49 protein-coding genes, 3 tRNA genes and 1 riboswitch (1 of these 53 running past the window's edge) are annotated in these 57,060 nt (G+C 65.6%); of the genes, 8 read left to right on the forward strand and 44 right to left on the reverse strand.

Annotated features, from left to right (window positions below; all coding sequences use genetic code 11):
• Positions 1-61 precede the first annotated feature (61 nt).
• Positions 62-2,407 carry a 5-methyltetrahydropteroyltriglutamate--homocysteine S-methyltransferase gene (gene metE, locus AC07YR_RS02350; RefSeq protein ID WP_494732909.1) on the reverse strand — a complete coding sequence of 782 codons (2,346 nt, stop codon included), beginning with the start codon at positions 2,405-2,407 and terminating at the stop codon, positions 62-64.
• A 106-nt stretch (positions 2,408-2,513) separates the two neighbouring features.
• The gene (locus AC07YR_RS02355) at positions 2,514-3,485 is read right to left on the reverse strand and encodes a methylenetetrahydrofolate reductase (protein WP_055803476.1); all 972 of its coding nucleotides are present in this window, start codon (positions 3,483-3,485) and stop codon (positions 2,514-2,516) included.
• A 419-nt stretch (positions 3,486-3,904) separates the two neighbouring features.
• On the opposite strand from AC07YR_RS02355, the gene AC07YR_RS02360 reads away from it, so the two are divergent.
• Positions 3,905-4,564: a hypothetical protein gene (locus AC07YR_RS02360; RefSeq protein WP_494732910.1), complete on the forward strand. Its 660-nt coding sequence runs from the start codon at positions 3,905-3,907 to the stop codon at positions 4,562-4,564.
• Positions 4,565-4,567: 3 nt separating this feature from the next.
• Here the strand turns inward: AC07YR_RS02360 and AC07YR_RS02365 are convergent, their stop codons facing one another.
• Genes AC07YR_RS02365 through AC07YR_RS02390 form a run of 6 tightly spaced genes read right to left on the reverse strand, consistent with a single transcriptional unit; the run spans position 4,568 to position 9,786 of the window.
• Positions 4,568-5,365 carry a hypothetical protein gene (locus AC07YR_RS02365; protein ID WP_494732911.1) on the reverse strand — a complete coding sequence of 266 codons (798 nt, stop codon included), beginning with the start codon at positions 5,363-5,365 and terminating at the stop codon, positions 4,568-4,570.
• Positions 5,365-6,372, reverse strand: coding sequence for a vWA domain-containing protein (locus AC07YR_RS02370; RefSeq protein ID WP_494732912.1), 1,008 nt, complete (start codon positions 6,370-6,372; stop codon positions 5,365-5,367). Before AC07YR_RS02370 ends, AC07YR_RS02365 begins: the two co-directional genes overlap by 1 nt.
• Entirely contained in the window at positions 6,369-7,382 is a 1,014-nt protein-coding gene (locus AC07YR_RS02375; RefSeq protein ID WP_436057839.1) for a vWA domain-containing protein, read from the reverse strand. Before AC07YR_RS02375 ends, AC07YR_RS02370 begins: the two co-directional genes overlap by 4 nt.
• Positions 7,373-7,858 (reverse strand): hypothetical protein, encoded by a 486-nt coding sequence (locus tag AC07YR_RS02380; RefSeq protein ID WP_436057840.1) that lies wholly within the window; start codon positions 7,856-7,858, stop codon positions 7,373-7,375. Before AC07YR_RS02380 ends, AC07YR_RS02375 begins: the two co-directional genes overlap by 10 nt.
• A 19-nt stretch (positions 7,859-7,877) precedes the next feature.
• Positions 7,878-8,768 carry a DUF58 domain-containing protein gene (locus tag AC07YR_RS02385; RefSeq protein WP_436057841.1) on the reverse strand — a complete coding sequence of 297 codons (891 nt, stop codon included), beginning with the start codon at positions 8,766-8,768 and terminating at the stop codon, positions 7,878-7,880.
• A 10-nt stretch (positions 8,769-8,778) separates the two neighbouring features.
• Positions 8,779-9,786 (reverse strand): AAA family ATPase, encoded by a 1,008-nt coding sequence (locus AC07YR_RS02390; RefSeq protein ID WP_055803495.1) that lies wholly within the window; start codon positions 9,784-9,786, stop codon positions 8,779-8,781.
• Between the two features lie 162 nt (positions 9,787-9,948).
• Here AC07YR_RS02390 and AC07YR_RS02395 point away from each other — a divergent pair, with 162 nt between their 5' ends.
• Positions 9,949-10,152 carry a hypothetical protein gene (locus tag AC07YR_RS02395; protein WP_436057842.1) on the forward strand — a complete coding sequence of 68 codons (204 nt, stop codon included), beginning with the start codon at positions 9,949-9,951 and terminating at the stop codon, positions 10,150-10,152.
• Positions 10,153-10,160: 8 nt separating this feature from the next.
• Here AC07YR_RS02395 and AC07YR_RS02400 read toward each other — a convergent pair whose 3' ends face one another.
• The 19 genes from AC07YR_RS02400 to AC07YR_RS02490 all read right to left on the reverse strand — a co-directional run bounded on the left by AC07YR_RS02400 (position 10,161) and on the right by AC07YR_RS02490 (position 31,012).
• Positions 10,161-11,051: a carbohydrate ABC transporter permease gene (locus AC07YR_RS02400; protein ID WP_055803498.1), complete on the reverse strand. Its 891-nt coding sequence runs from the start codon at positions 11,049-11,051 to the stop codon at positions 10,161-10,163.
• Positions 11,048-11,929 carry a carbohydrate ABC transporter permease gene (locus AC07YR_RS02405; RefSeq protein WP_055803501.1) on the reverse strand — a complete coding sequence of 294 codons (882 nt, stop codon included), beginning with the start codon at positions 11,927-11,929 and terminating at the stop codon, positions 11,048-11,050. The genes AC07YR_RS02400 and AC07YR_RS02405 overlap by 4 nt, the downstream gene beginning before the upstream one ends.
• Before the next feature lie 3 nt (positions 11,930-11,932).
• Positions 11,933-13,288: an extracellular solute-binding protein gene (locus tag AC07YR_RS02410; RefSeq protein ID WP_055803505.1), complete on the reverse strand. Its 1,356-nt coding sequence runs from the start codon at positions 13,286-13,288 to the stop codon at positions 11,933-11,935.
• Between the two features lie 115 nt (positions 13,289-13,403).
• The gene (locus AC07YR_RS02415) at positions 13,404-14,657 is read right to left on the reverse strand and encodes an ROK family transcriptional regulator (protein WP_494732913.1); all 1,254 of its coding nucleotides are present in this window, start codon (positions 14,655-14,657) and stop codon (positions 13,404-13,406) included.
• 161 nt (positions 14,658-14,818) lie between these two features.
• Positions 14,819-15,955, reverse strand: a complete 1,137-nt coding sequence (locus tag AC07YR_RS02420; protein ID WP_494732914.1) for a class I SAM-dependent methyltransferase — start codon at positions 15,953-15,955, stop codon at positions 14,819-14,821.
• A gap of 119 nt (positions 15,956-16,074) precedes the next feature.
• Positions 16,075-17,187, reverse strand: a complete 1,113-nt coding sequence (locus AC07YR_RS02425; protein WP_494732915.1) for an NAD(P)-binding domain-containing protein — start codon at positions 17,185-17,187, stop codon at positions 16,075-16,077.
• A gap of 54 nt (positions 17,188-17,241) precedes the next feature.
• Positions 17,242-17,592 carry a zinc ribbon domain-containing protein YjdM gene (locus tag AC07YR_RS02430; RefSeq protein ID WP_436057845.1) on the reverse strand — a complete coding sequence of 117 codons (351 nt, stop codon included), beginning with the start codon at positions 17,590-17,592 and terminating at the stop codon, positions 17,242-17,244.
• 71 nt (positions 17,593-17,663) lie between these two features.
• Positions 17,664-17,736, reverse strand: a tRNA-Ala gene (locus tag AC07YR_RS02435).
• 139 nt (positions 17,737-17,875) lie between these two features.
• A complete protein-coding gene (gene rsfS, locus AC07YR_RS02440; RefSeq protein ID WP_055803517.1) occupies positions 17,876-18,277 on the reverse strand; it encodes a ribosome silencing factor in 402 nt (133 codons plus the stop codon).
• 101 nt (positions 18,278-18,378) lie between these two features.
• Positions 18,379-19,668, reverse strand: a complete 1,290-nt coding sequence (locus tag AC07YR_RS02445) for a hypothetical protein (RefSeq protein WP_436057846.1) — start codon at positions 19,666-19,668, stop codon at positions 18,379-18,381.
• A gap of 8 nt (positions 19,669-19,676) precedes the next feature.
• Entirely contained in the window at positions 19,677-20,294 is a 618-nt protein-coding gene (gene nadD / locus AC07YR_RS02450) for a nicotinate-nucleotide adenylyltransferase (protein WP_436057847.1), read from the reverse strand.
• A gap of 55 nt (positions 20,295-20,349) precedes the next feature.
• The gene (locus AC07YR_RS02455) at positions 20,350-20,574 is read right to left on the reverse strand and encodes a hypothetical protein (protein WP_011692229.1); all 225 of its coding nucleotides are present in this window, start codon (positions 20,572-20,574) and stop codon (positions 20,350-20,352) included.
• A gap of 80 nt (positions 20,575-20,654) precedes the next feature.
• Positions 20,655-22,004, reverse strand: a complete 1,350-nt coding sequence (locus AC07YR_RS02460; protein WP_494732916.1) for a glutamate-5-semialdehyde dehydrogenase — start codon at positions 22,002-22,004, stop codon at positions 20,655-20,657.
• Between the two features lie 26 nt (positions 22,005-22,030).
• A complete protein-coding gene (gene proB, locus AC07YR_RS02465) occupies positions 22,031-23,128 on the reverse strand; it encodes a glutamate 5-kinase (RefSeq protein WP_494733025.1) in 1,098 nt (365 codons plus the stop codon).
• A 64-nt stretch (positions 23,129-23,192) separates the two neighbouring features.
• Positions 23,193-24,782, reverse strand: a complete 1,590-nt coding sequence (gene obgE, locus AC07YR_RS02470; RefSeq protein ID WP_494732917.1) for a GTPase ObgE — start codon at positions 24,780-24,782, stop codon at positions 23,193-23,195.
• A 116-nt stretch (positions 24,783-24,898) separates the two neighbouring features.
• Positions 24,899-25,162, reverse strand: coding sequence for a 50S ribosomal protein L27 (gene rpmA / locus AC07YR_RS02475; RefSeq protein WP_009372867.1), 264 nt, complete (start codon positions 25,160-25,162; stop codon positions 24,899-24,901).
• A 61-nt stretch (positions 25,163-25,223) separates the two neighbouring features.
• Positions 25,224-25,532: a 50S ribosomal protein L21 gene (gene rplU / locus AC07YR_RS02480; RefSeq protein WP_011692233.1), complete on the reverse strand. Its 309-nt coding sequence runs from the start codon at positions 25,530-25,532 to the stop codon at positions 25,224-25,226.
• 323 nt (positions 25,533-25,855) lie between these two features.
• Positions 25,856-27,448, reverse strand: coding sequence for a bifunctional hydroxymethylpyrimidine kinase/phosphomethylpyrimidine kinase (locus AC07YR_RS02485; protein ID WP_494732918.1), 1,593 nt, complete (start codon positions 27,446-27,448; stop codon positions 25,856-25,858).
• A riboswitch (TPP riboswitch) is annotated at positions 27,431-27,528 on the reverse strand. It overlaps the preceding gene by 18 nt.
• Positions 27,529-27,643: 115 nt before the next feature.
• A complete protein-coding gene (locus AC07YR_RS02490; protein ID WP_494732919.1) occupies positions 27,644-31,012 on the reverse strand; it encodes an Rne/Rng family ribonuclease in 3,369 nt (1,122 codons plus the stop codon).
• 469 nt (positions 31,013-31,481) lie between these two features.
• Between AC07YR_RS02490 and AC07YR_RS02495 the strand changes: the two genes are divergently transcribed.
• On the forward strand, positions 31,482-32,153 hold the full coding sequence (locus AC07YR_RS02495) for a vitamin K epoxide reductase family protein (protein ID WP_494732920.1): 672 nt from the start codon (positions 31,482-31,484) through the stop codon (positions 32,151-32,153).
• Positions 32,154-32,247: 94 nt separating this feature from the next.
• Here the strand turns inward: AC07YR_RS02495 and ndk are convergent, their stop codons facing one another.
• Genes ndk through ileS form a run of 4 tightly spaced genes read right to left on the reverse strand, consistent with a single transcriptional unit; the run spans position 32,248 to position 37,877 of the window.
• Positions 32,248-32,667, reverse strand: coding sequence for a nucleoside-diphosphate kinase (ndk, locus tag AC07YR_RS02500; protein WP_055803537.1), 420 nt, complete (start codon positions 32,665-32,667; stop codon positions 32,248-32,250).
• A 39-nt stretch (positions 32,668-32,706) separates the two neighbouring features.
• On the reverse strand, positions 32,707-33,150 hold the full coding sequence (locus AC07YR_RS02505; RefSeq protein ID WP_494732921.1) for a DUF4233 domain-containing protein: 444 nt from the start codon (positions 33,148-33,150) through the stop codon (positions 32,707-32,709).
• Positions 33,151-33,152: 2 nt separating this feature from the next.
• Positions 33,153-34,511, reverse strand: a complete 1,359-nt coding sequence (locus AC07YR_RS02510) for a bifunctional folylpolyglutamate synthase/dihydrofolate synthase (RefSeq protein WP_436057854.1) — start codon at positions 34,509-34,511, stop codon at positions 33,153-33,155.
• 3 nt (positions 34,512-34,514) lie between these two features.
• Positions 34,515-37,877, reverse strand: a complete 3,363-nt coding sequence (ileS, locus tag AC07YR_RS02515) for an isoleucine--tRNA ligase (protein WP_494732922.1) — start codon at positions 37,875-37,877, stop codon at positions 34,515-34,517.
• A 358-nt stretch (positions 37,878-38,235) separates the two neighbouring features.
• Between ileS and AC07YR_RS02520 the strand changes: the two genes are divergently transcribed.
• On the forward strand, positions 38,236-39,267 hold the full coding sequence (locus AC07YR_RS02520) for an endonuclease/exonuclease/phosphatase family protein (RefSeq protein ID WP_494732923.1): 1,032 nt from the start codon (positions 38,236-38,238) through the stop codon (positions 39,265-39,267).
• On the opposite strand, the gene AC07YR_RS02525 is transcribed toward AC07YR_RS02520, so the two are convergent.
• From AC07YR_RS02525 to AC07YR_RS02535, 3 genes are all read right to left on the reverse strand, one after another.
• On the reverse strand, positions 39,264-40,337 hold the full coding sequence (locus AC07YR_RS02525; protein WP_436057857.1) for a glycerophosphodiester phosphodiesterase: 1,074 nt from the start codon (positions 40,335-40,337) through the stop codon (positions 39,264-39,266). The genes AC07YR_RS02520 and AC07YR_RS02525 overlap by 4 nt on opposite strands.
• A gap of 160 nt (positions 40,338-40,497) precedes the next feature.
• Complete coding sequence (locus AC07YR_RS02530; protein WP_436057858.1) at positions 40,498-41,259, reverse strand: SDR family oxidoreductase; 762 nt, start codon at positions 41,257-41,259, stop codon at positions 40,498-40,500.
• 9 nt (positions 41,260-41,268) lie between these two features.
• Positions 41,269-41,628 carry a DUF488 domain-containing protein gene (locus AC07YR_RS02535; RefSeq protein WP_494732924.1) on the reverse strand — a complete coding sequence of 120 codons (360 nt, stop codon included), beginning with the start codon at positions 41,626-41,628 and terminating at the stop codon, positions 41,269-41,271.
• Between the two features lie 61 nt (positions 41,629-41,689).
• Here AC07YR_RS02535 and valS point away from each other — a divergent pair, with 61 nt between their 5' ends.
• Complete coding sequence (valS, locus tag AC07YR_RS02540) at positions 41,690-44,311, forward strand: valine--tRNA ligase (RefSeq protein ID WP_494732925.1); 2,622 nt, start codon at positions 41,690-41,692, stop codon at positions 44,309-44,311.
• 411 nt (positions 44,312-44,722) lie between these two features.
• Here valS and AC07YR_RS02545 read toward each other — a convergent pair whose 3' ends face one another.
• From AC07YR_RS02545 to AC07YR_RS02570, 6 genes are all read right to left on the reverse strand, one after another.
• A complete protein-coding gene (locus AC07YR_RS02545; protein WP_055803562.1) occupies positions 44,723-45,337 on the reverse strand; it encodes a mycothiol-dependent nitroreductase Rv2466c family protein in 615 nt (204 codons plus the stop codon).
• Between the two features lie 67 nt (positions 45,338-45,404).
• A complete protein-coding gene (gene clpX, locus AC07YR_RS02550) occupies positions 45,405-46,694 on the reverse strand; it encodes an ATP-dependent Clp protease ATP-binding subunit ClpX (protein ID WP_055803565.1) in 1,290 nt (429 codons plus the stop codon).
• A gap of 198 nt (positions 46,695-46,892) precedes the next feature.
• On the reverse strand, positions 46,893-47,552 hold the full coding sequence (locus AC07YR_RS02555) for an ATP-dependent Clp protease proteolytic subunit (protein ID WP_028268993.1): 660 nt from the start codon (positions 47,550-47,552) through the stop codon (positions 46,893-46,895).
• Positions 47,553-47,588: 36 nt separating this feature from the next.
• Positions 47,589-48,200, reverse strand: a complete 612-nt coding sequence (locus tag AC07YR_RS02560) for an ATP-dependent Clp protease proteolytic subunit (protein WP_055803568.1) — start codon at positions 48,198-48,200, stop codon at positions 47,589-47,591.
• Positions 48,201-48,467: 267 nt separating this feature from the next.
• The gene (gene tig / locus AC07YR_RS02565) at positions 48,468-49,880 is read right to left on the reverse strand and encodes a trigger factor (RefSeq protein ID WP_055803571.1); all 1,413 of its coding nucleotides are present in this window, start codon (positions 49,878-49,880) and stop codon (positions 48,468-48,470) included.
• Between the two features lie 66 nt (positions 49,881-49,946).
• A tRNA-Pro gene (locus AC07YR_RS02570) sits at positions 49,947-50,021 on the reverse strand.
• 181 nt (positions 50,022-50,202) lie between these two features.
• On the opposite strand from AC07YR_RS02570, the gene AC07YR_RS02575 reads away from it, so the two are divergent.
• A tRNA-Gly gene (locus AC07YR_RS02575) sits at positions 50,203-50,276 on the forward strand.
• Between the two features lie 61 nt (positions 50,277-50,337).
• On the opposite strand, the gene AC07YR_RS02580 is transcribed toward AC07YR_RS02575, so the two are convergent.
• The 3 genes from AC07YR_RS02580 to AC07YR_RS02590 form a co-directional block, all read right to left on the reverse strand.
• Positions 50,338-51,249, reverse strand: a complete 912-nt coding sequence (locus tag AC07YR_RS02580) for an Fpg/Nei family DNA glycosylase (RefSeq protein ID WP_494732926.1) — start codon at positions 51,247-51,249, stop codon at positions 50,338-50,340.
• Positions 51,249-51,743, reverse strand: a complete 495-nt coding sequence (locus AC07YR_RS02585) for a ribose-5-phosphate isomerase (protein WP_055803575.1) — start codon at positions 51,741-51,743, stop codon at positions 51,249-51,251. Before AC07YR_RS02585 ends, AC07YR_RS02580 begins: the two co-directional genes overlap by 1 nt.
• Before the next feature lie 158 nt (positions 51,744-51,901).
• Positions 51,902-52,903, reverse strand: coding sequence for a hypothetical protein (locus AC07YR_RS02590; RefSeq protein WP_494732927.1), 1,002 nt, complete (start codon positions 52,901-52,903; stop codon positions 51,902-51,904).
• A 145-nt stretch (positions 52,904-53,048) separates the two neighbouring features.
• Here AC07YR_RS02590 and pepN point away from each other — a divergent pair, with 145 nt between their 5' ends.
• The gene (gene pepN, locus AC07YR_RS02595; protein WP_494733026.1) at positions 53,049-55,601 is read left to right on the forward strand and encodes an aminopeptidase N; all 2,553 of its coding nucleotides are present in this window, start codon (positions 53,049-53,051) and stop codon (positions 55,599-55,601) included.
• 107 nt (positions 55,602-55,708) lie between these two features.
• Positions 55,709-56,188, forward strand: a complete 480-nt coding sequence (locus tag AC07YR_RS02600) for an OsmC family protein (protein ID WP_436057865.1) — start codon at positions 55,709-55,711, stop codon at positions 56,186-56,188.
• Positions 56,189-56,190: 2 nt separating this feature from the next.
• Here the strand turns inward: AC07YR_RS02600 and AC07YR_RS02605 are convergent, their stop codons facing one another.
• Positions 56,191-57,060: the 3' portion of an NAD-dependent epimerase/dehydratase family protein gene (locus AC07YR_RS02605; protein ID WP_494732928.1), read on the reverse strand. Its footprint extends 132 nt past the window's final position; the window shows 870 of its 1,002 coding nt (coding positions 133-1,002); the start codon falls outside the window, past its right edge; it ends in the stop codon at positions 56,191-56,193.

Here is a 57,060-nt window from a genome sequence, read left to right on the forward strand (position 1 = left end):
CGGTCACCTGAGGTGACCGGCCGCCGTCGTGCGTTGTTCAGTGGTTGCGCCTGAAGAAGCCCTACTTGGCTGCTTGCAGCAGTTCCGCGCGGACCGTCCTGGTGGCCGAAACCAGGTTGCGCAGGGACTCTTCGGTCTCGGCGTAGCCGCGGGTCTTCAGGCCGCAGTCCGGGTTGACCCACAGCTGGCGGGACGGAACGTGCTTCACAGCGGTGCTGAGCAGCTCGGTGACTTCCTGCTCACCCGGGACGCGCGGCGAGTGGATGTCGTAGACGCCCGGGCCAACGCCGCGGCCGAAGCCGTGGGACTCGAGGTCGTGGACAACCTCCATGCGTGAACGTGCGGCTTCAATCGACGTCACGTCGGCATCCAGGCCGTCGATCGCGTCGATGATGGCGCCGAACTCGGAGTAGCACAGGTGGGTGTGGATCTGGGTGGCGTCGGCGGCACCGGCGGTGGCCAGGCGGAACGAGTTCACGGACCAGTCCAGGTATGCGGCCTGGTCGGCCTTGCGCAGGGGCAGGAGTTCACGCAGGGCGGGCTCGTCCACCTGGATGACCTTGATACCGGCGGCTTCGAGGTCGGCGATTTCGTCGCGCAGCGCCAGGCCCACCTGGTTGGCGGTCTCGCCCAGCGGCTGGTCGTCGCGGACGAACGACCAGGCCAGGATGGTGACCGGACCGGTGAGCATGCCCTTCATCGGCTTGCTGGTCAGCGACTGGGCGTACTCGGCCCAGGCCACCGTGATGGGGGCGCTGCGGGTGACGTCGCCCCACAGGATGGACGGACGCGTGCAGCGTGAGCCGTAGGACTGGACCCAGCCGTGGACCGTGACGTCGAAGCCCTCCAGGTTCTCGGCGAAGTACTGGACCATGTCGTTGCGCTCGGGCTCGCCGTGCACCAGGACGTCATAGCCGAGCTCTTCCTGCAGCTCCACAACGCGCTTGATCTCGTCCTTCATGAGCTGCTCGTACTGCTCGTTGGTCAGGTCGCCCTTGTTGTTGCGGGCCCGGGCCGAACGGATTTCGGAGGTCTGCGGGAAGGAGCCGATGGTGGTGGTGGGCAGCGGCGGCAGGTGCAGGGCCTCTTCCTGGGCTGCTTCGCGGACCGAGTACTCGGAGCGGTTGAAGTCGGCCGGGGTCAGGGCCGCGGTGCGGGCCCGGACGTCGGCGCGCTGCACACCCTCGGCGGCAGCACGGGAGGCGATGATGCGGGTGGCTTCGTCGATGGCGGGCTGCACTGCGCCAGCATCGGTCAGCAGGCCTGCGAGGGTGACAACCTCAACGGCCTTCTGGTCGGCGAACGCCAGCCAGCTGCGGAGCTGAGCGGACAGCTGGGCCTCTTCCTCGACGTCGTGCGGGACGTGCTGGGTGGAGGTGGAGGTGCTGATGGCGAGCTTGGCCACGGACTTCTTCAGTTCGGCAATCTTCTCCGCGGAGGCGGCAAGATCGTTGCGCCAGATGTTGTGGCCGTCCACGACGCCGGCAACCAGGGTCTTGTTGCCCAGTGCGGCGAGTGCCGCCGCGGACGGAACAGCGCCCTTGAAGACGTCGATGTGCAGGGCGTCGATGTTGGTGGCGGCGAGGGTGCCGAGCTGGCCGTTCAGTGCGCCGTACGGGGTGGAGACGAACAGCTGCGGGCGCTGGGCAACAGCGGACAGGACTTCATAGGAGCGGGCAACCGCGGCCTGGATCTCCTCGGCGGAGGTGTCCTGGTCAACCACCAGGGCGGGCTCGTCCAGCTGGACCCAGCTGGCGCCGGCGGCGGCGAGCTTCTCCAGCAGCGCGGCGTAGACCGGCAGGACGTCCTCGAGGCGGGACAGCGGGCTGAAGCCGGCCGGCGCGTCGTCGGAAGCCTTGCTCAGCAGCAGGAAGGTGACCGGACCCACGATGTACGGGCGGGTCTCCACACCGTTGGACAGGGCGTATTCGAATTCCTCGACAATGCGGTTGGAGGTCAGCGCGAAGTTGGTCTCCGGGCCGATTTCCGGGACGAGGTAGTGGTAGTTGGTGTCGAACCACTTGGTCATTTCCAGCGGCTGCTCGTCCTTGTTACCGCGGGCCAGCGTGAAGTAGCCGTCGATGTCCAGCTGTCCCTCGGCGTTGAGGAGGTTGCCGAAGCGGGCCGGTACGGCGCCGAGGTGGGTGGCGGCGTCGAGCACCTGGTCGTAGAAGGAGAAGGTGCCCGGAACAGCGGCGGCTTCGGTCAGGCCCAGGCCCTGCAGGCGCTTGGCGGTGCCGAGCTGGATTTCCTTGGCGGCGGCGTCCAAGGCGGCGGCGTCGATCTTGCCGGCCCAGTAGGCTTCGACGGCCTTCTTGAGTTCGCGGCGGCGGCCGATGCGCGGGTAGCCCAGGATCGAGGCGGAGGGGAAGGGCGTGGTCACGGCCGGGGTGTTCTGCTCAGTCATGTGAAGTCCTTGAAGGTGTTGGTGAAAGTCAGGGGTGAATTACTGCTGGAAGATTTGGTGCTGGGGGCCAATACTGGCGGCCGGAGCTGGCGGCCGGGACCGACTTCTAGCTCGCCATTTCCTGGTGGCGGCGCGCAATGGCATTGAGCCTGCTCGCCGGACGGGCAGGGCGTGGCAGGGCCAGCTTGTCCAGGACCTCCAGCGCGCAGGCGTGCTCGTTGAAGGTGTACAAGTGGATTCCCGGCGCTCCGGCGTCCAAGGCGGCGTTGGCCAGATCCACTGTTGCCCGGACCCCGATCAGCCGGCGTTCGGCGTCGTTGTCCGCAGCGGCCAGCCGCGCCATGAGTTCCGGAGCGGGTTCGACCCCGGTCAGCTCGCCCAGGCGGTTGAGCCTGCGCACGCTGGTCAGGGGCATCACACCCGGAATGATGGGGATCGTGACCCCCGCCCGGCGCGCCCTGGTGATGAGGTCGGCGTACTGCTCGGTGTGGAAGAACACCTGCGTGATGGCGAAGTCCGCACCGGAGCGCTGCTTGGCCAGCAGCACTTCGACGTCGTGAGCCTCCGTCGGTGATTCCGGGTGCCGGGTGGGGTACGCGGCAACGCCCACCGCCACCTTGCCGGCACAGAGCAGCGCCGAACGGCGCTGCTCCACGCGCCGGATCAGTTCGATCAGGTCCTGGGCATACCGCAGGGAACCGCTCGCCGGGGTTCCGCCGTCCTTGGGCTGGTCACCACGGAGCGCCAGAATCCCGCGGACGCCGACGTCGAGCAGTTCACCGATGATTTCGGAGAGTTCCTCCGGCGTGTTGCCCACGCAGGTCAGGTGGGCCAGCGGACGCAGCGTCGTTTCGAGCAGGAGCCGGTTGATGAGTTCGACGGCGGTGTCCCGGTTGGAGCCGCTGGCTCCGTACGTCACGGAAACGTAGTCCGGGTCCGTGGCTTCGAGCTCGCCGATGGTGGTCCAGAGCGACGCGGCGGCAGCCGGGGAACGCGGCGGGAACAGTTCATAGGAGAGCGCCACCGGAGCGGTGTCGGAGAGATTCGGATGTGTGTCAATAAGGCTAGGTGGAGACATTTGCGTCCTTGGCTTTGGGCCATTGCCGGCATGTGCACCTCAGTCCAAGGGACCTCGGAAACGCAGAACCGTCAATGAATTTGAGTTTGGGAACACGGAGTGAACTTCGGCAGGGCGCAGCCGCGACTGTTACGCCTGATAGGAAGTTGTCCGTGAGCAAATGTCAGGCCCACATGGGGGCACCCACACCCTCCTGGCGGAGGATCGCTGACACGTTACCTCGGTAACTTGTATAAGACTCTAGGGCGCAGCTTGGGCGCGTTCAAGCTGGCCCCCGAATTAAGACGCACCTTTACGCTCTGTTGCGCCGCCGCACAGAACATTGTTCGCCGAAAAGCTCGAAATTGACCTTGGCCTCTGGCCCGCCCGGCCAAGGTGCTCCTAGCATGGCGTGAAGAGCAGGTAAGGAGGCACCGTCCATGACCGGCTCCGGACCCCCGCGGCACCTGACGGCACTCATCCCCGAATGTGTCATCGGATGGATGGCCTCAACGGCTATTTATCACGCCGCCCTGCGCCCGCATCTCCTCAGCTGGGGAGCTACCCGGGCAGAAAGGGCGGCATCCATGCCGGGCGACTCCCTGGTAGCTGACCCGTTCGTGGTTTCCACAAGGGCCGTTTCCATTCGGGCCGCTCCTGGCAGCATCTGGCCGTGGCTGGCGCAGATGGGAGACGGGCGCGGGGGCCTGTACAGCTACGATTTCCTCGATCGCGCGTTCGGTATATTGAGCGGTCCAAGCGTCAACCGGATCCTTCCCGAGTTTCAACAGCTCGGATCAGGCGACGTGATCCCGCTTGGCAGGGGTCCGGATTGGGCGGTAGCCGGCCTTGACCGGGAACGGCACTTGGTGCTGGAGCCTGTGCCGGCCCGCGTCAGCTGGTGTTTTGCCCTGAACCGGGACACGAACGCCACCCGGCTGGTGAGCCGCGTGCGGATCAGGATCTACACCCGGCCCGTGCTGTGGGTTCTTGCGCCGCTCATCGATTTGGTCTGGTTCATCATGGAGCGCAGGATGCTCCTGGGGATACGCGCGCGTGCAGAGCGGCTGGAAAATAGCCAAGCCCCCGAAGAACAGTGAAGGTCACCAGGGCCTGTCCGTGCCGCTCCCGGCATCGGTGTTGCCCAGGTATTCGTCCCGCTGCCTGCCGCCGTTTCGTTCCCGCTGCGCGGACTTGGCGGACTCCTCCAGCTTGTCCAGCTGGCTCTGCTGCGGCTCCGGATCGGGCTGCGGCTGCTTGTCCGCGTCCCCGGTTCCAGCGTCGGGCGCGGCACCCCCGAGCTTACCCGCTTTGGACTGCAGCCGTTCTTCCGCTCCGCGGAGGCGGTCACCCTCGCCTTCTGCGCCGTTGGCGTTGTCCTTGCTTTCGTCCGGGCTGAAGCAACCTGGCGGAGCAGCCCTGATCACGGCCAGGCCGTCGTCATACAGGCGGGCCGCATCAGCGGCAGACTGCGCGGAGTTGGTGGCAGCGGTGGCGTCGGCGGCCGCTGCTGCCGCGTCCGCCAGCCGTTCAATGCTGAGGACCAGGTTGACGCGCACCTTGCACTCGTCGGCTGGCGGAGCGTCAGCGAGGGATGCCTCAAAGCGGGCGCGGGCCCCGGTGAAGTCGCCGCTGAGGACCAGGGCGTCGCCTGCTGCAAAGGGCGCCTTGTGGCGTTCCACGAAGTTGGCAATGTCCAGGCCGGACGCGGCGGAAGCAGTGCCGGCCTGGTCGCCGCGGCCGAATGACGCTGCCGCTTCGCTGCCCAGATAGCCGACGCTCAGAAGTTTGACGGCGAGCGCCACGGCAACCAGCACGGGCGCTGCGGACAGCAGCAGCAACCGGCGTCGCCTTTGCTTGTCGGGGCCCGGCACGGCGTGCGCGCTCTTTTCCCGGTTCATCAGCCGGCCTCCGTTCGTCGCGGCCGGAGTTGCCTCAACTGGCGGAGGACGCGGATGCTCTCCCACAGCGCAAGGACGAAAGCAACAAGTGCCGGGGCCCAGTAGAGTTCCGTCCTGCCCTCGAGTGACTCCGATGTTTCCTTGAGCGCGCCGGGCCTGGCCGCCTGCATCATCGGGGCCGTCCCGTCCCCGGCCGCGCGGTGGACGTAGGGAACGCCGAGCTGTGCCGCCACCTCCCGCAACCTGTCCTCGTCGATCCGGGACACGGCGTCCCCGGCGCTTCCGCCGCTGCGGTCCTGGATATAGGCAGCGGCATCGCCGGACGAATAGCTGGATTTTTCCTTCATCCGGCCGCCTTGCCCGGTACCGTAACCAAGCACAGCGCCGCCGTTGACCAGCGAGGCGTCGACGCGCATCGGCTCCGGCGCCTTGCCGCTGGTCTGCTCGCCGTCGCCGAGGTAGTACACAATCCGTGCCCGCTCAGGGTGGCTGTCCCTGGCCGCCTTGAGCCGCTCGTTGAGGACAGTCCGGGCAACGGTGACACTGCTGCCTGTCGAATACTGGGTGATCTCAGGTTCCAACACGCCGGTGAGAGTGCCGAGGGCTGAGGTGTCCGTGGTCAGCGGCATCCGGACCACCGCCTGGGAGTCGAACGTGATCAGGGAAAACCGTGCGCCGGCCAGCTCCCCTGCGATAGCCATGATGTCCTTCCGGACGCCGTCGAGCCTGGGGCCGCCGTCCCCATAATCCTCGGCCGCGATGCTGCTGGTGGTGTCCACGACAAAAAAGACATTCAGATCTGCCTCTGCTGCCCGGACGCTGCCGCCGGGCACGCCCGGCCGAAGTGCCGCGAGCAGCAGCAGTGCCACGAGGCCCGCAGGCGGCAGCAGGCCGCGGAGTCCTGCTCCGTACTGCCGGCTTCGGACGGCCGTCCATCCCAGGAGAACGACGACGCCGGCCATAACGGGAAGCATGATCCACCACGGCCAGATGGGTTGGAAGGTCACGACCTCAGCCTCCAGGTTGCGCCGGCCAGCACCAAGCCGGAGACCAGAGCGATGCCCAGCGGGATCTCGGCGCGGTCCGAAACGACGGCCTGCGGGGCGGCGGTGAAGGCCGTGGCCTCCGTCGACTGAACCTTGCGGATGATCTCCGCGACCGCGTCCGGGCTGTCCAGGGGGTAGTAAGCCCCGCCCGTCCCTTCCGCGGCCGCGCGAAGTTCGGCACCGGGTTGATCGGGGTCCGTTCCGTAGTCGAAGTCCCCGGGGTTGAGGGCGTAGACACGCACGTCCTTCTTTTTGGCCAGCGCTGCCGCTTCCGGCAAGGTAAAAATGGGTTCGCCCGAGACGAAGTTGTCGGTGGCCAGGACGACAGAACGGGACCGCTCCTGCGAACCGCCGCTTCCGGCCGGGCCCCCGCCATCGGTTGCCGGGAACCCCTGCACGCATGAGGCCAGGCCGTCCCCGATCAGGGAGGATCCGGCGCCGTTCCACGTGCCGTCCAGGAATCCGGCGCTGCCGGGTGCGCCGTCAAAAGCTTCCCTGGCTGCCTGCAGCTGTTCCTGCACGAAGTCGTAGTCGTCCGTCAGGGGAAAGACCTGCACCGCGCTGCTATCGAAGACGGTCAGGCCAATCCGTTCGCCATCGAATCCCTGTGCCAGGCGGGCGAAGACCTCGACTACGGCCGCGTCGGCGCTGTTCATGGATCCGGAGGCGTCAAGACACAGGATGATGTCGCGATTGCGTTGTTCGGGGCTGACGGTGTTGCGCTCGGCCGGCCTGGCTGCGGCCACCACCGCTGCTGCCATCAGGACTCCCCCTGCCACGGCAGCCACCGTGAGCCAGCGGCGATGGCGACGCACCGCTGCCTGGTACTCCGGCAGTTCGGTGAGCCGATTTCCGTGGGCCACCGGCCGCAGGGTGGTCTGGCGGCCCCGCTCCCGTATCCGGGCCAGCCAGTACGTCCCCGCACCAAGGAGGAGGGCAGCCGGAATCATCCACCAGAAGATCAGCTCCATGTCCGGACCACCTCCCGCGCCGTTTCCGCGGCGGTTGCGACAGAGTCGCCGGGTTCCGGGTCGCCGGGTTCAGAGTCGCCGGGTTCAGAGTCCCGCGGTTCAGGGCCGAATTCCGCAGGATAAAGGCTGCTGACGGCGAGGGCGGCTGCGGGAATGTTCTGTTCGCGGAGCTCTGCCAGGGTCATCCGCGGGGCATCGATCCCGGCAATATCGCGGACAAAGCTCCTGATGAGCAGGCTGAGCGCCTGGTGCGCGGCGCGGGCGGACAACCGGCCCGTGGCCGAGTCGGCTGCCACAGCATCAATGCGGCGCAGGTAGTCCCCTTTGAGGCTGGACGGATCCGACGGCGGCCCGGAGGCGGGCGCCGTCCATGAGCCCGTTTTTTGCCGGGTGCTCAGGAAGACATAGGCCAGCCACACGGCCACGAGCAACAGCAGGCCCAGGCCGGCCCACGGCAACCAGGGGCTGTAGCTCAAGGGGGCATAAAACCCTGCGTCATTTTCCACGGCGGTGCCGTTCCAGCAGGGTGAACACGGCAGGCATCACGTCGTGGCTGCTGCCTGCCTGGACGTGGGCAATGCCCAGCCGCCGCAGCACGGACTCCCGGGCCGCATCCCGCTGTTCCTGTGCCGCCGTGTACGCGCGGATCACCGCATCCGATGCCGAGAGGCGGCCGGGCAGGAGCCCGGCGTCCGCAACGTCATAGCGGTCGGCAGGCAGGGCGGCCGTTTGTGCCCCGGCCAGCTGTGCGTCCCGGACTGTCAGCCAGAGGACCTCGTGCTGGGCACGCAAACGGCGCAGCAACCGCTCCATCCCGGCATCCGGTACCAGCTCGTCGGCCACCACGAAGAGCAGCATGCGCTGGCCGAAGTTGCGTGCCACATAGGAGAGCTGCTCGCCGATGCTGCTGCGGGGTGAGGTCAGCGCCGTGCTGTCGTTGACTTCGCGGAGGAGCCTTTCCAGGTGCGCTTCACCGGCTTTCGCGGGCAGGGACCGGGATGAGGTCTCGTCACCGCACACCAGGCCCACCACGTCGCCGTGACGGTGGGCAAGGTAGCCCACCACCCCCAAGGCCATCACGGCCACGTCCTTCTTCGCCTCGCCACCGAGCGAGGAAGCAGCCATGTTGCGTCCGGTATCCGTCACCAGCAGCACCGTCTGCCGCCGCACGGCAACATAGCGCTTGATGAGCGGGGATCCGTGCCGGGCGGAGGCCTTCCAGTCGATGTCGCGGACTTCGTCTCCGGGAAGATAGGCCCGGAGGTCGTCAAAGTCGAGGCTGCGGCCCTTAAAGACGGAACCGTATTCGCCGTCGAGCATTCCGCGGGCTTTGCGGTGGGCGAAGATGGACATCTTCGATTTCACCCGGGTCAGGAGGCTGGACACAGGCCCGGGCTCAGGGAGTCTGTACGGACGCCACAATGGCATCGATGACCGTCTCCACCGGAACCTGCTCTGCCACCGCCTCGAAGCCAAGGATGATCCTGTGCCGGAGCACGCGGTGGGCCAGTGCTTTCACGTCCTCGGGGATCACGTGGTCCCGGCCGTTCAGGAGGGCGACTGCGCGGGCGGCCTGGCTAAAGGCGATGCTGGCACGCGGGCTGGCTCCGAACTCGATGAAACCCGCGAGCCGGGCGTCGATGTACTGGCCGGCATTCCGGGTGACGAACACCAGCCCGACGATGTACCTGACGATCGCCGGGTCAATGTAGACGCGCTTGACCAGCTCCTGCACCTCCGAGACCGCGTCCAGCGACGCGGCGGCGGCCGGACGCTGTTCGTCGGTGAAGACGCCCGAATCGATCCTGCGGATGATCTCGGCCTCTTCGGCCGGTGTGGGGTAGTCCAGGACGTCTTTGAGCATAAAGCGGTCCATCTGTGCCTCGGGCAGCAGGTAGGTGCCCTCCTGCTCGATGGGGTTCTGAGTTGCCAGCACCAGGAACGGGCTGGGCAGCCGGTGCACCACTCCCCCGATGGACGTCTGCCGCTCCTGCATGGCCTCGAGCATGGCACTCTGTGTTTTCGCGCTGGAGCGGTTGATCTCGTCCAGGAGCACAATGTTGGCGTGCACCGGCCCCAGCTGCGTGACAAATGTTCCCTTGGCTGCGTCATAGATCTGGGTGCCTACAATGTCGCTGGGCAACAGGTCGGGGGTGCACTGGATCCGCCGGAACTCTGCACTCACGGATTCCGCCACGGTCTGCGCAGCGGTGGTCTTCGCGAGCCCGGGGACGCTTTCCAGCAGGATGTGGCCGCCGGTCATGAGTCCTACCAGCAGCGATTCCCGGAGCCTCACCTGCCCCACGACCTTCGCGTCGAAACTGCGCGAGATGCTGGCCATGACCTGCTGCGCCCTGGCCAGTTCCGCCGCTTGGATCCGGACGGCGGCCGTTGACTGAAGCACTGGAAGTCCCCCTGGTTGCTGTTCGTGAACGGCCGCTGGTGCTGCCGGACTGCGTTGCGGTCGCAACGCGTCCGCCACGGGCCATCCTATCCAAGCCGTGGTCCGCGGATTCCGCAATGGGGAGCCCTCCCCATGCGGGCCGCTCAGGACTATCCTGATGGCATGATTCAGCTTCCAGCCAGTTACCAGGAGTATCTCGCCGGCAAGAGCGAGAGTTTCATCAACACCGTCCGGCCGATCCTCATGCAGTCGGCGGCGGAGAAGGTGCATGGTGTCAGGGTCCTCTACAACCCCGGCCCCACCGGCCACCAGGCCCATCTGGATGACACGATCCCGTTCGGGACGGTTGTCGAAGACATCGACTGACGGCGGGCTCAGCCCTTCATTGCACCGGAGAGCGCAAACGATCCGCCGGCCCCGCGCGCCACGAGGACGTAGAGGACCAGAACCGGAACCGAATAGAGGATGGAGAATGCGGCCAGCTGGCCGTAGGCAATTGCGCCGTGCTGTCCGAAGAAGCTGAAGATCGAAACCGATGCGGGCTGCTTCGACGGCGACAGCAGCAGGATGAAGGGCACGAAGAAGTTGCCCCAGGTCTGAATGAAAACGAAGATGAACACCACCCCGAGGCCTTGGCGCATGAGCGGCAGCACCACGGCGCGCAGGGCCGTGAGTCCGGACGCGCCATCCACCCAGGCGGCCTCTTCCAGCGAAACGGGAACCGCATCCATGAAGTTCTTGGTCATCCAGATCGCCATGGGCAGCGCGGTTGCCGCCATGAAGAGAACCGTGGCCAGCTGGGAATCAAGAAGCCGCAGCTGGACGAACAGGCCGTAGACAGGCACCATGATGGCGGTTACCGGCAGGCAGGTGCCGCACAGGATCGAGTACATGAACGGCCGGTTGAACCTGGACTCGAAGCGCGACAGAGGGTAGGCAGCCAGCACGGCGGCCACCAGGGTCACGGACGCTGTCCCGGCTGAGAGCAGCAGGCTGTTCCAGAGCGGCCTGAGGAGCAGCTCCGGCGTAAGGACCGCTGTGAAGTTGGCTAACGAGGCGCTGGCCGGCAGCCGGGTCTGGTAACCCGCTTCGGCGTCCAGCGAGCCGAACACCAGCCACAGCAACGGCAGGACGAAGCAGGCGCCGATCAGCAGCAGAGCAGCATCTGCCGGACCCCGGTTCCGGTGGCGTCCCGGCCATGCCCCTTCGCCGTGCCGGGGGCGCCGTAACGTCTCTTCGAAAGTCCGTCGGCCCGCCGTCGTCATCGTTTATCCCCCCTGAGCAGCCGGACGTAGGCAATCCCGAACACCAGGCCCAGAACGATAAGCACCGAGGCGATGGCGGTACCGTAGCCAATGTCGCCGAACTTGAAGGCTTCCTGGTAGGCAAGGACGGGCAAGGTGGTGCTGGCGCTGGACGGACCGCCGGCCGTCATCACCCAGATCAGGGTGAAAACGGCCAGGGTCTGGAGCGTCACCAGCATAAGGTTGGTGGCGATGCTGGACCGGATCAGCGGCAGGGTGATGAACACCAGTCGCTGCCAGCCAGCTGCACCGTCCATCAGGGCGGCTTCGGAGATGTCCTGCGGCACGTCGGCCAGGGCCGCCCGGTACACCAGCATGGAGAACGCGGTGCCGCGCCAGATGTTGGCCAGCACCACGGCCACCATGGGGTAGGCGTACAGCCAGTCGGCGCCGGCAACGCCCGCACCGCCAAGCACCTGGTTCAGCGTCCCGTCCTTGCTGAAATAGGCGTAGGCGGCGAAGGCCGCAACGATCTCGGGTAGCACCCAGGCCGCCACCACGGCGGTTCCGACGACGGCGGCCACCGGCTTGCGGGCACGCGTCATCAGGCCCGCGATCAGGAGTCCAAGCATATTCTGGCCCACCACCGCCGACGCCACGACAAAGACAACCGTCAGGACAACCGAGGCCGGAAAAGCAGCGTCTCCCAGCAGCCGCACATAATTCTCGACGCCGGTCCAAGCCGGGTTCCTGGCGTTGCGGCCGGTGAGGGCCGCGTTGGTGAAGGAGGCGTGGAAGGACCAGAGGATGGGAGCGGCCAGGAAAACGAGGATCAGCAGGACTGACGGCAAAACCGGCAGCAGCCGCAGCTGCTGCCGGACCGTTTTTCGTTCAACCATGCGTCATTTCTGCACGACCTTGGCGTCCCCCACCAGGTCCTTGACTGTCTTGTCATACTGCGCGGCTGCTTGCTGCGGCGAGAGGGCGCCGGTGATCACGGCTTCGGTGGCAACCTGAACTGCGGCGGAAATCCGTGGATAGTCAGCTGTGGCAGGCCGGTAGTGGGTGACGGAAACGAGATCGGAGACGTCCTTGACGAACGGATTCGCTGCCAGGTATTCGGTTTCTGCGGCGACATCCGTCCGGACCGCGATCTGGGAACCGGACACGGTGAACGCCAGGGAGTTCTTCTTGCTCAAGGCCTCGGACAGGAACTTGAAAGCCAGGTCCGGGTTCTTGGAGTCCGCCCCGACGGCCAGCGTCCAGCCTCCCGACATGCTGACGCCGCCGGGTTCCTGGCCGTGTTGCGTGGGGAACTTCGCCACGCCCATGTCCTCGGCGTAGCCGGCCCACTCGTAGTTGCCGCCCTTCTGCCAGAACGACGGCGTGTAGGAGCCTTCCACGGTGGCTCCCATCTTGCCCTTCGGCAGCCATTCGCCGAAGACTTTCTTCCAGACGTTGGCATCGAGCGCCTCGGCGGGCGTCACGGCAAGCCCTTCGTCGTAGAGTGTCTTCAGGAAAGCCAGGGAATCCTTGAACCCTTGGGAGCCCACCACCCATTTCTTCTCCTGCTGGTCATACAGTTCGCTGTCCGTGCCGTAGAGAAGCTCGTAGAAACTCTGCATGACGGTGCCCTCACCGGTGGCCTTGCCGGCATACATGTTGAAGGGGACCAGCGACGGGTCCGCGGCTTTCATCTTGCGGGCCGCGTCCAGGATTTCGTCCCAGCTCCGGGGCTGCCATGGGACGGTGATTCCTGCCTTTTGCAGGACTGTCTTGTTGTACCAGATGGCGCGGGTGTCGGTGCCGAGGGGCACCGCGTAGATGCCGCCGTCGTCGGCGGTACCGGCGGCTTTGGCGGCGTCGTTGTACAGCTTCCAGTCCGCCCATTTCTCGAGGTAACTGTCCAGTTTCAGGAGGTACCCGGCGTCGACGTCGGACCGTACCTTGAAGGTGTCCTCATAGAAGACATCCGGGGCGGTCTCCGCCGACCTCAGGGCCAGCGACAGCTTGGTGCCGTAATCGTCATCGTTGGCCTCGATGGGCTGCAGGTCCACGGTAGTGCCCTGGTTTGCCGCTTCGAAGTCCTTCTTGGCGTCCTTGAACAAAGTGTCGAGGGCAGTAAACGAATCGGTCTTCTGGTAGACGATCTTCAGGGTCTTTTTTTCGGCGGCCGGCTGTTCCGCGGAGCAGGCTGATGTTGCCACCAGCGCTGTCGCACAAAACAGCGCCACAAGGAATTTGGCAGGGCGGTGCATGACGCTCCAATCTTCGAGCGGCTGCAGCCCCCAATGTCCTCCAGCTGGCCCCAGCCTTTAGCCGATTTGCAATTTCAACTTAGTGCTTCCCGCTGTCAATGCAGGGGACGCGGCCTCAGCCTTCCAACAGCAGCCGCTGCGCGCGAGGGGCCAGCGTATGCTCGAGCACCAGGCAGGCGGCGCCGATGGCACCTACGTCCTCTCCAACACCGGTTCCGACAACTTCAATGTCATGGATCTGGCGGGCCGCGCTGTTCTCCGCCAGCAACCCGGGGACGCGGTCCAGGTATCGACGTGAGAGGCGTGTCCAGAACGGACCGCCGAAAACGACTCTTTCGACGTCGAGGGTATTGGTGACCACAGCCACGGCGCGGGCGACCAGGACAGCGGAGTGGTCGAGGATCTCCGCCGCCTTGCGGTTGCCCGCGTCGGCTTCGTCACAGAGCCTCGCGAAGCTTTCCTGGATGTCCAAGGCGCCGGAAGTGTGGCGCACAACGTCAAGGACGCCGGCGGTTTCGGCCTGCGCCACGAGGACCTGCGGGATGCTGCTGGATTTCACGCAACCCCTCAGCCCGCAATCGCACGGCGGGCCGTCCGGGTCCACAATGATGTGCCCGATTTCACCGGCATTCCCCGAAGTTCCGCGGACCACTTCGTCGTTGAGGACGATGCCGCAGCCAATGCCGGTGCCCATGTACATAAAGACGAAACTGCCGGAGCCGCTGGGCCCGCCGGCCCACGTTTCGGCGACGGCTGCGCTGGTGACGTCCTTGTCCACCAGGGTGGACAGGCCGGTGGCCTCCGCGAGGGCGTCCCGGAGCGGCACCCTGTCCCAGCCGAGCAGGAGGGGCGGATCAACGACCGTTCCCTCATCCAGGTTGATCGGGCCGGGGGCGGCAACGCCCAGGCCGGCAATTTTGTCAGGATCAACGCCGGAGGCGGCCACCAGGTCGTTGATCTCCGCGGCAATGATGGCAATGATTCCGTCCGGATCGCTGGCGCCCGGGGTGTTGATCCTGGAGTGCCTGACGACGGATCCCACGAGGTCCAACACCACGAAGGTGGTGACGGTGGGATCGAGGTGAACGCCCACCGCGTACATGCCGGCGGGGTTCAACCGGAGGATGGTGCGCGGCTTTCCCGGTCCGCTGCCTTCCTTGCCGGCTTCGACGATGAGGTTCTGGTCAAGCAGGCGGCGTGAGATGTTGGAGATCGTCTGCGGGGACAGGCCCACGATCTGGGCCAGTTCCACCCGGCTGAGGCCTCCCGAGGAGCGCCGGATGGCGTCAAGGATCACCGTGAGATTGAAGTCCCCCATACGGGGCAAATTGGTTCCGCGCCTCGGCGATGGCGTGCGGATCTCAGTCACGGATTCCCCTAAACTTCTTCGGTTATGCACTGCTGATGCTTGAATCGTACGTTACCCGCGCGCGCGGCGGTACGCTCACACGCGGACTTTGGCCACGGTGGTTTCGCTGCCGTGGCGTGCTTTCACCCGGCCCCGGCATCCCGGCATCGCCGCAGTTGCCGTTACGCAGGGCGGCAGGTGCTGACCGCAACAGTGAATTTGGCGTTCCTGCCTGCCACTCGGGTGGGCCCGACGAACCGTTCCAGCGCGGGCAGATACTGCAGGTGGCTGTTGTAGACGGTCCAGAGTTCCCCGCCCGGCGCCAGCACCCTTCCGGCGGCACGGAACATTTTGATTCCCGCCCCGGCGTGGACGCTGGCACCCAGGTGAAAGGGCGGATTCAACAGGATGAGGCCGGCGCTTCCGTCCGGCAGGGAGTCCATCGCGTCGTCCTGGAGGACCGTGATCTGACCCGCCAGGCCATTGGCTTCAGCGGTGGCCCTGGCAGAGTCGACGGCCGCGGCCGACTGGTCAGTCGCCGTGACGTTCGATTCCGGATGGCTTCTGGCATACATGGCGGCCAATATGCCCGTCCCGCAGCCGAGGTCCACAACGTTGGGTACCGGCGGCATGTCGGGCAAGTACCTCAGCAGGAACCGTGTTCCGATGTCGAGCTTGGTACCGGCGAACACCGCGCCGCGCGCACAGACCGTGAGGTCCAGTTCGCTGTTGCTGTCCGCCACGGGAAACGGCGGCGCTCCCGTTACGGGCTTGGCGTCCTTGGCTATCAGGACCCTGGATTTTTGCCGGGCCAGTTGGGGTTGGACGTCGTTGAAGTACCGCTGCAGGACGCTGTTCATGCCCAAGCTCATGTGCTTGACCCGGCCTCCAGCCAGCAACACCGTGTCCGGAGCCGCGTAGCGGGCCACGGCGTCCGCCGCTTCCTCGAGCTCCGCGAGCGTCTTGGGCAGTTGGAGCAGCACCACGTCGGCGTCGTCGAACAGTGCGGCACCGAGCGGCAACTGCTCAAAACCGGCGTCAACGCCAAGCCCCGCGGCATTGTTGCGAAGTGCCCGCTCCCCCGTGATGAGGTCCTGATGAACCTTCACGTCCCGGACGCCGTAGCCGGCCAGCGCCCCCAGCGTGAGGGCCCCGTAGCGGTCACCGATCACTGCGATCCTGCTCTCCGGCGTCAGCAGTTCCGACGCTGTTTCGAGGAGTAGCTTGTCGGTGGCATCCCAGGCCTGCAGGTTCGGGGCTTCAACGTCCGGGAACCGGCGCAGGCCGCCGAGTACTGATGCCACGCTGTTGTCCGCCACGTGCAAGCTGCCGCCTTCCCTGTCCATTGTCATTCCGCCGGCCGGGAGGGAACCACGGGGCGAAAAGCTACCCAGTAAACCTACCGCGAAACGGTCCTGTCCGCGGCTGGCGCAAACGGTCAGGTCCGCACTTCTCCGGCCGCGCGGCGCTCGAACATCCGCAGGATGCCGGCCACTGCCGCCCGGCCGGCCCGGTTTGCGCCGATAGTGGACGACGACGGCCCGTAACCCACCAGGTGAACCCGTTCCTCCGCGGCCACCTGGGTGCCGTCCATGGCGATGCCCCCGCCGCTGCCCCGCAGGTGCAGCGGGGACAGGTGTTCCAGCTCGGCCCGGAATCCGGTGGCCCAGAGGATCACCGTAGCGGCCAGGAAGCCTCCATCTGCCAGCCTGACGCCGTCGGGCTCTATCGCCGTGAACATCTCCCGCCGGTCCAGGGCGCCGCGCGCGGCAGCCGCACGCAGCGAGGGGGTCCGGAGAAGACCCGTCACAGACACCACGCTCTGGGGAGGAAGTCCCTGCCGGACCCGCTCTTCGACGAGGGCGACGGCGTCGTGACCCGCCTGTCGGTCAAACTCGGCGTCGCGCCACACTGGCTCCCGCCGGGTAAACCAGCTCGTGGTGGTCACCTGGGATATTTCGTCCAGCAGCCCGACGGCGGAAATGCCGCCGCCCACCACAATGACGTGCTGCCCGCGGAATTCCTCTGCCGCTACGTAGTCGGCCACGTGCAGCTGCCTGCCCCGGAAGCTGGACTGTCCCGGGTAGATCGGCCAGAACGGCCTGGTCCACGTGCCGGTGGCGTTGATGACCGCCCGTGCGGACCAGCCGCCCGCGGAAGTTTCGATCCGAAGGCGCCCCGTGGGATGGCCGTCTTCTCGGGACACCGAACGGACCTTGACGGGCCGCAGGATATTCAGCCCGAGCCCGCCCTCGTAGTCCCCGAAGTAGCGTGACAGGAACGCGGAACTCGGCTCAGCCGGGTCGACATCCGGCTTCGGAATGCCCGGCAGGTCGCTGATTCCGTTGACGGTGGCCATCCGGAGGCTTTGCCAGCGGTGCCGCCACGCGCCGCCAGGCCCGGCTTCGGCGTCCAGCACAACGTAGGAACCCGGCGCGTCCGCCTCAACGGCGGGAGCGGCGTTTTCGTCGGTTCCCCCCGCGGGCAGAAAGCCGCGACGCTGCAGGTGGTAGGCGGCGGACAAGCCGGCCTGGCCCGCGCCAATCACCACTACATCCGCGGCCTGCAGTCCGGCCGCCTGGGCGTTGAGGATCTCCGGTCCCGCCTAGACCTTCTTGACCACGCTGGATTTGAGCTGCATGGGTCCGACGCCGTCCACTTTGCAGTCGATGTCGTGGTCGCCCACTCCGTCCATCAGCCGGATGCCGCGGACCTTGGTCCCGACCTTGATGACCGTGGAGCTTCCCTTGATCTTGAGGTCCTTGATGACCGTGACGGTGTCACCGTCGGCGAGGACATTTCCCACCGCGTCCTTGATGACGGACTCCGTTACTCCTGCGGTATCCGTTGCCTCGGCGGACCACTCGTGGCCGCACTCGGGGCACACCAGCAGCGCACCCATCTCATAGGTGTACTCGCTGGAGCATTCAGGGCAGGGAGGGAGGGATTCGTTCACGCTCCCATATTAGTCGAGCGTTAAACAACAGAAGCCGCCCGGTCGGGCGGCTTCTGTTGCGTGAATCTGAGTGGAGCTGAGGGGACTCGAACCCCTGACCCCCTGCATGCCATGCAGGTGCGCTACCAGCTGCGCCACAGCCCCGAATTTTCATTGCTCCGGCACCTTCAGTCTTCACTGACGGGCCCGGTTCTGCGTCCGGATCTCTCCGAAGCAACTCAAATATCTTAGAACAGGCGTTCCGAAAATTCCAAATCGGGCATATTCGGTGGCCTGCCCCGGATTACTCGCTGTCTGAGGAAACAGCCGCTTTGGCCGACGTGTCTTCCCCGAGCTGAAGGTCAACCACGGGGCAGTCCTTCCACAGGCGCTCGAGGGCGTAGAAGACGCGGTCTTCCTCATGCTGGACGTGGATGACGACGTCGGAATAGTCCAGCAGGACCCAGCGTCCGCCGGAACGGCCCTCACGGCGCACAGGACGGAGCTCCTGCTTGCCCAGTTCCTCTTCGATGCCGTCCACGATGGCGTTGACCTGGCGCTCACTGGGCGCCGAGGCGATCAGGAAGACGTCGGCCAGGGCCAGCCGCTCGCTGACATCCAGGCCCACAATGTCCTGGGCTATTTTGTCCGCAGCAGCACGCGCGGCTACGCGGGCTATGGCGATGGATGAATCGGTTGCAGTCACGGGACTCCTTGTTGTGGTTTAAAGCTATGTAGGTCGGACGCGATGGGTATCAGCGTCGTGGTGTCGGGGCAGCGGTGCGGATAATGCCCCGGTGCGTTGAATCAGGGCGCCAGGCCGCTGATGATCATGGTCACGCCGGCAATCAGCGCGACGATCCCCAAAGCAAGGACGGCCAGCTGCAGCAGCCGGATACGGTGCGCCCGGCCCAGGCCGGCGGTGACAGCGTCAAGCGGTTCCAGTCCGTAGGCGCTGTTGGCCGCTACTCGCGGCTTGTCCACGAAATTCTCACCGGATTCAGCAGCCCACGGCTCTGCAGCCGGGGATGGCGGCAGGGTTGCCGCAGGATCGGCGGCCGCCTGAGCGGCAGCCTCCGCGCGGGCAAGTACGCCCGCCCGGCCGGTGGCCGGCGCCGCGTTCCGCCGCGGCGGACCGGGTTTGCGAGGTCCTTTGGTGCCGGGCTGCTGCAACCGGGGGCCGGGGTTGGTCACCACGGGGACATATGACGTAGCAGGCTTTTTCATCACCGGCCGGTCAATGCCGGGAACCTTTTCGAACTCCAGCGGAGTCACCATTGCGAGGTTGCTGACGGCTGAGGGCTCGGTCTTCGGGTGTGCAGGCTGGCTGGCCTGTTCGGCCAGCTTCTGCTTGGCCATGGCCCGTTTGTTCAGGATGGCGGCGCGCTCGGCCAAGGCGATCTGCTCCGCGAGGATTTCCGGATCCACTGCTTCGGGATCGTTCGCCGCAATGTGCTCCATCTTGGCGATCTGGTTCCTGGCCTGTTCGGCGATGAGGGAACGCGCTGCAAGGGCCTGCTCGACGGTCATTCCATCGGGAAGCCTGCTGTCCGCGTTGGCCTCCGGCGACGCCGTCCGCGGAGCCTCAGTGGGCGAAGGGCCGGGCTGCGACGCCGGCTGACCAGGACGTGCCTGCGGTGCGGACTGTCCGGAACGCGCCTGCGGCACGATGCGCTGGGAGGACGTGCGGGCCGGCGGAACGATCAGGTTCGCGGCGGTGGCAGGTGCGGCCTCGGCCTGGAGCTGCTGGAGCCGGAGCTGGCGGCGCGTGGGCGGACCGCCGGCGGACAGCCGTTCCTCCTTTTGCGCCAGTTCCTTGATGGTGCGCAGGGCGGCCCGGTCCCTTGCCCGGCTCTGCGAGGAGCGTTCGGGGCCCGCAGGAGTCCGGACCGAGTCCACGGGACCTGGAGCCACACGACGGATGCGGCCGGTGCCGCCCTCGCCGTCCGGCGCCGGTGTCCCGTTCCCGGGCACTTTTGAGGCAGGGGGAACCGGGCCCGGTGCCGGGGGCACCGCGTCCTGAAGTGATTCCGCGCGCTCATCTCTGGCCTGCCGCAATTCACGGCGGCTACGGAGGGGAGGCTGTTCCTGGCTCATCTAACAACTCACTCGGTACTGGCTGGTTCGTGTAACTCGGTAAGTGCGGCACTGTCGTCCGGGTCGGCCTGCCCGGCATACAAGCCGTATTTCGCAATATATTGGACCACCCCGTCGGGCACGAGGTACCAGACAGGATTCCCGGCCGCGACGCGTGTCCTGCAATCAGTCGAGGAAATCGCCATGGCCGGCACTTCCAGGAGGCTGACGTCTTTCCTGCCCATTCCGTCGAGGACGTGCCCGGGACGGGTCACGCCAACGAAATGCGCCAGCGACCACAGTTCATCAATGTTCTTCCACGACAGGATCTGCGCCATGGCGTCCGCGCCGGTGATGAAGAAAAGGTCCGCATCGGGACGCAGCGTGCGGAGGTCACGCAGCGTGTCGATGGTGTACGTGGGACCGGGGCGGTCCACATCAACCCTGCTGACGGTGAACCGTGGGTTGGAAGCCGTGGCGATGACGGTCATGAGATACCGGTGCTCCGGTTCGCTGACCTTCTTGCTCATCTTCTGCCAGGGCTGGCCGGTGGGGACAAACACCACTTCGTCGAGGCCGAACTTGGCCGCAACTTCGCTGGCCGCGACAAGGTGACCGTGATGGATGGGATCAAATGTGCCACCCATCACACCTAAACGCAGGCGACGCTTGGCGCCGCGCCGCTTCAGGACCGCGGTGATGTTAGTGGCCTTGGCCGTGATCGTGCTTGTTCGGGTGCTGGCGGTGGGGATCCGAGTGCTCCTCGACGGCCTCATGCCGGTTGCCCAGGTTGCTGTAGGACAGCGTCACGAACATCAGAACGAGCATGATCGCAAAAATGGACACACCAAAGACCCACGGTTCGGCCCACAGCGGAGCCAGTTCTTCATGTTCGGCGACCGACGCGCCTACCTGCTGCAGCAGCATTTTCTCCCCTAAAGAGTTCACACAATGACGACGGCGGTACTTCCCGCCGTTCCGGACTTCTGTTCCATGTTACAGCGTTGCTAGCTGCGGACCTGGCCCTCGCCCTGCACTATCCACTTGGTGGTAGTGAGTTCAGTCAGGCCCATGGGACCGCGGGCGTGGAGCTTCTGGGTGGAAATTCCCACCTCGGCGCCCAGGCCAAGTTCCCCGCCGTCCGTAAACCTGGTGGAGGCGTTGACGATGACCGCCGCTGAGTCGATTTCGGAAATGAAGCGTTCGGCGTTCGCGAGGTCGTTGGTGATGATGGCCTCGGTGTGGCCGGTCGACCATTTACGGATGTGCTTCACGGCCTCATCGAGGTTGTCGACCATGCCCACCGCGAGGTCCAGGTCCATGTACTCGGTGGCCCAGTCCTCGTCCGTGGCCGGAACAGATTCCACGGAGGCAGGCAGCGCGGCGCGGACCCTCGCGTCCGCGTGCAGTGTCACGCCCGCTTTCCGAAGGGCGACGGCGACGGCGGGCAGGACGGTGGACCCGGAATGCACCAGGAGCGTCTCAACGGTGTTGCAGACGCTGGGCCGCTGGGTCTTGGCATTGAGGAGGATTTCCACGGCCATGTTTTCACTGGCGGATTCGTCAATGAAGATATGGACGTTGCCCTCGCCGGTCTCGATGACGGGTACGGACGAATTGTTGACCACGGTCTGGATCAGGTCCCTGCCGCCGCGGGGAATCAGGACGTCCACCCGGCCGCGGGCCCGCATCAGGACGTTGGCTCCTTCACGGCCGAACTGGTCCACGCTCTGGACTGCGTCCGCAGGCAGGCCCACTGAATCAAGAGCTTCGCGGAGGACCCGGATGAGGGCCTCATTGGTGGCAGCGGCGGCCGTGCCGCCTCGAAGGATCACCGCGTTGCCGCTTTTCAGCGCCAGCCCGGCAATGTCCACGGTCACGTTGGGACGGGCCTCGTAGATGGCGGCAACGACGCCCATGGGAACGTTGATCTGGCGCAGGCGCAGGCCGTTGGGGAGCGTCTGGCCTCGGACCACATTCCCCACGGGGTCCGGCAGGCCCGCAAGGTTCTCCAGCGCAGCGGTCAGGGCCTCGATGCGCGCCTCGTTCAGCGTCAGGCGGTCCAGCAGGGCAGCCGACGTTCCGTTGGCACGGCCCGCTTCCACGTCCTTGGCGTTGGCGGCCAGGATCTTCGTCTTGCTGGCGATCAGGGCGGCACCGATGGCGCGAAGGCCTTTGTCCTTCCAGGCACGGTTTGCGCGCGCCATCCGGCGGGCAGCGTGACGGGATCGATCAGCAATGGCGTGCACGGCAGCCTCGACGTCAGCCGGGGACAGCCGGGCATTTTCCGTCGCGGAAGATTCCTCCGCGGAGTCGTGGGATTTCTCGGCGGCTTGGTGGATCAGTGCCTCAGTCATCATTCAAGTCTAGGCGAATCAGCCCGCTAGACCAGAACCAGGTCATCAACGTGAACAACCTCACGGTCGAAGCCGCGGCCGAGTGACTCCCCCAGTTCCACCGTGGAACGTCCTAGCATTTGGGGCAGTTCGTCCGAGGAATAGTTGACCAGCCCGCGGGCGATGACCGTACCGTCCGGCGAAACCATTTCGACGGCGTCGCCCGATTCAAAGGTGCCGTCAACGGCTGTGATCCCGGCCGGGAGCAGCGAAAAGCGGTGGTCACGGACAGCCTTGACGGCGCCGTCGTCGAGAATCAGCCGGCCCTGCACGTGCGCAAGGTGGGCGAGCCACATCATGCGCACCGATTTGCGGCCGCTGTTGACGGAGAACCAGGTCCCCACGTCCTCGCCGTTCAAGGCTGCCGCGGCGTTGGCGGTGGACGTGACCAGTGCGGGGATTCCCGAATCGGCGGCCATGGTGGCGGCCTCCACTTTCGTCTGCATGCCGCCGGTTCCCACGCCTGCCTTGCCGGGCTTACCGATGTTGACGCCTTCAAGGTCCTGGGGGCCGTCAACCTGAGGGATCCGTTTGGCGCCCTTCGAGGGAGGCCCGTCATAGAGTGAGTCGACATCGGAGAGCAGCACCAGGGCGTCGGCCCGGACCAGGTGCGCCACGAGGGCGGACAGCCGGTCGTTGTCACCGAAACGGATCTTGTGCGTGGCCACGGTGTCGTTCTCGTTGACCACGGGCACAACGCCCAGGTTGAGGAGCCGGTTCAAGGCACGGAAAGCGTTCATGTGGTGGCTGCGCCGCATCAGGTCATCCGCGGTCAGCAGGACCTGGCTCACGGTTACGCCGTGGGCTGCGAAGGCATGCGTGTAGCGTGCCATGAGGAGTCCCTGGCCCACACTGGCGGCTGCCTGCTGGGTGGCGAGGTCCCGGGGACGCTTCACCAGGCCCAGCGGGGCCAGGCCTGCCGAGATGGCGCCCGAGGACACGAGGATGATCTCGGTTCCCTGGTTGCACTTGGCGGCCAGCGCATCGGACAGCTCGATCAGCGCCTCTTCGGAGATTCCACCCTTGATGCTGGTGAGCGACGACGATCCGACCTTGACCACGATGCGGCGCGCCCTGGCGAGCATGCTGCGGTCGTCGGTCCTGGGTTCCTCGATGACAATTGCGGAATTATCGGTCACGTGTGGGGATTCACTCCTCATTTTCGGTGGTCAGTCCGCTCTCCTGGAGCGGCCGTGCGGCACGGCGGCCGCTGACTGATTCGGTCCAGATCCCGGCCTTGCGTTCGGCTTCCAGCTCGGCCCGGGCCGCAGCCTTGGCGTCGCGGCGTTCCTGCTGCTCGTCGCGCTTCTGCCCGCGGGTGGGTCGGTCGCCGATATCGGCAAAGCGGACGTCAGTGCCACGCGGCGAGGCAAGCAGTTCGGCGCCGGCCATCATGGTGGGCTCCCAGTCGAAGACCACGCCGTCGTCTTCACCGATCACTACGGTGTCGCCGGGCTTCGCGCCCTGCTTGAACAGCTCGTTTTCAACGCCCAGCTTGGCCAGGCGGTCCGCGAGGTAGCCGATGGCTTCCTCGTTGGTGAAGTCGGTCTGCTTGACCCAGCGCACGGGCTTGTCGCCCAACACGCGGAACAGCGGCTCGAGGTTCTTTTCCTCGCGGCGGATCTTAAAGCCGGACTCGTTGACTGCGCGGGGGCGCAGCACGGGTGCGTGAACCTTGGGCGGTGTGGCGGCCACGGCGTCCCGGGCGGCCTTGACGATCTCCGCCATGGCGAAGCCAAGCTGGCGCAGGCCTTCATGGCTTGTGGCGGAGATCTCGAAGACGCGGTAGCCACGGGACTCAAGCTCGGGCCGGACGAATTCGGCCATGTCCTTGCCGTCCGGCAGGTCGACCTTGTTGAGCGCCACCAGGCGGGGCCGGTGGTTCAGCGGGATAACCTCGCCGTCGCTGCCGGCGAAGCTCATATCAACGGCGTATTTTTCGAGTTCGGCTTCGATGATGGCGAGATCCGAGAGCGGATCGCGGTCAGCTTCGAGCGTGCCGCAGTCCAAAACGTGCACCAACGCCGCGCAGCGTTCCACGTGCCGCAGGAAGTGGTGGCCCAGGCCCTTGCCCTCACTGGCTCCCTCGATGAGGCCGGGGACGTCTGCAATGGTGAAGCGGACATCGCCGGCCTGGACAACGCCCAGGTTGGGGATCAGCGTGGTGAAAGGATAATCGGCGATCTTGGGCCGTGCCGCAGACATGGCGGCAATCAGGCTGGACTTGCCGGCGGACGGGAAGCCCACCAAGGCGATGTCCGCAATGGACTTCAGTTCGAGGACGATGTCGCTGGATTCGCCTTCGATGCCGAGCAGCGCGAAGCCCGGGGCGCGGCGCTTCTGCGAGGACAGCGCGGCGTTGCCGAGCCCGCCAGGACCGCCGGCGGCAGCAATGAACTCGGTGCCTTCGCCGACCAGGTCGGCCAGGACACGGCCGTCCTTGGTCTTGACGACGGTGCCTTCAGGAACGGGAAGAATCAGGGTTTCGCCGTTTTTGCCGCCGCGCCAGTCGCCCATGCCGGGTCCGCCGTTGGTGGCGTGGCGGTGGGGGGCGTGGTGGTAGTCCAGAAGCGTGGTGGTCTGGGGGTCAACGCGCAGGATGACGTCGCCGCCGTCGCCGCCGTTGCCGCCGTCGGGACCGCCCAGGGGCTTGAACTTCTCGCGGTGGACGGAGACACAGCCGTGGCCGCCGCTACCGCCGGATACGTGCAGTACTACCCGGTCTACAAAGCTCGCCACGTGAATCTCCTCTGTGCTTAACCTGACCGTCTTGGACGCCCAAATTGATTGTAATGCGGTTAAAAGAACAGTGGAGGGGGCCATCATGGCCCGCTCCACCGGTTTAGATCTTGTTGTTACTCTGCAGCTGCAGCAGCAACGATGTTCACGACGCGACGTCCGCGGCGGGTGCCGAATTCGACGGCGCCGGGGGTCAGTGCGAACAGGGTGTCGTCGCCGCCACGGCCCACGCCGGCACCCGGGTGGAAGTGGGTGCCACGCTGGCGGACGATGATCTCGCCTGCGGAAACTACCTGGCCGCCGAAGCGCTTGACGCCGAGGTACTGGGCGTTGGAGTCACGACCGTTGCGAGTGGAGCTCGCGCCTTTTTTATGTGCCATTTGAAATGCCTGCCTTAAAAATTCTGGGGAATCTGCTGAAAACCTGAAAAGTAACGGAAGGTTACTTGATACCGGTGATCTTGACCTTGGTCAGTTCCTGACGGTGACCCTGGCGCTTCTTGTACCCGGTCTTGTTCTTGAACTTCTGGATGACGATCTTCGGACCACGAAGGTCCTGGAGGATCTCAGCCGTAACCGTTACCTTGGCCAGGTCCGCAGCGGCAGACGTGACTTTGTCACCGTCTACCAGGAGCAGTGCGGGCAACTCAATGGTGCTGCCGGCTCCACCGGGGACGCGGTTCAGGGTAACGAAGTCTCCAACGGAAACCTTCTCTTGGCGGCCGCCTGCGCGGACAATCGCGTACACCACTGGGGAACTCACTTCTCTCGACGTTTATTACTAGATTTGCGTGCGGAACCTGGGTCCAATTGTTTGGCCTGGCTCACGCTGTGCCTCAACGCCGGTGGATTCCCCGGGGGAACCCATGAGTTATCCCACGAACTATTCCGTTTGTCATTCCAAACCGAGCAATCCGGGGTCATAACCCAAGTGTTGGCGTAAGCACCGAAGATCTAGACTACGCTAATTTTGCCTTCGGCCGCAAATGAGGCTGGCTCCGGTGGTAGTACGTGATGGGCGCCACTCTGTGCAATACAGACTGCCGCTGCAACGACTTCCGGAACCGTGCCCCACTACCTTACCGGCTCTGGAACACTTTGCGGTTCAGCATGCACGCGCGGCGCGTCGAAAAAATCCACCTCGTAGCGGCATGACTGCCGGAAGGCCAGCCGCATGGCCTGCCGTTCCACTTCGGAGGCGGCCTGTGCGGCGTCGTCGGTGATTCGCACCGCTTCCCTGGTGGCGGCGGCGAATTCTTCGTCCGCGTACGTGCGAAGCCAGTCGGCGTAGGGATGGCCCGACGGCGACCCGGCCGCCTGGAACTGACCGTGCAAGGTGGCACCCACCTCGGCGTACAGCCAGAAGCACGGCAGCACGGCGGCCACGAGCACTCCGTAGCTTCCGGAAACAGATGAGGCCAGCAGGTGGTCCACGTAGGACTTGGTGACCGGTCCCAAGGCGGCGTCCACGGTCCGGGTGCTGAGCCACGTCCTGTGCAGTTCGGACTCGACTTCCAGGCATTGCTGGGCCGACCGCGCCCAGAAGAGCTGCTCGGCCTCGGTGGGGGCAATAGCGGCGGCACGGGACAAGACCCTGGAATAGCCGTTCAGGTAGATGGCGTCCTGGGCAAGGTAATACGCGAAGTGCTGCTCGGTAAGGGAGCCGTCGGCCAGGCCGCGGATGAAGTCCAGCCCGTAGATGTCGTCCAGGTCCGGCCCGGCGTCCTGCCGGAGCGCCGCTGCGAACTCTCCTGCAGCCAGCGCATCCTGGCCCTTCGGGGCCAGATGGTGGAAATGGTGTACCGGGCCGTTGCCCGTTCCCACCTCCAGTGCTTCGGCTTCCCGGAGCGCTCCCTGCAGCCACGGCTTCACTGCCCGCAGGGATGCCTCCCAATCCCCCAGCCTTGCCTGCGCGGTGGCCATGGCCGATGACAGGGAACAGCCGGTGCCGTGGCTGTTCCTGGTGTCGATCCGCGCGCCCGGGACCACCACAACGTCCTGGGCGAGCAGCCCTTCGGTGTTGACGAGGGCGTCGGGGCACGTGCCGCCGTCGAGGTGTCCGCCCTTGACAAGGACGGTGGTGCCGGCCTGCGCAGCGAGGCGTTTGCCCTGGGCGAGTGCCGCTTCCCAGTCGTTCGCCAGGGGTTCATGGAGCAACATCGCCAGTTCGGCCAGGTTCGGCGTGATGAGGTCGGCCAGGGGCAGCAGTTCGCGCAGTTCCTCCTCGGCAGCCTCCTGCAGGAGCCGGTCCCCGCTGGTGGCGACCATCACGGGGTCGAGAACCACGACGGCGGGACGGGCTTTCCCAAGCCAGCTGCGGACAGCGGCAATCACCGCAGAGTCGCCCAGCATGCCGATTTTGACGGCATCGATGCTGATGTCATCGCTAATGGCCTCGAGCTGCGCAGTCAGGAAGCCGGCCGGCGGAACGTGGACCGCCCGGACGCCGTGGGTGTTCTGTGCCGTCAGGGCGGTAATGGCAGCCATGCCGTATCCCCCGTTAGCGGCAATGCTCTTGAGGTCCGCCTGGATCCCCGCCCCGCCGGACGGGTCGGAGCCGGCGATGGCCAGCACCCTCGGGGTACTGCGCAAGGGGGCGCCGCCTCCTGGTGCGGGCGCTGCGGCGTTGGCAGGGGTGGGCAGGAATGATGAAGCCAAAGGAGACATCCCTTCGCCGGTGCTAACCGGACAGGTTCAACGGGTCTGGATCTCAGCCGGCCCTGTGCGCGGCACCCCGTGTCAGTCCCCTAGCCTAGCTTTTCCCTGCAACGAACTCGCGGGTACGGCCCGAAACCGGCGTATTGCTACGCCTGTTCCGGGCCGCACCCGCGGTGTCAGCTGGCCGGATCAGAGCCTGCCGGATCAGAGCTCCGAAGCCGGGACCCCCACGCCAAGGATGATCGGCTCGTTGGCCGGCGCTTTGGCGGGCGCGTCCTTCTTTGCCGGCTCAGGTGCCTTAGCTTCGTGGGTGTGCCCTGATGCGGCGACCGGGGCAGTCTCGTGGTGCTCCACGGACGTCTCGTTCGCTGCGCCCTGGGCACGGCTCGCGCTCCGGTTGCGGCGGGGACGGCGGGCCCGGCCCTGCACCGCAGTGTGGTCGGTGTAGTCGGCTTCAGGAGCCTGCGCCGCCTGTACCTGCGTCGCCGGCGTCTTAGCCGCCTGTACCTGGGCCGCCGGTGCCTGCGGTTCAACCGGTGATGCCGGCGCCTCAGCCGCGGCAGGTTCGCCAAGGTGGGCGAATGCCTCAGCCAGGCGGTCAAGGGTCAGGGCCGCTCCGGAGGCAGGAGCTTCCCCGGCATGCTCAACGAACGGCAGAGCCACTTTTTCGCCGCCGAACGTCAGGACAGCCGCCGGCCGCCCTGCAGCAGCCACCTCGGCTTCCGACACCTTAGCGGGCCGGGCCGTAGCGGGTGCAGACGGGGTGGCCTGCGTCGGACCCGACTTGGCCGGCGTCCCCGCTTGCCCGGAAAGTACCTGCCCGGCCGGGGCCTGGGCGCCCTGTGCCTGGGCCGCCAGTGCCTGGCCCACTGCCTGTGCTGCCGCGGCCGCGGCCGCAGGTGCTGCATGGCCTGCCTCGGCATCGTGCAGGTGGGCAGCATGCGCTGCCGCTGCGATGTTGGCCAACGCCACGCGTGTCGCTTCAGCCTTGGCATGGCGCTCGGCGTCCGTGGGCTCGTGGTGCACCGGAGCCGGCGTCAGCGGAGCAGCCTCGGAAGACGGCTGGCCGCCCTTGCCGCGGCGGCGGCTCTTACGCTCCGTACGGGGAGGCTGCTGGGCTTCCGTCCGCGGCACGTGGTGCTCGGCGGCCACAACGTTGGCGCGGCGGTGCTCCACGGGCTCGTCGTGGGTGACAATGCCGCGGCCGGCGCAAGCCTCGCACTGCTCGCCGAAGACTTCCAGGAGCCCGGTACCCATGCGCTTGCGGGTCATCTGCACGAGGCCCAGCGAGGTCACTTCAGCAACCTGGTGCTTGGTCCGGTCGCGTCCGAGGCACTCCACCATGCGGCGAAGCACGAGGTCGCGGTTGGATTCGAGCACCATGTCGATGAAGTCAATGACGATGATGCCGCCGATGTCGCGGAGCCGCAGCTGGCGCACCACTTCCTCGGCCGCTTCCAGGTTGTTCTTGGTAACGGTTTCCTCAAGGTTGCCGCCGCTGCCGGTGAACTTGCCGGTGTTGACGTCCACCACGGTCATGGCTTCGGTGCGGTCGATCACCAGGGAGCCGCCGGAAGGCAGGAAGACCTTGCGGTCCAGGGCTTTGTGGATCTGCTCGTCGATCCGCCAGGCCGCGAAGATGTCCGTGTCCTTGGTCCACTTTTCGAGCCGGCCCACCAGGTCCGGGGCCACATAGGTGACGTACGCCTCGATGGTGTCCCAGGCTTCCTCGCCGGAAACGATCAGCTTGGAGAAGTCCTCGTTGAAGACGTCGCGGACTACCTTGATGGTGAGGTCCGGTTCGCCGTAGAGAAGCTCCGGCGCAAGGATTTTGGTGGACGTGGCCTGGCCCTCGATGCCTTCCCACTGGGCGCGCAGGCGGTTGATGTCGTGCGTCAGCTCTTCCTCGGACGCGCCCTCGGCGGCCGTGCGGACAATCACGCCGGCATCTTCCGGAAGGCGGTCCTTGAGGATCCGCTTGAGGCGGTTGCGCTCGACGTCGGGCAGCTTGCGGGAGATCCCGGTCATGGAACCGCCGGGAACGTAGACGAGGTAGCGGCCGGGCAGGGAGATCTGGCTCGTGAGGCGGGCGCCCTTGTGGCCGACCGGGTCCTTGGTGACCTGGACCAGTACGGAGTCGCCGGACTTCAGCGCGTTCTCGATCCGGCGCTGCTTGCCCTCGAGGTTGACGGCGTCCCAGTTGACCTCGCCGGCGTACAGTACGGCGTTGCGGCCGCGTCCGATATCCACGAAAGCGGCTTCCATCGAGGGCAGGACGTTCTGGACCTTGCCCAGGTATACGTTGCCGATCAGGGAGTCCTGCTGGGTCTTCGAAACGAAGTGCTCGGCCAGGACGCCGTCTTCCAGGACGCCGATCTGGATTCTGTCGTCTCGCTGGCGGACGATCATCTGGCGGTCCACGGATTCACGGCGGGCCAGGAACTCCGCCTCGGTGATCACGGTACGGCGGCGGCCGGTGTCGCGTGATTCGCGGCGGCGCTGCTTCTTGGCCTCAAGCCGGGTGGAGCCCTTGACGGACGTGACGCGGTTGTTGACCGGCGCCTCGCTGATGGCCCGGGGCGCACGGACGCGGGTCACGGTGTTGGGCGGGTCGTCGTCTCCCCCGCCCGTGAGCTCGAGGTCCTGGTCGCCACGGCGGCGGCGGCGGCGACGGCGGGAGGTGACGCCGTCGTCCGCGGTAACGGTGGACTCCTCATCGGCGTCCTCGTCCCCGGCGGCGCCTTCGCCAGCCTCGGACTCGCTGGCAGCTTCCCGGTCAGTCACCCGGCTGCGGCCACGGCGTCCGCGGCTGCGACGGCGGCGCGAGCCGCCGGCGTCGACGTCCTCGCCTTCGTCCTCCGTGTCTTCTTCTTCGCTTTCCTTGGCCACGGCAGGCGCGGCTGCCGGGCGGACCACGGCGCTCAGATCCGGTGCCTGGAAAATCATGGAGGTGACGGCGCCAGGTTCGAGGAAGAGTGCACCGACGGGGCTGGCGGCTTCAGCCGCTGCAGGCTGCTCCGGCTCGGCAGCTACGGAAGCGGCGGATTCCTGGCCTGCGGCGGCCGCCTCTTCTTCTGTTGCTATCGGCTCTGTTGTTGCTACGGGTTCGGCAGCAGGCGCGGCCTCTTGGGCGGCGGCAGGCTCAGCGGCCGGCTGGACGTCGGCAGCTTTGACGGGGGCTTTGGCACGTGAGGCCCGGCGGCGGACGGGCTTTTCGACGACGGCGGCTTCTGCCGGCGCGTCTGCCTGCCCGGTTTCAACCTGCTCTGCTTCAACTTGATCCGCAGCAACCGTCGCCGACGCTTCATCGGCGAATACCGGAAGCGGCTCGGCAGGCTCCACCTTCTTGCGCGAACGGCTGCGGCGCGCCGGCGGCTTTTCCTCTGCAGCAGCTTCGGCAGCCGGGGTGTCTGCTGCCGGGGTCTCCGCCTGGGCTGGCTCCGATTCGACGGCTTCAGCCTTGGGGACAACTTTGCGCCGTGTCCGGACGGCGCGCTTGGGCGCTGGGGGCGCTACTGCCTCTTCGCTAGCAGCGGTTTCTTCATTAACGGCTTGAACCTGGTCATTATCCATATGTGGCGACACTCCTGCCCCTGACGCACCGCCACATCCGGCACCCATTGGGGCACATATTGTCAAAACCCGCAGGCGTTGACAGAAGTCAATTGGATACCCTCAGGTTCGCACCGGCAGTGGGGTGCGGCAGCCCTGGAGGGCCGGTAGCGTTGTTCTGAAACCCGTTGTTCTCAAAGCCACAACCAGGTGCCGTCCAATGGCATTGCAGGTAGTCCGGGATCTATCGTGGATCCGGAGCATGCCCTGCTCATCATTGGCGGTCTTACAAACAAGCCACCGGACTGAAATTCGAATGTGGATCGTATTCCAGCCAGCTTCATTCTCTCATACGCTCAGTCAATCAACGCGGAAGCGGCGCGATCCGACCCACGATCAGCGAGCGGCAGGGAGGAGTCTGTGGGGCCAGTCCAGCCTCCGGCGTTACAATCAGGGCGAGGAGCCCTCTAGAAAAAGGACGCGACATCCCATGCCCAGCATCTCCAATTCCATGCAGAACGACTTGGTGGACGGTGACCTCCGCGAGCGTTCAGCGGCCCGGGAAGGCTTGCCTCCCATGACCCGGGACAAACCGTTTGGCTGGCTGCTGGTCATCACCGGCGTCATTGGCTGGCTCGCCTCCGGCGCCCTGGTCCTGGAGAAGCTCGCAGTCCTCAAGGATCCGAACCATGTCACGGCCTGCGATATCAGTCCGTGGGTCTCCTGCGGAGCCGTCATGCAGACATGGCAGAGTTCCCTCTTCGGCTTTCCCAACATGTTTATCGGCATCGTGGCGTTCGCCGTCGTGATCACCACGGGCATGGCAGTTCTCTCCGGCGCCAAGTTTGCCCGCTGGTACTGGCTTGGCCTGCAGGCCGGCGTGACGCTGGGCTTTGCCTTCGTGGTGTGGCTGTGGTCGCAGGCGCTGTACTCCATCCACATCCTGTGCCCGTTCTGCATGGTGGTCTGGGCCGCGATGATTCCGCTCTTTGTGTGGACCACGGTCCGGAACATCGCACACGGCGTGATCAAGCTTCCGGCAGGCCCCGCGAAGATCGTCGGCGACTCCGGCTGGATCGTCACCGCCCTGCTGTACGTGGCCGTCATCGCCACGATCTTCTTCGCCTTCATCCAGGTGTTCGTCGGGACGTCCGGCTACTAACCCGGCTACTAACAAGCGCGAGCGTACAGTTGAGGCCCCCGTTTCTTCGGAAACGGGGGCCTCAACTGTACGCTCGCGCTTAGGCGGAGGGCTGTTAGTCCTGGAACCAGATCTTGATCTCGCGTTCGGCGGACTCCGCCGAATCGGAACCGTGCACCAGGTTCTGCTGGACCTTCAGGCCCCAGTCCCGGCCGAAGTCGCCGCGGATGGTGCCGGGTGCCGCCGTCGTCGGGTCGGTGGTGCCGGCGAGGGAACGGAAGCCCTCGATCACTCGGTGGCCTTCGAAGATGGCGGCGACAACTGGCCCGCTGAGCATGAACTCAACGAGAGGCTCGTAGAACGGCTTGCCCACGTGCTCCTCGTAGTGCTGCTCCAGCAGTTCGCGGTTGGCGTCGACCTTCTTGAGCTCGGTCAGGGTGTAGCCCTTGGCTTCAATCCGGCCAAGGATGGCGCCGGTCAGGTTGCGGGTCACGCCGTCGGGCTTGATCAGGACGAGGGTGCGCTCAATGCTCACAACTGCTCCAATGTGGTTGGGTGGGGGTTCGAAATTAGTTTAGTTGGTTTCGCCGTCAGGGTGGGCGGCTTCCCATTCGGCCTGTTCACGTTCGCGCTGGGCGGCCTCGCGGTCGATCCGGATGCCGGTCCTGATCCCGTACCACCAGGCAATGGCGAACAGGATCCCCACCACGAACATCATGGGTTCGATGAATCCGGTGAAAATCAGGACAAGCTGGAGGATCCAGCCCAGGGCAACACCCCACGGTTTGGACAGCACGGCGCAGGTGAACACCAGCACCAGGCTCAGGCCGATGCCCACGGAGAGGATTACAGCCGGCGGGAACTCGTCGCGGCGGAGGCCGAAGACCGCCAGCGTGGCGAAGAACGCAACAAACCCTTCGAGAACCAGGACCGTGGAGGCGAACATGACCTTGGTGGAGCGCCGCTTTTTGGGCATCCCCGGACGCCACTCACGCTGCGCTTTTGTAAGTCGGGCCATAGTCAGGCATCCGCCTTTCCGAGCAGGATCCGGGCTTCCGCCACGAGCGTGATGGAGCCGGTCACCAGGACGCCGCCGGCCAGGTCCTCATTGGCTTCAGCGTGCTCAACGGCCCATTCCAGGGCGTCGTCGAGCTTCTCGGCAACGTGGATGTTGTCCTCGCCGAAGCCCAGGTCCAGAGCGATTTCTGCGAGGTCCTCGGCCGGTACGGCGCGGGGCGAGTTGGACTGCGTGAAGCAGTATTCGGCCGCGAGGTCGCCCAGGGACTCCTTGAGCTGGCGGAGGATTTCCTCGGCGTCCTTCTCCTTGAGGACGCCCACCACAACTACGAGCTTGGTGAAGCTGAAGGCTTCGTGGATCGCCTCGGCCGAAACGCGGATGCCCTCGGGGTTGTGGGCGGCGTCGACGATGATGGTCGGGGCAGTCCGAAGCACCTCCAGGCGGCCCGGGGAACTAACCGAAGCAAACGCTTCCTGGAGGATTTCGGCGTCGAGCGCCTTTTCCCCGCCGAAGAAGGCCTCGAGCGCGGCAATGGCGACGGCGGCATTCTCCGCCTGGTGCGCTCCGTGCAGCGGCACCAGCAGTTCCTCATACCGTCCGGCCAGGCCCTGGATGGTCACCATCTGGCCGCCGACGGCGACGGTCCGGGACTCGACGCCGAACTCCACGCCTTCGAAGCGGTACGGGGCCCCCGCTTCCCGGGCCTTCTCAAGCAGCACCTGCGCGGCACCGACAGGCTGTGCGGCGCTGACCAGGAAGCCTCCCGGTTTGATGATGCCCGCCTTTTCGTAGGCAATCTCTTCAGTGGTCTCGCCGAGGAGGTCGGTGTGGTCCAGCGAAATGGGAGTCACCACCGCCACCTGGCCGTCGCCGACATTGGTGGCGTCCGTGATGCCGCCGAGGCCAACCTCCATGACGGCCACATTGACCGGCTGGTCGGCAAAAACGGCGAAGGCCAGGATGGTGAGGCACTCGAAGTACGTCAGCCGGGGCTGGCCCTCGGCCTCGAGTTCGCCGTCCACGATCTGCAGGTAGGGCCTGATCTCGTCCCAGATCCGGACGAAGGTCTCATCTGACACAGGTGCGCCGTCGACGCTGATCCGCTCGGTGACCTTGGACAGGTGCGGGCTGGTGTAGCGCCCGGTGCTCAGCCCGTGGGCCCGCAGCCCGGCTTCGATCATCCGGGCCGTGGACGTCTTGCCGTTGGTGCCGGTGACATGGATGATCGGGAACGCCTTGTTGGGCTCCCCCAGCACATCCATGGCCCGGAACAGCGGCGCGAGGCGGGGCTCCATTTTGTTTTCCGGCGCCCGGCCCAGCAGCTCGGCGTAGACGCTTTCTACGGAAAATTCGTCGGTCATTGTTTAGGCCTCTACTTTTTCTGCCGCGGTCTTGGCAACGGTGACCTGCGGTTCGTTGACGTCGGCCGCGACGGTGTCCAGCCGGACTGTCAGCGTCTCGGTCTTGACGAGCTCAGCGTTTGCCAGCAAGGCATCAACGACGTCCTGCTTCGCGGTGACGGTGGTGTGGATCCGGTCGCTGACGTTGAGTCCGGCGTCCTTGCGGGCCTGCTGGATGGCGCGGACCATGTCGCGGGCAGCACCTTCGGCTTCCAGTTCCGGCGTGACCTCGGTGTTGAGCACCACGAACCCGCCGCCGGGAAGGACGGCGGCAGCCCGCGATCCTTCGCCTTCCGCGGCTTCCGCAACGACGGTTTCCAGGGTGTATTCCTGCGCCTCGAGGGCCAGGCCGCCGGCGGTGACCACTCCTTCTTCGCTAACGGACCAGTCACCGGACTTGGAGCCCTTGATGGCCTGCTGGACGTTCTTCCCCAGGCGGGGGCCCGCGGCCCGGGCGTTCACCACGAGCTTCTGCTCGATGCCGAACTCCTCCGGGGAGGCGCTCTCGGCGTCCAACAGGCGGACGGAACGCAGGTTCAGTTCATCCGCGACGACGGCGGCGAAGCCTTCCAGCGCGTCCGCGCCGGGTGCCACCACAGTGAGTTCCTGCAGCGGCAGGCGGACACGGAGGTTCGCGGCCTTGCGCAGCGAGGATCCGGTGGAACAGATCTGCTGCACGCGGTCCATTGCTTCCACCAGCGACGGGTTGGCCGGGAAGAGTTCCGCGTCCGGCCAGTCGGCCAGGTGCACGGAGCGTCCGCCGGTGAGGCCCCGCCAGATCTCCTCGGAGACCAGCGGCAGCAGGGACGCGGCCACGCGGGAGACGGTTTCCAGCGCAGTGTAGAGCGCGTCGAAGGCATCGACGCTCTCGTCGAAGAAGCGCTGGCGGCTGCGGCGCACGTACCAGTTGGTGAGCATGTCCAGGTAGCTGCGCAGTTCGTCGCAGGCACCGGAGATGTCATAGCTGTCCAGCTGGGCGGTCACATTGCGGACCAGGTCACCGGTGTTGGCCATCAGGTACTGGTCAAGGGTGTCCGCGTAGCCGTCGTAGCGCAGCTTCGCGTCATAGCCGCGCCCGCCGTCGGCGGCGTTGGTGTACAGCGTGAAGAAGCTGTAGACGTTCCACAGCGGCAGGATGACCTGGCGGACGCCGTCGCGGATTCCCTGTTCGGTGACCACGAGGTTGCCGCCGCGCAGGATGGGGCTGGACATCAGGAACCAGCGCATGGCGTCGGAGCCGTCGCGGTCCAGGACCTCGGAGACGTCCGGGTAGTTGCGCAGGCTCTTGGACATCTTCTGCCCGTCCGAGCCCAGGACGATGCCGTGGCTGATGACATTGCGGAAGGCCGGCCGGTCGAACAGCGCGGTGGACAGAATGTGCAGCATGTAGAACCAGCCGCGGGTCTGGCCGATGTACTCGACGATGAAGTCCGCCGGGTTGTGGGTGTCGAACCACTCCTCGTTCTGGAACGGGTAGTGCACCTGGCCGTAGGGCATGGAGCCGGAGTCGAACCAGACGTCCAGGACGTCCTCGACGCGGCGCATCACGGACTGGCCCTCTTCGGGGGTCCGCGGGTCGTCCGGGTTCGGGCGCGTCAGTTCGTCGATGAACGGCCGGTGCAGGTCCACCTGGCCGGCCTTGTTCAGCGGAAGCCGGCCGAAGTCGGCTTCGATCTCGGCCAGGGAGCCGTAGACGTCGGTGCGCGGGTACTCGGGGTCGCTGGACTGCCACACCGGGATGGGGCTGCCCCAGTAGCGGTTCCGGCTGATGGACCAGTCGCGGGCGTTGGCGAGCCACTTGCCGAACTGGCCGTCCTTGACGTTCCCAGGGATCCAGTTGATGTCCTGGTTCAGCTCGGACATGCGGTCCTTGAACTTGGTGACCTCCACGTACCAGGAGGACACCGCGCGGTAGATCAGCGGGTTGCGGCAGCGCCAGCAGTGCGGGTAGCTGTGCTCGTAGCTGGCCTGGCGCACCAGGCGGCCCTGGGCGCGCAGCACCTGGGTGATGGGCTTGTTGGCATCGAACACCTGCAGGCCCACGATGTCGTGCAGGTCGCCGTGCGAGAAGAGCGGCAGGAACTTGGCGCCCTCGTCCACCGACAGCACCACGGGGATGCCGGCCTCTTCACAGACCTTCTGGTCGTCCTCGCCGTAGGCGGGCGCCTGGTGGACGATGCCCGTGCCGTCGGTGGTGGTGACGTAGTCGGCCACCAGGAAGCGCCAGGCGTTCTCGGTGCCGTACTTTTCGGCGTCGCTAAAGTCCTTCCACAGCGGCTGGTACTGCAGGCCGGCCAGCTCGGCGCCGGTGTAGGTGGCCGTGACCGCGGACTCGGCCGCCTCAACGCCGGCGGTGCCGTCGCCGTAGCCAAGGTCCTTGGCGTAAGCGCCCAGCAGGTCCGCCGCGAGCAGGAAGCTGCCCTCGACGGGGGCTTCGGCCGACGCCGCCTTGATGCCGTTGGGTCCGGCAGGCAGCACGGCGTACGTGATGGCCGGCCCGACGGCGAGCGCCAGGTTGGTGGGCAGCGTCCAGGGCGTGGTGGTCCAGGCGAGGGCCTGCACGCCGGCGAGCTGCTGTGACAGTCCGGACTCCCCCGCGGTGATGGGGAACGTGACCGTGACGGTCTGGTCCTGGCGGTTCTTGTAGACGTCGTCATCCATGCGCAGTTCATGGTTGGACAGCGGTGTCTCGTCCTTCCAGCAGTACGGCAGGACGCGGTAGCCGTTGTAGGTCAGGCCTTTTTCGTGCAGCTGCTTGAAAGCCCACAGCACCGACTCCATGTATTCGACGTTGAGCGTCTTGTAGTCGTTGTCGAAGTCCACCCAACGGGCCTGGCGGGTGACGTAGCTCTTCCACTCGTCGGCGTACTTCATGACGGAGGCGCGGCAGGCGTCGTTGAACTTGTCGATGCCCATGGCCTCGATCTGGGTTTTGTCTGTCATGCCCAGCTGCTTCATGGCTTCCAGCTCGGCGGGGAGCCCGTGGGTGTCCCAGCCGAAGCGGCGCTCCACGCGGCGGCCGCGCTGCGTCTGGTAGCGGCCCACCAGGTCCTTGGCGTAGCCGGTCAGCAGGTGGCCGTAGTGCGGCAGGCCGTTGGCGAAGGGAGGACCGTCATAGAAGACGAATTCGTTGCTGCCGGGCTGCCCGCCGGGGGCGTCAGCGCTGCGCTGGTCGATGCTCGCCTGGAAGGTGCCGTCCTGGTCCCAGTACTTGAGGATGCGTTCTTCGATCTCCGGGAACTTCACGGAGGCGGACACACCGGAGGTGTTGGAAGAAGAGTCGGTGGAGCCGGCGCCTGCGGCGGAGGCCTTGGGGTAATAAGTCATCTCGACATCCTGGGTTGAGCTAGTGAACAAGTGGATCATTCAGGATGCGAGGACGGCCCGTGCGCTGTTTTCCAACTGCACCGGTACCGCGGTACCACCTCACTTACCGTCGCCGGGCCCCTGCGAAAGGACAGAGCACCGGCGTCGGCCGCTCATTGCTGCTGTGACGGGCTTACCCGTCCGGTTCTACTGCCCCGGGTTCCTGCACGGCAGGGGTCCGAAGGTTCTTCCGGAAGCTCACCGGTGATGGCCGGGTCAACGCTGTTACCCGATTCTACCCAGAGTTGCCTTGGGTTGTGGTAGCCGGAAGGGTAATCCCGGGCACAAGCGGACGGTTCGACTGCATAGACTCGGAGCCATGACCATCCGCACCACAGCCTCCACGGGCTCCAGCCGCCGGCCACGACGCCGCCGGTCCGCCGCCTGGCCGGTGCTCTGCGTGCTGGCGTCAGTGCCGGTGGCGGCCCTGTCGGTGTTCCGCGCCATCCCGGCGGAATGGCCCACCATCGTTGTCCAGCTGCTGTCCTTCACACCGTGGCTGCTGGTTCCTGCCGGCGTCGCATTGCTCCTTGCCGTTGCGGGCCGGCGCAGGTGGCTGGTCTGGCTGACGGCGGTCGCGGCGGCGGCACAACTCCTGTGGCTGTTTCCGCTGGATTACGGCAGGAGCATTACGGACGCCGCAGCGCCCACGGTCCAACTCACGGCGATGAACATCAATTCGGAATTCGGCCAGGCGGACGCGGCGGAAATTGTCCGCCTGGTGCGGGAGAACGGCGTCGGGCTGCTGACCATCCAGGAACATACGCAGTCCCTGGAAGACGGGCTCACGGCTGCGGGGCTGCCGGAGTTGTTGCCGAACCGGCTCAGCGATCCTACAGACGACGCCGGCGGCAGCGCCATCTATTCAGCGCACCGTTTGGAGGCGGTTGGCGTCCTGCCCGACACACCGTTCCAGATGCCGGTTGTCCGGCTGACAATGGAAGGAACAGGAACGCCGGCCGTCCTCGAGGTGGCCAACGTCCACGCGCTTCCACCGGTGGACGTACGCGTGGACCAGTGGCGCAGCGACCTCGCGGCCCTGGCCCGGCTGGCTGCACGGCCCGGCAACCGGCTGCTGATCGGCGACTTCAACGCCACCTATGACCACAAGGAGTTCCGTGCGCTGCTCGACGGCGGCCCGGACGGCCGGAAGATGGTGGATGTGGGGACGGCCGCCGGAATGCGGCTCGTCCCCACGTGGCCGATGGAGGGGCAGCGGCTACCCGGCATCGCCATCGACCACCTCGTCACCAGCCCCGGCATCGCCAGTTCCGGATACGCGGTCCACCGCATATCCGGAACTGATCACGCCGCCGTCCTGGCCACGTTGGCCGTCCCCTCCGCAGGTTAGTTCAAGGTTTTCGGCTGGTCGAAGCTCCGCGGCAGCTTCATGCCGGCCTCAGCCATAACGTCACGGAGCCTGTCCGGGTAGTCGGTGATGATGCCGTCCACACCGGCGGCGATCAGCGAGCGCATGGTGGGCTTGTCGTCCACGGTCCACGGGATGACCTGCATGCCTGCAGCATGGGCGCGCTGCACCATGTCGGCCGTGACGTAGGCGACGTAGCCGGGATCTGTTACCGAGCCGTTCTGCGGGGAGCCGTGCACCGGGGAGATTGCGTCGAAGCCGAGATGAGATGCCGCATTGACGAGGTCTCCGCCGAAGTCGTCCGAATCAATGCCGCCGAGCCAGGGTGAGCTGCCCGGTTGCCCGGCCTGGAGGAAGTCCTTGTTTGTCAGCGCAACAGTGCGGATCTGCGGATCGCGCTGCTGTACAAGGCGCAGCGAACCCCAGTCGAAGCTCTGGATGGAAACCCTGTGCTGCATGTTGGCTGCTTTGATTTCCCGCAGGGCGACGTCCACGAACTGCTCCCGCGGCGCCGTTTGCTCCGGAGCGCCGGCTTCGACCTTGGTCTCGATGTTGAACTTCACCTGGCTGGCCCGGTAGGACTCCGCCAAGGCGAACACTTCGGAAAGGGTAGGCATCTGTGCACCTGGAGACGCGGCCTGGCCCGGGAACTGGGAAAGGGTGAGGCTGCCGCAGTCCAGGCTCCGGACCTGGGCAAACGTCAGATCCTTGACGTACTTGCCCACATACGGAAACTGCGGATCCCCTGCCTCGACGGGAGCCGTGTCCCGGCATTTGTTGGGGCTGATCTTGCGGTCGTGCGTAATGACTTCGCGGCCGTCCTTGGTGATCTGAAGGTCAAGCTCGAGCGTCGTAACGCCTGTCTCGAGGCCTTTGGCGAAGGAGGCAAGGGTGGACTCAACCGTGAGTCCGATGCCGCCCCGATGGGCCTCGAGGTCGAAGTGGTTGTCGCCCCCGTGGGGGTTGGTGTCTGCGGCCATGGCCTGGGACGGGAGGGCGATGAGCAGGGCTGCGCTGAGTACGGCAGCGCCAAGCGTCTTCGGGTGTTGCATGGTGTGGTCTCCACTCTGGTGGTGTGCAGGTGCACGTGCCACCGTCGCCGTCGAGCACCAACAACTGGTCACGGGCGCGGAACGCACAGACCAACCCGGGATGAACCTCCGGTGGCGGGAAGCCCCCTCACGCCGGGCTGCCCTGCCCTCCTTCCCCGGATCAGGCCTGCTTGCGGATCAGCTTGTAGTTGGCCGCCTGCGCCACCGGCCGGATCACGATCTGATCCAGGTTGACGTGGTGCGGCGCAGTGACTGCGTAGCGGACCACGTCGGCTACATCGTTGGCAGTGAGCGGCTTCTCCACGCCCTGGTAGACCTTTCCTGCGGCCTCCTGGTCGCCCAGCCTGTTGAGGGCGAACTCCTCGGTGTGCACCAAGCCCGGGGCAACTTCGATGACCCGGACGTTGTTCTCCACCTCTTCCAGCCGGAGTGCACCGGTCATGGCGTGCTGGGCGAACTTGGCGGCGTTGTAGCCGGCACCGCCCTCATAGGCGGCGAGTCCCGCCGTCGAGGTCAGGTTGAGGACTGTGCCCTCACCGTTCGCCCGCAGCATGGGAAGGAAGGCGCGGGTCAGTTTCATGGTGCCCAGGACGTTCACGTCGAACATCCATTCCCAGTCCTCGGTCTTGGCTTCGGCAATCCGGTCCGCGCCCCGTGCACCCCCGGCAATGTTGATCAGGGTGTCAATGCCGCCGGCCTTCGTCACCTCGGCCAGGAGCCTGTCCACGTCATCGTCGTCGGCGATGTCTGCCGGCACGGCCGTAGCTCCGGTGGCCTCGGCGAGCGCCGCAAGCCGGTCCGCCCGGCGGGCAACGGCGAAGACCGTCCAGCCCTCGGCCCGCAACGCGCGGACCGTCGCCTCGCCGATTCCCGTGCTTGCTCCCGTAACTACTGCTGCCTTTGTGCGCTTTTCCTCAGTCATGGCACCACCCTAACGTTGGAGGAAGTCCAGAAGCACACGGGCATGGTTGGTCTCAGGATCCCTGGCACCGTAGAGCAGGGTGACGCGCCCGTGCTTCACAGCCAACTCCTGCAGGGTGGCCACCGCCGGGTTGCTTTCGAGTTCCGCCTCGTACTGTTCGCGGAAGTCCGCGAAACGTTCCTTCATGTGGCCGAATTCGGTCCGCAGCGCAGTCGACGGCGCGACCTCCTTCAGCCAGAGGTCCAGCATGGCCCGTTCCTTGCTGATGCCGCGCGGCCAGAGCCGGTCCACCAGGACGCGGAAACCATCGTCGTCGGACGGGGCATCATAGATGCGTTTGGTCACCAGTTTGCGGTCTTCACTGTCCATACGGGGATGCTAATGCAGGGGCCCGCGCAAGCGAAGGAAGAGAACATGAAACAATTGCTCCATGGCTGAAGACACTCAGGGTACAGACACGCCCACTACCGCCCCTATCAACGTTCCGGACAAGCCCGCCCTCGAGGGGCTGGAAGCTGCCCTGACGCAGCGCTGGCTGGACGAAGGAACCTATAAGTTTAATCGGGAGACCACCAGGGAGCAGGTCTACTCGATCGACACTCCCCCGCCCACGGCGTCGGGATCCCTGCACGTGGGGCACATGTTCTCCTACACCCAGACCGACGTCCTGGCGCGCTACCAGCGCATGACCGGAAAGAACGTTTTCTACCCGATGGGCTGGGATGACAACGGCCTGCCCACCGAGCGCCGTGTCCAGAACTACTACGGTGTGCGCTGCGATCCGGCCATCCATTACGACGCCGCCTACCGCCCGCCGGCTGAACCCGCTAAGAACCAGCGCGATTTTGACGTCATCTCGCGACGCAACTTCATCGAACTCTGCGAGGAACTCGCCGTCGAGGACGAGAAGGTCTTCGAGAACCTCTTCCAGACCCTTGGCCTCTCCGTCGACTGGGACCTGACCTACCGGACCATCGATGACAAGTCCCGGGCCATCTCCCAGCGCGCCTTCCTGGCGAACCTCGCCGCCGGCGACGCCTACATGGCCGAGGCCCCCACCCTGTGGGACGTCACCTTCCGCACCGCGGTGGCCCAGGCTGAACTCGAGGACCGCGAGGTCGCAGGCGCCTACTACCGCTACCCGTTCTTCACCGAGGACGGCGAGAAGCTGTACATCGAGACCACCCGCCCGGAACTGCTGGCCGCCTGCGCCGCCCTCGTGGCAAACCCCGACGACGAGCGGTACCAGCCGCTGTTCGGCAAGAAGGTCACCTCTCCCCTGTTCGGCGTCGAGGTGGAGGTGAAGGCCCACCACCTCGCCAAGGCGGACAAGGGCTCCGGCATCGCAATGGTCTGCACCTTCGGCGACCTCACCGACGTCACCTGGTGGCGTGAGCTCCAGCTGCCCACCCGCGCCATCGTGGGCCGTGACGGCCGCATCATCGGTGACACTCCGGACTGGATCACCACCGAGCAGGGCCGCGCGGCTTTCGAGTCGATCGCCGGCAAGACGGTCTTCAGCGCCAAGGAAGCAGTGGTCGAACAGCTCGCCAGCGCCGGACTCCTCGACGGCGAGCCCAAGAAGATCATGCACCCGGTCAACTTCTTCGAGAAGGGCGACAAGCCCCTCGAAGTGGTGACCTCGCGCCAGTGGTACATCCGCAACGGCGGACGCGACGAGGACCGCCGCGAACGGCTGATCGGACGCGGCAACGAGATCGAGTTCCATCCGGCATTCATGCGGTCCCGCTACGAGAACTGGATCTCAGGACTGAACGGCGACTGGCTGGTCTCCCGCCAGCGCTTCTTCGGCGTGCCGGTGCCGGTCTGGTACCCGCTGGATGCCGACGGGAACCCCGAATACGACGCACCGATCGTCCCGACGGACCAGCAACTCCCCGTCGATCCGGCTGCCGACGCGGCGCCCGGCTACGAGGAAGCCCAGCGCGACCAGCCGGGCGGCTTCACTGGTGACGCCGATGTCCTCGACACCTGGGCAACGTCCTCGCTGACGCCGCAGATCGTGGGCGGCTGGAGCACCGACGAGGCGCTCTTTGCCAAGGTCTACCCGTTCGACGTGCGCCCGCAGGCCCACGACATCATCCGGACCTGGCTGTTCTCCACCGCCGTGCGTGCCGACGCGCTGCAGGACACCGCACCGTGGAAGCACGCCGCCATTTCGGGCTGGATCCTCGACCCGGACCGCAAGAAGATGTCCAAGTCCAAGGGCAACGTGATCGTGCCCACCGATGTCCTCGAGGAGTACGGTTCGGACGCGGTCCGTTACTGGGCGGCCTCGGCAAAGCTCGGCGCGGACACGGCCTACGAGATCGCGCAGATGAAGATCGGCCGCCGCCTGGCCATCAAGCTCCTCAACGCCTCGAAGTTCGTCCTGAACCTGGGCGCCACGGAAAACTCGGTGGTGTCCACGGACCTGTCCGTACTGACCAACCCGCTGGACCGCGCCGTCCTGGCACAGCTGTCCGACGTCGTGGCACAGGCCACCAAGGCGTTCGAGAACTATGACTATGCCCGGGCGCTGCAGATCAGCGAGAGCTTCTTCTGGCAGTTCACGGACGACTACGTGGAACTCATCAAGGACCGCGCCTACGGGGCAGCCGGCGAAGCAGAGCAGGCGTCGGTGCTGGCGGCCCTGGCCACCACCCTGGATACGTTGCTGAGGCTGTTCGCGCCGTTCCTGCCCTTTGCCACCGAAGAGGTCTGGGGCTGGTGGCGCACCGGATCGGTGCACCGTGCAGAGTGGCCCGCCGCTTCAGAGGTCGCCGACGGCGACACCACCATGCTCGCGACTGTCGGGGTTGCACTGAGCGGTATCCGCAAGGCCAAGTCCGAGGCCAAGGTCAAGCAGCGCACTGAGGTGCTGTCCGCCACGATCACCGCCACGGAGTCGATCACCACGCAGCTGAAGGCCGGCCTGGCCGACCTGAAGGCTGCCTCGAATGCCCGCGAACTCACCCTCGTGGCAGGCGACGGCGAACTGACGGTCAGCGATGTTGTGCTGGCCCCGCCGGAAGAAGCGCCGGGCGCCTAGCCCGTTCACCGGAAACATGCGGAAACCCCATCAGCGTTCAACGCTGATGGGGTTTCGGTCTTTGGCGGGGTCCCTTGTTTTTGGGCAAACTTGTTTTTGGGCAAAGGGGAAGCCCCATCAGCGTTTTGCCGTTGGTGGGGCTTCGACTTTTTCGATTGTCTCGTGACGTCTGTGACAATCTGGCGGAATCCTCGGAAGTCCAGGTCTTCCTACCTCGTCACTGGTAGCCAGCTTCTGACTTTGCCGAAGGCTGCGTCAGATGCGTGTCACTGAATCTTTGGTTTCCGTGTCCCTCTTCTTTCGAAGTGGGTAAGAACTATTGTTGTCCCACCAGGGCCGATCCGCAAGGGTCCCGAAAGAACTACACGCTAGTAATTCCGGTTCCCGCGCAAGGGCGTCCGGCGGTGCCCGTCAGTTGAATTCGGGCCGCTCCGTGCGGCTGCGCTTGATCTCGAAGAAGTGCGGGTACGCAGCCAGGGTCACCGCGGCGTCCCACAGGCGGCCGGCTTCCTCGCCCCGGGGAATGCGGGTCAGGACCGGGCCGAAGAATGCCGTGCCGTTGAAGGCGACTACCGGCGTTCCCACATCCTGGCCTACAAGGGAGATACCCTCTTCGTGGCTGGCGCGTAGCTGCTGGTCGAAGGTGTCCGAGGTAGCTTCGGCCGCGAGCTCGGCCGGGAGCCCGCACTCAGCCAGTGCCTTGCTGATCACGACGGAAAAGTCCTTCTCGCCGCCGTCGTGGATCAGGCTGCCCATGGCGTCATAGAGCGGCTTGATGACCTGGTCGCCGTGCTGCTCGCGGGCGGCGATGATGACGCGGACAGGGCCCCATGCCTTGTCCATCGCCTCGCGGTAGCCGGGGTCCAGTTCGCGGCCCTCGTTCAGGACGGCAAGGCTCATCACGTGCCATTCGGTTTCAATGTCACGGACTTCCTCCACTTCGCCCACCCAGCGGGACGTGATCCAGGCGAAGGGGCACAGGGGGTCGAACCAGAAGTCGGCTTTGCTCACGGTGGTTTCAGGCACGGAGATCTCCTCGTAAAGTCATCGGGGCGTGGCGCACCTCAGGCGCACATCTACCAAGAGCGAAGAACTAGGCGGATTTATTCCGGCGCTTAGCCACAACGTCGTGCGCGATCATGGTGGGCTGCGCTTTTTTCGCTACGACGTCGGCAGTGATAACGACGCTGGCGATGTCGTCCCGGCTGGGGAGGTCAAACATCACGGGGAGGAGCACTTCTTCCATGATGGCGCGGAGCCCGCGGGCACCGGTGCCGCGTTCCAGCGCCTGGTCGGCGATCATGTCCAAGGCTTCGTCGTCGAACAGCAGTTCCACGCCGTCCAGCTGGAACATCTTCTGGTACTGCTTCACCAGGGCGTTCTTCGGTGTGGACAGAATCTGGATCAGGGCCGGACGGTCCAGGTTGGAAACGGTGGTGATGACGGGAAGCCGGCCGATGAATTCCGGGATCAGCCCGAATTTCAGGAGGTCTTCCGGCATGACCTCGCCGTAGGAGTCGGAATTGTTCTTGACTTCATTCAGCGGAGCACCGAACCCGATGCCCTTGCGTCCCGAACGGGAGCCGATGATGTCTTCGAGCCCTGCGAAGGCTCCCGCAACGATGAACAGCACGTTGGTGGTGTCGATCTGGATGAATTCCTGGTGCGGGTGCTTCCGGCCGCCCTGCGGGGGAACGGACGCCACGGTGCCTTCCAGGATCTTCAGAAGGGCCTGCTGCACGCCTTCGCCGGAGACATCCCGGGTAATGGAAGGGTTTTCGCTTTTCCGGGAGATCTTGTCGATCTCGTCGATGTAGATGATGCCCTGTTCGGCCTTCTTGACGTCATAGTCAGCGGCCTGGATGAGTTTCAGGAGGATGTTCTCGACGTCCTCACCCACGTACCCGGCCTCGGTCAGTGCCGTGGCATCGGCGACGGCGAAGGGGACGTTGAGGCGTCGGGCCAGGGTCTGGGCCAGATAGGTCTTGCCGCAACCGGTGGGGCCGATCAGGAGGATGTTCGACTTGGCGATCTCGACGTCGTCGTGATGGACGCCTTCGGCGAGGCTGCCGCTCTTGGGGGCGTGGCCGGCCTGGATCCGTTTGTAGTGGTTGTAGACCGCGACGGCGAGCGAGCGCTTGGCAGGCTCCTGGCCGATCACGTATTCCTGGAGGAAGTCGAAGATCTCTCGGGGCTTGGGCAGTTCGAAGCTGCCGAGGTCCGCTACTTCGGCGAGTTCCTCTTCAATGATCTCGTTGCAGAGTTCAATGCACTCGTCGCAGATGTAGACGCCGGGCCCGGCAATGAGCTTGCGCACCTGCTTTTGGCTCTTTCCGCAGAAAGAGCACTTCAGCAGATCCGTGCTCTCGCCAATCCGAGCCATATGTGAACCCCTTAGTATCCTGCTGCTACCGCAGCACTGCACCGGTTGCTGGAATCACGGTGGGTCCGGAAGGTCCGGCCGTGACATGTTCCACTCTAAGTCACATTCGGCCTGAGGGGTGGAACCTTACGTATTGAAAACGAAAGCCGGTGCGGTCCATTTTCCATGAACCGCACCGGCTCCGCGTGTCGTGCTTAATTACCTGCTGATCGCCTGCGGCTTGATCTTGCGGGAATCAAGGACCTGGTCGATCAGGCCGTAGGACTGTGCCTCGGCGGCGGTGAGGATCTTGTCACGCTCGATGTCGTTGTTGACCTGCTCGGACGTCCGGCCCGAGTGCTTGGCCAGGGTGTCTTCGAGCCAGGACCGCATGCGCATGACTTCGGCTGCCTGGATCTCGAGGTCGGAGGCCTGTCCGCCCTGGCCGCCGGACAGTGCCGGCTGGTGGATGAGTACGCGTGCGTTGGGCAGTGCCAGGCGCTTGCCGGGCGTGCCGGCTGCGAGCAGGACAGCTGCCGCACTTGCCGCCTGGCCCAGGCACACGGTCTGGATCTCGGGACGGATGTACTGCATCGTGTCGTAGATGGCCGTCATGGCGGTGAAGGAACCGCCCGGGGAGTTGATGTACAGCGTGATGTCGCGGTCCGGGTCGGTGGACTCGAGCACCAGCAGCTGCGCCATCACGTCGTCCGCGGAAGCATCGTCCACCTGGACGCCGAGGAAGATGATCCGGTCCTCGAAGAGCTTGGTGTACGGGTCCTGGCGCTTGAAGCCGTAGGGCGTGCGTTCCTCGAACTGCGGCAGCACATAGCGGCTGGTGGGCAGGTTCCCGGCAGACGATCCGAAATTGTAGTTCATGTTCATTTCTCCTGGAATCATTTCTGTCTTCGCCGGTTACTTTTCCGAGCCGCTGGCGTTTTGCGTTCCGCCGCCGCCGGCCACAGATCCCGCGTGCGCGGCAATCTTGTCGAAGAAGCCGTACTCGAGGGCTTCGGAAGCCGTAAACCACTTGTCGCGGTCATTGTCCTTCAGGATGGTCTCCACGGTCTGGCCCGTCTGGTCTGCGGTGAGTTCCGCCATGACCTTCTTCATGTGGAGGATGAGCTCAGCCTGGATCTTGATGTCCGAGGCCGTGCCGCCGATGCCGCCGGAGGGCTGGTGCATCAGGATGCGCGCATTCGGGGTGGCGTAGCGCTTGCCCTTGGTGCCCGAAGAGAGCAGGAACTGGCCCATCGACGCGGCCAGGCCGGTGGCGACGGTTACGACGTCGTTCGGGATGAACTGCATGGTGTCGTAGATGGCCATGCCGGCCGTCACGGAGCCGCCCGGCGAGTTGATGTAAAGGTAGATGTCCTTATCCGGGTTTTCCGCGGACAGCAGCAGCAACTGCGAGCAGATCGCGTTGGCGTTCTCATCGCGGACCTCGGAGCCGAGCCAGATGATTCGCTCTTTCAGCAGGCGGTTGTAAATGTAGTTGTCCTGGGCTGCCGGATCGACAGTAGCCATCCGGGGTGCCCCTGCTTGCTGTGACATATGTACTTACCTCTCGCTGGCGACGGTGACGTCACGGGACGACGCCACTGAAAATCACTACTTGGACACTAACCGGTTTCGCGGCCGTTTTGTTCACGCGGATCGCGCTGTTCGCTGACGGCGCACGATTGCCGCAACGGCCCATCGCACAGCACGACACCGCCGCTGTTCGGGGGTCCGCTCCGGGTTAAACAGGAAGCCCCCGGATCAGGGATCCGGGGGCTTCCGTGCAACGTGATGTTAGAACTTCACTGCTGCCGGATCGTCGATTGACGCTTCTTCCTTGGCGGCAGCTTCGCCTTCAGCAGCTTCGCTGTCGACGGCCGGAGCTTCTTCAGCTTCGGCGGCAGGAGCTTCTTCGCCACCGGGGCGGACGAAGTCGCTCAGGTCAACCTTGTTGCCTTCGGAGTCGGTGACCTCGGCCTGGCCCAGCACGACTGCCAGGGCCTTGCGGCGGCGGACCTCGGAAACCATCATGGGAACCTGGCCGGACTGATCGATGATCTGGGCGAACTGGTTCGGGTCCATGCCGTACTGGCTGGCGGTGGTCACGATGTAGTCGATCAGCTCGTTCTGGCTGACTCCGACCTCTTCCTTGTCAGCAATGGCGTCCAGGATGATCTCGTTCTGGAAGGCACGCTCGGTGTTGGCCTTGACCTCGGCGCGGTGCTCCTCGGTGTCGTGGTCACCTTCGCCGTGGGAGTTCTCGGCCTTGAAGTGCTGCTCCAGCTGCTCTTCAACCACCGAGGCGGGAACGGGGACCTCAACGAGCTCAACGAGCTTGTCCAGGACCTTGTCGCGTGCCTCGACACCCTGCTCAACAACCTTGGATTCAGCAGCCTGCTTGCCGAGATCCGCACGCAGTTCTGCAAGCGTGTCGAACTCGGAGGCCAGCTGGGCGAAGTCGTCGTCAGCCTCGGGAAGCTCGCGCTCCTTGACGGACTTGACCACTACCTTGACCTGGGCGGCTTCGCCGGCGTGGTCGCCGCCCACGAGGGTGGTTTCGAAGATGGCGTCCTCGTCGGCGCTGAGGCCGGTGACGGCCTCGTCCAGGCCTTCGAGCATGGTGCCGGCGCCAACCTGGTAGGACAGGCCTGAGGCGGAGTCAACTTCGGCTCCGTCGATCGAGGCGGTGATGTCGATCGTCAGGAAGTCGCCGTCGGCGGCCGGGCGGTCAACGGACTTCAGCGTGCCGAAGCGGCCGCGGAGTTCGTCAAGCGCCTTGTCAACGTCTGCTTCGGTGGACTCGGCGGCAGCTACCTCAACCTTGATGCCGGAGTAGTCCGGCAGCTCGATCTCGGGACGGATGTCAACCTCGGCGTGGAACTTGAGTTCGCCGTCGGTCGCGGTGGGGTCCGGAACCTCGGTGATTTCAACCTCGGGACGGCTCAGCGGACGGATGCCGGTTTCCTGGACTGCGTCCTGGTACCAGCCGTTGAGGCCTTCGTTGATGGCCGTTTCCAGCACATAGCCGCGGCCAACGCGCTGATCGATCAGCTTCGCGGGGACCTTGCCCTTGCGGAACCCAGGGACCTGGATCTGCGAAGCAACAGTCTTGTATGCCTCTTCGATGCTGGGCTTCAATTCCTCAAAAGGGACCTCAACATTGAGCTTGACCCGCGTGGGGGTGAGGTTCTCGACAGCGCTCTTCACAGTCTAAGTACTCCTGGTTTTGTGGGATGGGGTTCTGCAAACGCAATGATCTGACAAGCTGCAGAGTCGGGGTGACAGGATTTGAACCTGCGACTTCCTGCTCCCAAAGCAGGCGCTCTAGCCAAGCTGAGCTACACCCCGTAAGTGCACAGAACAGTCTACGGTCATATCGGCCGGATATGCACATTTGACACCGGGGCCCTGAATTAGGTTTAGTTATATCCGGCTCGAGCAGCCGACCGGAAGTGCAGCGCCGCGGCGCAGTAAGCAGCAGTACAGTAGTGGCAGTACTGTAGTTGCAGGACAACAACAGTGCATTCCCGGGGACGTAGCTTAATGGTAAAGCCTCAGTCTTCCAAACTGATTACGCGGGTTCGATTCCCGTCGTCCCCTCCAGGACAACAAGTCTTCTCCAAGACAACAAACAGCCCCTCTCCGGAGGGGCTTTTTTGTACCCTCAGGACCCCTGCTGGCACACGGGGCACCAATAGAGTTTGCGGGCAGCCAGATCCGTCAGTGCCACCGGGGTACGGCAGTTGCGGCAGTTGAGGCCCTGCCGCCGGTAGACGAAGTGCGAGTCCTCCGGCGCCGGCAGTCCGGCGGCCGGCTCTGTCCAGTAGCTGGGAGGGGTGGTGATGATCCTGCCGTCGCGGACGCCGTCGGACATAACGGCAACAGTGTCCTCCCACAGCGCGCCGGCTGCTTTGGCGTCCAGTGAACGGCCCGGGAGCCAGGGATCCAGTCCCTGGCGGAAGAGCAGTTCTGCGCGGTAGACGTTCCCGACGCCGGCAATCACCTTCTGGTCCATCAACAGCGCCGCCAGGGGCGTCTTCCGTGCCGTCACTCCGACGACGAAGGCTTCCCGGTCCCCGGGAAGGTTGCGGAGCGGGTCTGGCCCAAGCCGCGCCAGGACGGCGTCGGCCTCGGCCTCAGTGATGGCGTGGCATGTGGTGGCGCCCCTGAGGTCAGCCCAGCCGTGTGCGCCGGCCAGCCTGACCCGGACCGCGCCGACAGGCACCGGCGGGCCGGCGTATTCCGAACCGCTTTCCACCGAACCGGCGTCGTCCTCGAAGACCTCCCGCTCCCCCACCTTCCTGGGTGCGCCGATGCTGGACGCACCACGGAACGAGGCGTCACCGCCGAAGTCCCACGCACCGTACAGGCCAAGGTGCACGTGGAGGACCAGCCCGCGGTCGAAGTGCAGGAACAAATGCTTTCCGTGGGCCGCCGCGTCCACGAGCGTGCTGGCGTCCAGCAGCGCCGCGCCGTCGGCGAACCGCCCCTGGGGACTGGAAACAGCGAGTCGCTGCCCGGAGAACACGTCCGCAAACTGGCGTGCCAGCCGGTGGACCGAATGCCCCTCCGGCACTAGGCGATAACCTCGCCGGTGTTCTCGTAGGCCGCGATCTTGCCGATGCGGCGGACGTGGCGTTCATCGTTGCTGAACGGTTCCTGCAGGAAGGCCTCGATGATTTCCGTTGCTTCGTCCACGCTGTGCTGGCGGCCGCCGACTGCCACGACGTTGGCGTCGTTGTGCTCGCGGGCCAGCGTGGCGGTGGAAAGGTTCCAGGCCAGCGCGGCCCGCACGCCCTTGACCTTGTTGGCGGCGATCTGCTCGCCGTTTCCGGAGCCGCCGAGCACGATGCCCAGGGCGTTCACTCCGGCAGCCTGGTCCGCGACGACGGCGAGCGCAGCGTTGATGCAGAAGGACGGGTAGTCATCCAGGGCGTCGTAGACCTTGGGCCCGTGGTCCACCACGTCGTAGCCCTTGGCCGTGAGGTGGGATACGAGGTGGGCGCTGAGTTCCATGCCGGCGTGGTCGGTGGCGATGTGGACGCGCGGAAAATCGGAAGATGTGGTCACGGCAAGGTCCGTTCAGTCATAAGCACCGGTAGGCTTCCGGGCTGCTTCGGGGGTCGCATCCAAGCGTACTAGGGTGCGGGCGCCGGCGGCCTGCCATGAACACTCTGTGGACGCCTGTGCCGGCGAAACCAGGGCCGGCGAACTCAGGGCCGGCGAACTCAGGGCTGGGGCGGGCGCTTCTCGCCGCGGGCCCGGGCGGCGACGCGGGACAGGACGGCGGCCACTCTTTCGGCGGAGTCGGGGCTCCCGCCACTGACGGCCGCTTTCCTTCCGTCCGCGCGGTTGACGACGACGGCGGGGCCGCTGCTGACCAGCATGGCGGTGGTCCCGCCGTGGTGGCGGTAGCCCCAGCCGCCGTAGTCTGCGGCGCGGACATCGGCCGGCGTTGCCGAGGAAATCGCCGACGCCGGAATTTCCATCACGCGGACGAATCCGGCGGCAAAGACCCGCAACCCGCTCCGGTCAACGATGACCCGGGCGAAGAGGAAGGCGGCGGCCAGCACCGCCAAGACCACCAGGAGGAGGCCCAGCCACGGGACTGCGATGGAGACCAGAGCGGCCGGGAACAGCGAGGCGACGCCCAGCATCACAAACACAGAGCTGCGCGCATGGACCCACAGCCGCACTGAATCCGCCGCCAGCTCGGGGTCCGATTCAAGCTCCAGCGCCTCCCGCAAGGCGCGCTCGTCGTCCACTGACCACCGCTCGTCGGCCTTGAAAACGAAGCCCATGATGACGCCCAGGGGCAGTGCCGCCCCGCTCCCGAGTGCCAGGACGGACATATCAACACGTGCTTCGCGGACATCGGCGATTCCCGCCTGACCCACGAGCACTGCCGCCAGCACCGTGGTGACAAAGAGACTGAGGCTGAGCCCGGCGCCCATCATCAAACGCCGCATGACGGCGGGCCGGCTCAACGGCACGGCCTGTCCCAGGACGAGCCAGCCCACCACCGCGATCATCAGGCCGCCCCAGGCCACAAAGGCGGAGAACGGCGCAAAACCGGTCGGTCCGGCCTCGGACCACAGCACCGCCATGGGGTCCGGCACATCCGTCCGGAGCAGGAAGGCACAGACGACGAATGCGACAGCCAGCAATGCAGGGAAACCCACCGCGAACCGCAGTGCCCTGACGTCCACCGAGTCCCTGAACTTTCCCATACCCCAACGCTACTCCGTGCCGATGCCGCGTGATCCACCTAACTTGCCATCGCCGGGTGAAGTGAAAGAATAACTTCACAGTGCCGGCAATGACCGTTGCCGGCCGGCAACCGCAACCCTTTCTGGAGGCCCCACCTTGCCAGGCATGAACCTGACGCGCGCCGAAGCCCGTGAGCGCGCCAAACTCATCTCCGTTGAGTCCTATGACGTCAGCCTGGACCTGACCCAGGGTGACAAAGTCTTCGGATCCACTACTGCCGTGAAGTTCAGCGCCCGGCCCGGATCCTCCACCTTCATCGACGCGATAACCCACAAGGTCCACAGCGTCATGCTGAACGGCCTTGAACTCGACCCGGCGGAGGTGTCCGACGGTGTCCGCATCCAACTGCCGTACCTCGCCGCGGAGAACGATCTGCTGGTGGTTGCCGAGGCGCCCTACATGAACACCGGCGAAGGGCTCCACCGCTTCGTGGACCCGGTCGACAACGAGGTCTACCTGTATACGCAGTTCGAGGTTCCGGACTCGCGCCGGATGTTCGCGGTGTTCGAGCAGCCCGACCTCAAGGCGAGCTTTACGTTCACCGTCACCGCGCCGTCGCCCTGGGACCTGGTGTCCAACTCCCCCACGCCTGTCCCCATCGAAACCATTCCCGGTGAAGACGGCGGCGCCCGCTCGGTCTGGGAGTTCGCTGCCACGCCCCGGCTGTCCTCCTACGTCACGGCACTGATCGCCGGTCCGTACCAGTCGGTGCGCAGCGAGGTGAAGTGCGCCGACGGGCGCGTCGTTCCCCTGGGCGTGTTTGCGCGCAAATCGCTCATGCAATACCTCGACGCCGACAACATCTTCGAACTCACCCGCCAGGGATTCGAGTTCTTCGAGGCGCAGTTCGGCTGCCCTTATCCGTTCGCGAAGTACGACCAGCTCTTCGTGCCCGAGTTCAATGCCGGCGCAATGGAAAACGCTGGCGCCGTGACCATCCTGGAAGGCTATGTGTTCCGCGGCAAGGTCACGGGCGCGCAGGTGGAACGCCGCGCCATCACCGTTCTTCACGAGCTCGCGCACATGTGGTTCGGCGACCTGGTCACCATGCGCTGGTGGAACGACCTGTGGCTCAACGAATCGTTCGCCGAGTACATGTCGCACCTGGCTGCGGTGGAGAACACCGAGTTTGACCATGCCTGGACCACGTTTGCCTCGGTGGAGAAGTCGTGGGCATACCGCCAGGACCAGCTGCCCACAACGCACCCCATATTCGCCGAGATCAACGACCTGCAGGACGTTGAAGTGAACTTCGACGGCATCACGTACGCCAAGGGCGCCTCGGTGCTGCGCCAGCTGGTGGCCTGGGTGGGTCCGGAGCAGTTCATGTCCGGAGTCCGCGAATACTTCAGCAAGCATGCGTGGCAGAACACCGAGCTCAGCGACCTAATGGTGGAGCTGGAAAAGGCCAGTGGCCGCGACCTGGACGAGTGGGGGCGCCTGTGGCTTGAAACCGCCGGTGTCAACACGTTGACTCCTGATGTGGCGGTGGATTCTTCGGGAGCCATCACCTCATTCAGCATCGTGCAGTCCGCGGTGGCCGAGCAGCCCACCCTTCGCCCCCACCGCCTCGCTGTCGGCTTTTACGACGTCACCGACGGGCAGCTTGTCCGGGTGCACCGCGAGGAACTGGACGTCGACGGCGAACGTACCGAGGTGCCCGCCCTCGCCGGCCTGCGGCAGCCGGACCTGATCCTGCTCAACGACGACGACCTCGCCTATGCCAAGGTCCGGCTCGATCCGAAGTCGCTGGCTACCGCAACGGCCCACCTGAAGGACTTCCGCGAGAGCCTGCCGCGGACGCTGGTCTGGGGTTCGGCCTGGGACGCTGCCCGCGACGGCGAAACGCCGGCCCGCGGCTACGTCGAACTGATCCTCGCCAACATCGCGTCCGAATCCGATTCCTCGGTGATCCTGGTCCAGCTCCGCCAGCTGGCCACAACGCTCAGCTATTACGTAGCCGAGGAGCACCGGGAGAAGACGTCCGTGGCGGCAGCGGACACTCTCTGGGACCTGGCCGGTTCCGTGCCGGCGGGCTCGGATGCGCAACTGCAGTTCGTGAAGTCCTTCGCGCTGCTGGCGCGCAGCGACGGCCAGCTGGATACCGTTTCGGCACTGCTGGACGGCTCGGCCTCCCTGGCAGGCCTCACCGTCGACCAGGATCTGCGGTGGGAGCTGCTTGCTTCGCTGGTGGCCGGCGGCCGGGCAGGCCAGGACCGGATTGACGCTGAACTCGAGCGGGACAACACCGCGAACGGCCAGAACGCGGCAGCGTTGGCCAAGGCCGCCATCCCCACGGCCGAGGCCAAGGCTGCGGCCTGGGATTCCATCGTGGTGAAGGGCGAGCTGTCCAACGCCCTGCAGGCCTCCGCGGTGGCAGGATTCACCCGGGTGCTGGACCCGGCGCTGCTGGCGCCGTACACGGAGAAGTATTTCGACGCCGTTCCCGGCATCGTTGCCAACCGCACCCACGCGCTCGCCCAGCAGATCGTCGTCGGACTTTACCCGGCCCAGCAGACCACCCAGGCAACTGTGGACCGGACGGACGAGTTCCTGGCTGCGCTGCCGGAGGAGGGCACCGCCCTGCGGCGCATGATGCTGGAAAACCGCGACGGCGTGGCGCGGGCGCTGCGGGCCCGCGAGGCCGACGTCGGATAGCCACCGGCATCTGTCCCCACGAACCGGAACCCCGGAGCTGCCATGCCGCTGCCCCGGGGTTCCGGCGTTCGGCCTTATTAGAGGTGCTGCGTTACTAGAATTGCGGCATGACGCTTGATGAGCACCGCTACGCCGTGACTGTGCGATGGACCGGGAACCGGGGAGACGGAACGTCGACGTACCGGGGGTATTCCCGCGACCACGACATCGAAATCCCCGGGCTTCCCGTCCTCAAGGGGTCAGCCGACGCCACCTTCCACGGGGACAAGACGCGGTACAACCCCGAACAGCTGCTGTTGACCGCCCTGTCCCAGTGCCACATGCTCTCGTTCCTGCACGTGGCGGTGAAGCACGGCGTGGTGGTAACGGCGTACGAAGACCGTGCCGTGGGCTTGATGCGGACCAACCGTGACGGCAGCGGCCAGTTCGAATCCGCCACACTCAGGCCCGAAGTGACCGTTGCCGCCGCCGTGGACGCCGCGCTCCTGGTACAGCTGCATCACGAGGCAAACAAGGTCTGCTTCATTGCCCGGAGCGTGAACTTTCCCGTGCTTCACGAAGCCTCAGTGCACGTTCAGGAACCCTAGCCTCAGGTAGGAATTGGTCCGGGCAGGAATTCTTCCACGAGCCGCCGCTCGGTTTCGGCGCTGAGCCCGGCTTTCCGTTCCCTGTCCAGGCCGCGGCGGCGTTCGTCCTCGAGCGTGTCCCGCAGTGTCTCCTGCCACGGCCGCAGGCTGAGGCCGGCCGCAACAGCCGCAGCGTTGGAGCGTGTGGCAAAACCGTCGTGGCCCGCCGGGAGCCAGAGCGGCAGTGAATCCGGACCTGCCCAGTACCCGATCCCCCGGGCAACCAGCCAGGCTTCCGGGACGCTGTACGTCCGGCCGGAGTACATGCCCTGGCGCCGGGATTCATCCAGGTAGTCGCCGAACCGCACGGCGTTGCCCACCGCATTCAGGGCACCCGTGATCTGCAGTCCGGCGGCCTTCAGGATCCACGCGGCAAGGTCGCGGACGTCGATGACCTGCGTCGCGCTGGAGCCGATGTCCGGAATGATGGCGGGGGCGGCATCCCGGGCAAACCGTGCGGGCCAGTAGCCGTAACGGTCCGAACTGTCGCCGGGGCCGCCGATCAGCCCCGCCCGGCAGAGGTGGACCTTGCCCTCGGCGATGGTGGCCGCGTCGTGCTCAATCGCCGACTTCGCCTCGCCGTAGTTCTCCGGGACAGCGGCTGTGCCCGGCGTGAGCGGCGGTAGTAATGCGGCACTTTCGTCTGCGCCCGGCACCGAATGGTCTGCGTACACGGAGCAGCTGGACACTACTGTCCAGTGCGCTGCCATCGGCGCCAGCGCCTCGAGTGCGTCCCTGGCTTGCTCCGGATCACGGGTTACGTCGATGACGGCGTCCCAGTCCCCCAAGGCCTCATCGTAGGACTGGCGCCCGGTGGTGCGGTCAGCCCGCAG

Source organism: Arthrobacter sp. GW460-12-1-14-TSB2 (assembly GCF_059423525.1).

Bases quoted from the DNA above. Each gene is read 5' to 3' on its own strand.
- metE (WP_494732909.1), bottom strand. From the start codon at position 2,407: ATGACTGAGCAGAACACCCCGGCCGTGACCACGCCCTTCCCCTCCGCC.
- AC07YR_RS02355 (WP_055803476.1), bottom strand. From the start codon at position 3,485: ATGTCTCCACCTAGCCTTATTGACACACATCCGAATCTCTCCGACACC.
- AC07YR_RS02360 (WP_494732910.1), top strand. From the start codon at position 3,905: ATGACCGGCTCCGGACCCCCGCGGCACCTGACGGCACTCATCCCCGAA.
- AC07YR_RS02365 (WP_494732911.1), bottom strand. From the start codon at position 5,365: ATGAACCGGGAAAAGAGCGCGCACGCCGTGCCGGGCCCCGACAAGCAA.
- AC07YR_RS02375 (WP_436057839.1), bottom strand. From the start codon at position 7,382: ATGGAGCTGATCTTCTGGTGGATGATTCCGGCTGCCCTCCTCCTTGGT.
- AC07YR_RS02395 (WP_436057842.1), top strand. From the start codon at position 9,949: ATGATTCAGCTTCCAGCCAGTTACCAGGAGTATCTCGCCGGCAAGAGC.
- AC07YR_RS02400 (WP_055803498.1), bottom strand. From the start codon at position 11,051: ATGACGACGGCGGGCCGACGGACTTTCGAAGAGACGTTACGGCGCCCC.
- AC07YR_RS02405 (WP_055803501.1), bottom strand. From the start codon at position 11,929: ATGGTTGAACGAAAAACGGTCCGGCAGCAGCTGCGGCTGCTGCCGGTT.
- AC07YR_RS02410 (WP_055803505.1), bottom strand. From the start codon at position 13,288: ATGCACCGCCCTGCCAAATTCCTTGTGGCGCTGTTTTGTGCGACAGCG.
- AC07YR_RS02445 (WP_436057846.1), bottom strand. From the start codon at position 19,668: ATGAGCCAGGAACAGCCTCCCCTCCGTAGCCGCCGTGAATTGCGGCAG.
- nadD (WP_436057847.1), bottom strand. From the start codon at position 20,294: ATGGGTGGCACATTTGATCCCATCCATCACGGTCACCTTGTCGCGGCC.
- AC07YR_RS02455 (WP_011692229.1), bottom strand. From the start codon at position 20,574: ATGCTGCTGCAGCAGGTAGGCGCGTCGGTCGCCGAACATGAAGAACTG.
- AC07YR_RS02460 (WP_494732916.1), bottom strand. From the start codon at position 22,004: ATGACTGAGGCACTGATCCACCAAGCCGCCGAGAAATCCCACGACTCC.
- proB (WP_494733025.1), bottom strand. From the start codon at position 23,128: ATGCTCGCCAGGGCGCGCCGCATCGTGGTCAAGGTCGGATCGTCGTCG.
- rpmA (WP_009372867.1), bottom strand. From the start codon at position 25,162: ATGGCACATAAAAAAGGCGCGAGCTCCACTCGCAACGGTCGTGACTCC.
- AC07YR_RS02485 (WP_494732918.1), bottom strand. From the start codon at position 27,448: ATGTCTCCTTTGGCTTCATCATTCCTGCCCACCCCTGCCAACGCCGCA.
- AC07YR_RS02490 (WP_494732919.1), bottom strand. From the start codon at position 31,012: ATGGATAATGACCAGGTTCAAGCCGTTAATGAAGAAACCGCTGCTAGC.
- AC07YR_RS02495 (WP_494732920.1), top strand. From the start codon at position 31,482: ATGCCCAGCATCTCCAATTCCATGCAGAACGACTTGGTGGACGGTGAC.
- AC07YR_RS02505 (WP_494732921.1), bottom strand. From the start codon at position 33,150: ATGGCCCGACTTACAAAAGCGCAGCGTGAGTGGCGTCCGGGGATGCCC.
- AC07YR_RS02510 (WP_436057854.1), bottom strand. From the start codon at position 34,511: ATGACCGACGAATTTTCCGTAGAAAGCGTCTACGCCGAGCTGCTGGGC.
- ileS (WP_494732922.1), bottom strand. From the start codon at position 37,877: ATGACTTATTACCCCAAGGCCTCCGCCGCAGGCGCCGGCTCCACCGAC.
- AC07YR_RS02520 (WP_494732923.1), top strand. From the start codon at position 38,236: ATGACCATCCGCACCACAGCCTCCACGGGCTCCAGCCGCCGGCCACGA.
- AC07YR_RS02525 (WP_436057857.1), bottom strand. From the start codon at position 40,337: ATGCAACACCCGAAGACGCTTGGCGCTGCCGTACTCAGCGCAGCCCTG.
- AC07YR_RS02530 (WP_436057858.1), bottom strand. From the start codon at position 41,259: ATGACTGAGGAAAAGCGCACAAAGGCAGCAGTAGTTACGGGAGCAAGC.
- AC07YR_RS02535 (WP_494732924.1), bottom strand. From the start codon at position 41,628: ATGGACAGTGAAGACCGCAAACTGGTGACCAAACGCATCTATGATGCC.
- valS (WP_494732925.1), top strand. From the start codon at position 41,690: ATGGCTGAAGACACTCAGGGTACAGACACGCCCACTACCGCCCCTATC.
- clpX (WP_055803565.1), bottom strand. From the start codon at position 46,694: ATGGCTCGGATTGGCGAGAGCACGGATCTGCTGAAGTGCTCTTTCTGC.
- AC07YR_RS02555 (WP_028268993.1), bottom strand. From the start codon at position 47,552: ATGAACTACAATTTCGGATCGTCTGCCGGGAACCTGCCCACCAGCCGC.
- AC07YR_RS02560 (WP_055803568.1), bottom strand. From the start codon at position 48,200: ATGGCTACTGTCGATCCGGCAGCCCAGGACAACTACATTTACAACCGC.
- AC07YR_RS02590 (WP_494732927.1), bottom strand. From the start codon at position 52,903: ATGGGAAAGTTCAGGGACTCGGTGGACGTCAGGGCACTGCGGTTCGCG.
- pepN (WP_494733026.1), top strand. From the start codon at position 53,049: ATGAACCTGACGCGCGCCGAAGCCCGTGAGCGCGCCAAACTCATCTCC.
- AC07YR_RS02600 (WP_436057865.1), top strand. From the start codon at position 55,709: ATGACGCTTGATGAGCACCGCTACGCCGTGACTGTGCGATGGACCGGG.